57 protein-coding genes and 1 pseudogene are annotated in these 57,671 nt (G+C 41.6%); 10 read left to right on the forward strand and 48 right to left on the reverse strand.

Features of this window, described 5'->3' with window-relative positions; translation table 11 throughout:
* Positions 1–147 precede the first annotated feature (147 nt).
* The 3 genes from TY49_RS16140 to TY49_RS16150 all read right to left on the reverse strand — a co-directional run bounded on the left by TY49_RS16140 (position 148) and on the right by TY49_RS16150 (position 3,013).
* Positions 148–1,128, reverse strand: a complete 981-nt coding sequence (locus tag TY49_RS16140; RefSeq protein ID WP_041966942.1) for a S66 family peptidase — start codon at positions 1,126–1,128, stop codon at positions 148–150.
* Between the two features lie 64 nt (positions 1,129–1,192).
* A complete protein-coding gene (locus TY49_RS16145; protein WP_041966943.1) occupies positions 1,193–2,659 on the reverse strand; it encodes an NAD(P)/FAD-dependent oxidoreductase in 1,467 nt (488 codons plus the stop codon).
* A gap of 189 nt (positions 2,660–2,848) precedes the next feature.
* Positions 2,849–3,013 carry a YjcZ family sporulation protein gene (locus tag TY49_RS16150; RefSeq protein WP_084135517.1) on the reverse strand — a complete coding sequence of 55 codons (165 nt, stop codon included), beginning with the start codon at positions 3,011–3,013 and terminating at the stop codon, positions 2,849–2,851.
* A 157-nt stretch (positions 3,014–3,170) separates the two neighbouring features.
* Here TY49_RS16150 and TY49_RS16155 point away from each other — a divergent pair, with 157 nt between their 5' ends.
* Together TY49_RS16155 and TY49_RS16160 are read left to right on the forward strand one after the other, a co-directional pair.
* Positions 3,171–4,379, forward strand: coding sequence for an SGNH/GDSL hydrolase family protein (locus tag TY49_RS16155; protein ID WP_198135635.1), 1,209 nt, complete (start codon positions 3,171–3,173; stop codon positions 4,377–4,379).
* Positions 4,380–4,442: 63 nt separating this feature from the next.
* On the forward strand, positions 4,443–5,036 hold the full coding sequence (locus TY49_RS16160; protein ID WP_041966945.1) for a DUF502 domain-containing protein: 594 nt from the start codon (positions 4,443–4,445) through the stop codon (positions 5,034–5,036).
* 286 nt (positions 5,037–5,322) lie between these two features.
* Here the strand turns inward: TY49_RS16160 and TY49_RS16170 are convergent, their stop codons facing one another.
* From TY49_RS16170 to rsgA, 4 genes are all read right to left on the reverse strand, one after another.
* Complete coding sequence (locus TY49_RS16170; RefSeq protein ID WP_041966947.1) at positions 5,323–5,823, reverse strand: PTS sugar transporter subunit IIA; 501 nt, start codon at positions 5,821–5,823, stop codon at positions 5,323–5,325.
* 56 nt (positions 5,824–5,879) lie between these two features.
* Positions 5,880–6,314: a peptide-methionine (R)-S-oxide reductase MsrB gene (gene msrB / locus TY49_RS16175; RefSeq protein WP_041966993.1), complete on the reverse strand. Its 435-nt coding sequence runs from the start codon at positions 6,312–6,314 to the stop codon at positions 5,880–5,882.
* Positions 6,314–6,853: a peptide-methionine (S)-S-oxide reductase MsrA gene (msrA, locus tag TY49_RS16180; protein WP_041966994.1), complete on the reverse strand. Its 540-nt coding sequence runs from the start codon at positions 6,851–6,853 to the stop codon at positions 6,314–6,316. Before msrA ends, msrB begins: the two co-directional genes overlap by 1 nt.
* A gap of 146 nt (positions 6,854–6,999) precedes the next feature.
* Complete coding sequence (gene rsgA, locus TY49_RS16185; RefSeq protein ID WP_041966995.1) at positions 7,000–8,049, reverse strand: ribosome small subunit-dependent GTPase A; 1,050 nt, start codon at positions 8,047–8,049, stop codon at positions 7,000–7,002.
* Between the two features lie 354 nt (positions 8,050–8,403).
* On the opposite strand from rsgA, the gene TY49_RS16190 reads away from it, so the two are divergent.
* On the forward strand, positions 8,404–9,165 hold the full coding sequence (locus tag TY49_RS16190; protein ID WP_041966948.1) for a DUF4397 domain-containing protein: 762 nt from the start codon (positions 8,404–8,406) through the stop codon (positions 9,163–9,165).
* 153 nt (positions 9,166–9,318) lie between these two features.
* Here TY49_RS16190 and TY49_RS16195 read toward each other — a convergent pair whose 3' ends face one another.
* The 10 genes and pseudogenes from TY49_RS16195 to ilvA form a co-directional block, all read right to left on the reverse strand.
* A complete protein-coding gene (locus TY49_RS16195) occupies positions 9,319–9,903 on the reverse strand; it encodes a YpmS family protein (protein ID WP_041966949.1) in 585 nt (194 codons plus the stop codon).
* Between the two features lie 35 nt (positions 9,904–9,938).
* Entirely contained in the window at positions 9,939–10,751 is an 813-nt protein-coding gene (locus TY49_RS16200; RefSeq protein WP_041966950.1) for an SGNH/GDSL hydrolase family protein, read from the reverse strand.
* Between the two features lie 174 nt (positions 10,752–10,925).
* A complete protein-coding gene (locus TY49_RS16205; RefSeq protein ID WP_156972707.1) occupies positions 10,926–11,510 on the reverse strand; it encodes an SCO family protein in 585 nt (194 codons plus the stop codon).
* Positions 11,511–11,608: 98 nt separating this feature from the next.
* Positions 11,609–12,583, reverse strand: coding sequence for a nucleoside hydrolase (locus TY49_RS16210; RefSeq protein WP_198135637.1), 975 nt, complete (start codon positions 12,581–12,583; stop codon positions 11,609–11,611).
* A 73-nt stretch (positions 12,584–12,656) separates the two neighbouring features.
* Positions 12,657–14,282, reverse strand: a complete 1,626-nt coding sequence (locus tag TY49_RS16215; RefSeq protein ID WP_041966952.1) for an ATP-binding protein — start codon at positions 14,280–14,282, stop codon at positions 12,657–12,659.
* A gap of 163 nt (positions 14,283–14,445) precedes the next feature.
* Positions 14,446–15,288, reverse strand: a complete 843-nt coding sequence (locus tag TY49_RS16220) for a DegV family protein (RefSeq protein WP_041966953.1) — start codon at positions 15,286–15,288, stop codon at positions 14,446–14,448.
* 367 nt (positions 15,289–15,655) lie between these two features.
* On the reverse strand, positions 15,656–15,907 hold the full coding sequence (locus TY49_RS16225) for a DUF2535 family protein (RefSeq protein WP_041966954.1): 252 nt from the start codon (positions 15,905–15,907) through the stop codon (positions 15,656–15,658).
* A 257-nt stretch (positions 15,908–16,164) separates the two neighbouring features.
* On the reverse strand, positions 16,165–16,938 hold the full coding sequence (tatC, locus tag TY49_RS16230; RefSeq protein ID WP_041966955.1) for a twin-arginine translocase subunit TatC: 774 nt from the start codon (positions 16,936–16,938) through the stop codon (positions 16,165–16,167).
* A 102-nt stretch (positions 16,939–17,040) separates the two neighbouring features.
* Positions 17,041–17,244 (reverse strand): twin-arginine translocase TatA/TatE family subunit, encoded by a 204-nt coding sequence (locus TY49_RS16235; protein ID WP_023627655.1) that lies wholly within the window; start codon positions 17,242–17,244, stop codon positions 17,041–17,043.
* Between the two features lie 172 nt (positions 17,245–17,416).
* Positions 17,417–18,686, reverse strand: a pseudogene (gene ilvA / locus TY49_RS16240) (threonine ammonia-lyase IlvA).
* 159 nt (positions 18,687–18,845) lie between these two features.
* On the opposite strand from ilvA, the gene TY49_RS16245 reads away from it, so the two are divergent.
* A complete protein-coding gene (locus tag TY49_RS16245; RefSeq protein WP_041966956.1) occupies positions 18,846–19,067 on the forward strand; it encodes a hypothetical protein in 222 nt (73 codons plus the stop codon).
* A 274-nt stretch (positions 19,068–19,341) separates the two neighbouring features.
* Here the strand turns inward: TY49_RS16245 and TY49_RS16250 are convergent, their stop codons facing one another.
* The 17 genes from TY49_RS16250 to TY49_RS16330 all read right to left on the reverse strand — a co-directional run bounded on the left by TY49_RS16250 (position 19,342) and on the right by TY49_RS16330 (position 38,981).
* Positions 19,342–20,073 (reverse strand): lysophospholipid acyltransferase family protein, encoded by a 732-nt coding sequence (locus TY49_RS16250; protein ID WP_041966957.1) that lies wholly within the window; start codon positions 20,071–20,073, stop codon positions 19,342–19,344.
* Positions 20,074–20,240: 167 nt separating this feature from the next.
* The gene (locus tag TY49_RS16255; protein WP_041966958.1) at positions 20,241–20,729 is read right to left on the reverse strand and encodes a dihydrofolate reductase; all 489 of its coding nucleotides are present in this window, start codon (positions 20,727–20,729) and stop codon (positions 20,241–20,243) included.
* Positions 20,726–21,520 (reverse strand): thymidylate synthase, encoded by a 795-nt coding sequence (locus TY49_RS16260; protein WP_041966959.1) that lies wholly within the window; start codon positions 21,518–21,520, stop codon positions 20,726–20,728. Before TY49_RS16260 ends, TY49_RS16255 begins: the two co-directional genes overlap by 4 nt.
* 315 nt (positions 21,521–21,835) lie before the next feature.
* On the reverse strand, positions 21,836–22,537 hold the full coding sequence (locus TY49_RS16265; RefSeq protein WP_041966960.1) for an anthrax toxin lethal factor-related metalloendopeptidase: 702 nt from the start codon (positions 22,535–22,537) through the stop codon (positions 21,836–21,838).
* A gap of 210 nt (positions 22,538–22,747) precedes the next feature.
* The gene (locus TY49_RS16270) at positions 22,748–23,833 is read right to left on the reverse strand and encodes a toxic anion resistance protein (protein WP_041966961.1); all 1,086 of its coding nucleotides are present in this window, start codon (positions 23,831–23,833) and stop codon (positions 22,748–22,750) included.
* 4 nt (positions 23,834–23,837) lie between these two features.
* Positions 23,838–25,472 carry a YceG family protein gene (locus TY49_RS16275; protein WP_084135514.1) on the reverse strand — a complete coding sequence of 545 codons (1,635 nt, stop codon included), beginning with the start codon at positions 25,470–25,472 and terminating at the stop codon, positions 23,838–23,840.
* A gap of 547 nt (positions 25,473–26,019) precedes the next feature.
* The gene (locus TY49_RS16280) at positions 26,020–26,808 is read right to left on the reverse strand and encodes a TerC family protein (protein ID WP_041966962.1); all 789 of its coding nucleotides are present in this window, start codon (positions 26,806–26,808) and stop codon (positions 26,020–26,022) included.
* 177 nt (positions 26,809–26,985) lie between these two features.
* Positions 26,986–27,567, reverse strand: a complete 582-nt coding sequence (locus TY49_RS16285; RefSeq protein WP_041966963.1) for a YpjP family protein — start codon at positions 27,565–27,567, stop codon at positions 26,986–26,988.
* A gap of 423 nt (positions 27,568–27,990) precedes the next feature.
* A complete protein-coding gene (locus TY49_RS16290; RefSeq protein ID WP_041966964.1) occupies positions 27,991–28,767 on the reverse strand; it encodes a class I SAM-dependent methyltransferase in 777 nt (258 codons plus the stop codon).
* A 140-nt stretch (positions 28,768–28,907) separates the two neighbouring features.
* Positions 28,908–29,342 carry a BrxA/BrxB family bacilliredoxin gene (locus TY49_RS16295; protein ID WP_041966965.1) on the reverse strand — a complete coding sequence of 145 codons (435 nt, stop codon included), beginning with the start codon at positions 29,340–29,342 and terminating at the stop codon, positions 28,908–28,910.
* A gap of 82 nt (positions 29,343–29,424) precedes the next feature.
* Complete coding sequence (gene ilvD / locus TY49_RS16300) at positions 29,425–31,137, reverse strand: dihydroxy-acid dehydratase (RefSeq protein ID WP_041966966.1); 1,713 nt, start codon at positions 31,135–31,137, stop codon at positions 29,425–29,427.
* 188 nt (positions 31,138–31,325) lie between these two features.
* Entirely contained in the window at positions 31,326–32,456 is a 1,131-nt protein-coding gene (locus TY49_RS16305; protein ID WP_041966967.1) for a conserved virulence factor C family protein, read from the reverse strand.
* 305 nt (positions 32,457–32,761) lie between these two features.
* Positions 32,762–34,645 carry an ABC-F family ATP-binding cassette domain-containing protein gene (locus tag TY49_RS16310; protein WP_041966968.1) on the reverse strand — a complete coding sequence of 628 codons (1,884 nt, stop codon included), beginning with the start codon at positions 34,643–34,645 and terminating at the stop codon, positions 32,762–32,764.
* Entirely contained in the window at positions 34,642–35,286 is a 645-nt protein-coding gene (locus TY49_RS16315) for an HD domain-containing protein (protein ID WP_041966969.1), read from the reverse strand. Before TY49_RS16315 ends, TY49_RS16310 begins: the two co-directional genes overlap by 4 nt.
* 259 nt (positions 35,287–35,545) lie before the next feature.
* Complete coding sequence (locus tag TY49_RS16320; RefSeq protein ID WP_041966970.1) at positions 35,546–36,394, reverse strand: DegV family protein; 849 nt, start codon at positions 36,392–36,394, stop codon at positions 35,546–35,548.
* Between the two features lie 216 nt (positions 36,395–36,610).
* Positions 36,611–37,141 (reverse strand): hypothetical protein, encoded by a 531-nt coding sequence (locus tag TY49_RS16325; protein ID WP_041966971.1) that lies wholly within the window; start codon positions 37,139–37,141, stop codon positions 36,611–36,613.
* 151 nt (positions 37,142–37,292) lie between these two features.
* Positions 37,293–38,981 carry a formate--tetrahydrofolate ligase gene (locus TY49_RS16330; RefSeq protein WP_041966972.1) on the reverse strand — a complete coding sequence of 563 codons (1,689 nt, stop codon included), beginning with the start codon at positions 38,979–38,981 and terminating at the stop codon, positions 37,293–37,295.
* 181 nt (positions 38,982–39,162) lie between these two features.
* Here TY49_RS16330 and metA point away from each other — a divergent pair, with 181 nt between their 5' ends.
* Complete coding sequence (metA, locus tag TY49_RS16335) at positions 39,163–40,071, forward strand: homoserine O-acetyltransferase MetA (RefSeq protein ID WP_041966973.1); 909 nt, start codon at positions 39,163–39,165, stop codon at positions 40,069–40,071.
* Positions 40,072–40,109: 38 nt separating this feature from the next.
* Here metA and TY49_RS16340 read toward each other — a convergent pair whose 3' ends face one another.
* Genes TY49_RS16340 through TY49_RS16350 form a run of 3 tightly spaced genes read right to left on the reverse strand, consistent with a single transcriptional unit; the run spans position 40,110 to position 42,209 of the window.
* Entirely contained in the window at positions 40,110–40,805 is a 696-nt protein-coding gene (locus tag TY49_RS16340) for a DUF2711 family protein (RefSeq protein WP_041966974.1), read from the reverse strand.
* A gap of 15 nt (positions 40,806–40,820) precedes the next feature.
* The gene (locus TY49_RS16345; RefSeq protein ID WP_041966975.1) at positions 40,821–41,513 is read right to left on the reverse strand and encodes an AIM24 family protein; all 693 of its coding nucleotides are present in this window, start codon (positions 41,511–41,513) and stop codon (positions 40,821–40,823) included.
* A gap of 12 nt (positions 41,514–41,525) precedes the next feature.
* On the reverse strand, positions 41,526–42,209 hold the full coding sequence (locus TY49_RS16350) for a class I SAM-dependent methyltransferase (RefSeq protein WP_041966976.1): 684 nt from the start codon (positions 42,207–42,209) through the stop codon (positions 41,526–41,528).
* A 122-nt stretch (positions 42,210–42,331) separates the two neighbouring features.
* Here TY49_RS16350 and TY49_RS16355 point away from each other — a divergent pair, with 122 nt between their 5' ends.
* Positions 42,332–42,550: a DUF3892 domain-containing protein gene (locus TY49_RS16355; RefSeq protein ID WP_041966977.1), complete on the forward strand. Its 219-nt coding sequence runs from the start codon at positions 42,332–42,334 to the stop codon at positions 42,548–42,550.
* 220 nt (positions 42,551–42,770) lie between these two features.
* Here the strand turns inward: TY49_RS16355 and mntR are convergent, their stop codons facing one another.
* The 4 genes from mntR to TY49_RS16375 all read right to left on the reverse strand — a co-directional run bounded on the left by mntR (position 42,771) and on the right by TY49_RS16375 (position 46,963).
* A complete protein-coding gene (gene mntR, locus TY49_RS16360) occupies positions 42,771–43,193 on the reverse strand; it encodes a transcriptional regulator MntR (protein ID WP_041966978.1) in 423 nt (140 codons plus the stop codon).
* Positions 43,194–43,263: 70 nt separating this feature from the next.
* Complete coding sequence (locus tag TY49_RS16365; RefSeq protein WP_041966979.1) at positions 43,264–45,441, reverse strand: DNA topoisomerase III; 2,178 nt, start codon at positions 45,439–45,441, stop codon at positions 43,264–43,266.
* 186 nt (positions 45,442–45,627) lie between these two features.
* The gene (locus TY49_RS16370; protein ID WP_041966980.1) at positions 45,628–45,915 is read right to left on the reverse strand and encodes a hypothetical protein; all 288 of its coding nucleotides are present in this window, start codon (positions 45,913–45,915) and stop codon (positions 45,628–45,630) included.
* 61 nt (positions 45,916–45,976) lie between these two features.
* The gene (locus tag TY49_RS16375; RefSeq protein ID WP_041966981.1) at positions 45,977–46,963 is read right to left on the reverse strand and encodes an HD-GYP domain-containing protein; all 987 of its coding nucleotides are present in this window, start codon (positions 46,961–46,963) and stop codon (positions 45,977–45,979) included.
* A 357-nt stretch (positions 46,964–47,320) separates the two neighbouring features.
* Between TY49_RS16375 and cspD the strand changes: the two genes are divergently transcribed.
* Positions 47,321–47,521, forward strand: coding sequence for a cold-shock protein CspD (gene cspD / locus TY49_RS16380; RefSeq protein ID WP_023627628.1), 201 nt, complete (start codon positions 47,321–47,323; stop codon positions 47,519–47,521).
* Positions 47,522–47,906: 385 nt separating this feature from the next.
* On the opposite strand, the gene TY49_RS24335 is transcribed toward cspD, so the two are convergent.
* Both TY49_RS24335 and TY49_RS16385 read right to left on the reverse strand, forming a co-directional pair.
* On the reverse strand, positions 47,907–48,080 hold the full coding sequence (locus TY49_RS24335; protein ID WP_084135515.1) for a zinc-finger domain-containing protein: 174 nt from the start codon (positions 48,078–48,080) through the stop codon (positions 47,907–47,909).
* A 23-nt stretch (positions 48,081–48,103) separates the two neighbouring features.
* Positions 48,104–48,760 carry a reverse transcriptase-like protein gene (locus TY49_RS16385; protein ID WP_041966982.1) on the reverse strand — a complete coding sequence of 219 codons (657 nt, stop codon included), beginning with the start codon at positions 48,758–48,760 and terminating at the stop codon, positions 48,104–48,106.
* A 196-nt stretch (positions 48,761–48,956) separates the two neighbouring features.
* Between TY49_RS16385 and TY49_RS16390 the strand changes: the two genes are divergently transcribed.
* Together TY49_RS16390 and TY49_RS16395 are read left to right on the forward strand one after the other, a co-directional pair.
* A complete protein-coding gene (locus tag TY49_RS16390) occupies positions 48,957–49,364 on the forward strand; it encodes a reverse transcriptase-like protein (protein ID WP_041966983.1) in 408 nt (135 codons plus the stop codon).
* A gap of 1 nt (position 49,365) precedes the next feature.
* A complete protein-coding gene (locus TY49_RS16395; RefSeq protein WP_041966984.1) occupies positions 49,366–50,304 on the forward strand; it encodes a DMT family transporter in 939 nt (312 codons plus the stop codon).
* A 234-nt stretch (positions 50,305–50,538) separates the two neighbouring features.
* Here TY49_RS16395 and TY49_RS16400 read toward each other — a convergent pair whose 3' ends face one another.
* Both TY49_RS16400 and TY49_RS16405 read right to left on the reverse strand, forming a co-directional pair.
* Positions 50,539–50,820 (reverse strand): DUF6123 family protein, encoded by a 282-nt coding sequence (locus TY49_RS16400; protein ID WP_232310471.1) that lies wholly within the window; start codon positions 50,818–50,820, stop codon positions 50,539–50,541.
* 55 nt (positions 50,821–50,875) lie between these two features.
* Positions 50,876–51,337, reverse strand: a complete 462-nt coding sequence (locus TY49_RS16405; RefSeq protein ID WP_041966985.1) for a divergent PAP2 family protein — start codon at positions 51,335–51,337, stop codon at positions 50,876–50,878.
* Between the two features lie 157 nt (positions 51,338–51,494).
* Between TY49_RS16405 and sspL the strand changes: the two genes are divergently transcribed.
* Positions 51,495–51,626 carry a small, acid-soluble spore protein L gene (sspL, locus tag TY49_RS16410; RefSeq protein WP_023627620.1) on the forward strand — a complete coding sequence of 44 codons (132 nt, stop codon included), beginning with the start codon at positions 51,495–51,497 and terminating at the stop codon, positions 51,624–51,626.
* 36 nt (positions 51,627–51,662) lie between these two features.
* Here the strand turns inward: sspL and TY49_RS16415 are convergent, their stop codons facing one another.
* The 3 genes from TY49_RS16415 to TY49_RS16425 form a co-directional block, all read right to left on the reverse strand.
* A complete protein-coding gene (locus tag TY49_RS16415) occupies positions 51,663–52,553 on the reverse strand; it encodes a 5'-3' exonuclease (RefSeq protein WP_041966986.1) in 891 nt (296 codons plus the stop codon).
* A gap of 171 nt (positions 52,554–52,724) precedes the next feature.
* Positions 52,725–53,561 carry a sulfurtransferase gene (locus tag TY49_RS16420; protein WP_041966987.1) on the reverse strand — a complete coding sequence of 279 codons (837 nt, stop codon included), beginning with the start codon at positions 53,559–53,561 and terminating at the stop codon, positions 52,725–52,727.
* Positions 53,562–53,768: 207 nt separating this feature from the next.
* On the reverse strand, positions 53,769–57,419 hold the full coding sequence (locus TY49_RS16425) for a dynamin family protein (protein ID WP_041966988.1): 3,651 nt from the start codon (positions 57,417–57,419) through the stop codon (positions 53,769–53,771).
* Positions 57,420–57,671 lie beyond the last annotated feature (252 nt).

Here is a 57,671-nt window from a genome sequence, read left to right on the forward strand (position 1 = left end):
ACAAAACCTGTTCTTCCGCCGGCCGTTTTGGCCGGACCTGCACCTATTTCGGACAGCTATTCTCTCCGTTTTTTTCTTGATACAAAATCTGCAAATCCAGGCAGAAAAAAAGACACCCATTAAAGGTGTCATAAAGTTTTTAAAACCCTATTCTTCTTGTTCAATAAATATTTCAGTTTGTCCATCAGCTGCTTTTACTGTAGCGATTGCCCCGATTGGCAGCGTCACAAATGGCTGGACATGGCCAATGTTGACATTTGCGATGATTGGTATATTCCGCAGTTCTTCCTTACTGGAAATGATCTTTCTTAATGCCTCTTCAGTAATATTGGAGTTCTTTTGGAAACGGCCAATCAAAAGAGCCTTTATCGAGTCAGCATCCGGAAGATGCAGCAAAGATTGCAGGTCCCTGTCAAAGCTCCTGGAATGGCTTTCCTCATCATCCTCAATGAACAGGATGCTATCCTTCAGGGAAGGCATGAATTCTGTACCCTGAAGCAGGTTCATCGTACAGAGATTTCCGCCGATCAGTTTCCCCTCGGCTTCACCTTCCTGGAGAATCAGGTAGCCATTTTGTTCGTGAAATGTCCGATTTTCCTGGTCAAGATACCAGGCATCGTCAGACCACGTTTCAGATGGAACAACCTCATATGGAGCATCATTTGTTACTGCCTGCAGAAACGATTCCATCGTATAATCAAGTCCATGCTTCACGCCGAAGCTCGAGAAATGGGGCCCTGAATAGGTTACGAGGCCAGTTTTCTTATAAATTGCCAGCTGCAACGCTGTAATGTCACTGTAACCGCAAAAAATCTTCGGATTAGCAGCAATCAGGTCGAAGTCTATATATTTTAGTAGCTGATTGGAATTATAACCGCCAATCGCAGTAAGAATCCCTTTTACATTCGGATCTGCAAAAGCGTCATGCAAGTCTTCGATTCTTTCTTCAATAGAAGAACTAAAAAACTCATCATGCGTATCTGCGTTCTTCCCGAATGTCACATTGAAGCCCAGATTATTCAATCTTTCAACAGCCAAATCGACCTGTGCTTCTTTTAAAATGATCATGCTCGTCGCAGGTGCGATTACTCTTATTTCATCCCCTGGCACTAGTTTAGGTGCAAACATACTCTCCCCGCCTTCTCTGTATATAGGTTTATTTTAACAAAGAAAGGGATAAGTGTAAGCATCTTTAAACCAGTGCAGGCTCCGGTTTCCGGCCAGTCCTCGATTTTTCGATTATGTCGGTCGCAATCCATACTCCGCATGCGCTAGCCTGTGCCAGTCCTCTCGTGATTCCGGCACCGTCCCCTCCAACATACAAGCCACTAATTTCAGTCTCGAACTTGTCATTCAACTTTGGCCTTGCGGAATAGAATTTCGCCTCTACTCCATAGAACAAAGTATGGTCTGAAGCCAGACCAGGAGTAACCTGGTTGAGCGCTTCGGTCATCTCGATCAAACTCTTGAGCGTGTTATATGGAAGGACAAGTCCTAAATCTCCAGGCACAGCCTCCTTCATAGAGGGTTCCAGGAATCCTTCTTTAATCCTTTTTTCCGTTGACCTTCGCCCTTTTAAAATATCACCGTATTTCTGCACAATCAGGCCGCCATTTGATAGGCTGTTCGCCAGCCTGGAGATTTCATGGGCATATTCATTCGGCTTATCGAATGGCTCAGAAAATGTATGTGATACAAGCAAAGCAAAATTGGTATTGCTGCTTCCAAGATTAGGATCTTTGTAGGCATGGCCATTAGCAAGCATGATTCCAGAATGGTTCTCGACTACAACATGTCCAGATGGATTGCTGCAGAATGTTCTCACACTGGTCCCCACAGAAGTATTGAAAATGAATTTACCTTCATATAAATGTTCGTTTATTTCCTCCATGACGACATTGGAAGTTTCAACACGAACACCAATATCGACCTGGTTATTAATCATCTTTAGCCTTCTTTTTTTCATAAGCTGTGTCAGCCATTTAGAGCCATCACGACCAGGCGCAACTACAACTTTCTCAGCGAAAATTTTCTCGCCGTTCTTAAGCTCAACACCTGTGACTCTATGGCCTTCCGGCGTCTTTTCTGTAATCAAATCCTCGATTTCTGTCTTGAACGCCATATCCACCTTTTCTTTTAAGTACTCAAAAATGTTTTTTAAAATCTCGAGATTCTGTTCAGTGCCAAGATGGCGTACCTGTGCTCTAAGCAGCTTCAATCCTGCAGCATAGCCCCTTCTCTCAATTTCACGTACCTTATCTGTCATCGGGTCAGTTATGCTTTCAGTTGCACCATGCTTGAGATTGATTTCATCTACGTATTTAATTAATTCGACCACTTTTGAATCAGGAAGGTAATCCGTCATCCATCCGCCGAATTCACTTGTAATATTGAACTTCCCATCAGAATAGGCACCGGCACCGCCAAATCCATTGGTAATCGAACATGCCGGGAGACACCCTGCAAAATCCTTCTTCCCTGCTGCTGGCGGACATTTTTCAATCTTCTTTTGCAAAATCGGGCAGTTCCTCCGATAAATATCGTGGCCTTTATCAACTAGCAAGACATTCGCATCAGGCATCTTCAACGATAGTTCATAACAAGTAAAAATACCTGCCGGACCTGCTCCAACGACAATCACATCATAGTTTGTATTCATTCAGCATCCCCCGCCAATCAGTTTTTTGCTTAACCATTGGTAAATATAACAAATGAAAGTAAGGGAGTCAACCATAATCACGAACTATAAATTAATAAATATTATAAAACGTTCGTATTTAAGAAAGGCAAAATAAGAGGCTGCCTCTGTCAGGCAACCTCTCAAGTTATTTTATCTCGGTTTTGGTTTTTACCAGTTATAGCTGCAGCATGCACCAATGATGATTAACAAAATGAACAATACAACGATCAATGCAAAACCGCCGTATCCGTAACCAGCACCTGCCACTCCTGCATAAGGATAACCTCCGCCGCAGAAAGTACCTTGAACACCTTGAACTCCTTGAACAGGCATAGGGGCATTATCATATCCGTACATTCAAAATCACTCCTCGTTTGTTTTTGAATTGCTTTCCCTTTACGGTATGATATGGGTACTTGACCCGTTTGTGCATTAGCCTATTTTTTGAAATTTCTAGATTTTTAAAAATGCTCTTTGAACGAGGATGTGGATGTCCGCTAAAGTCCTTATAATATCGCAAGAAGAAAAATTTTATTTCAATGATTCAGAAAAAGCGTCTAAAATGGAAATAGAGATCTTATTTTCCGGAGGGATCCCAACAAGAATGAAACTCAGCACTAAAAAAATTTACAGTATATTTTTCATTACCGCCGCAGTCATTTCTTTTTTAGCGATAAAGTCAGAGCATTACCTTTCCAAGGATATAACAGTTTATGAAAAAATCGCCTCTGGGTCATCGTTTAATTATTTGATAATCGGAGACAGCATTGGCCGGGGTGCAGGAGCAGAGAATAAGGATTTGCGCTGGTACAGCCAGCTAGAGATGCTTCTTAAGGATTTCAGCGGATCGCGGGCAAGAAGAAATATGCTCGTCCAGAGTGGAGCAACCTCCTTTGAAGGAATTTACAAACTGCAAAAGTCGCCGAAGTTCCGGGACATTGATCTCATCTTTATTGTTTTTGGCGAAAATGACCGTAAATACATGGATTCCGAACAGTTTACTTTTTTTTATGAAAAATTGATCCGTGATGCAAAGGAGCGTTACCCTGGCTCAGAAATCGTCACCATCATTGAAAGTCCGTTAAAACAAGAACAATTTGCTGATTCGATTGAAAGAGTTTCCACCCATTACGGAGCAAAGACACTGGACATGCGCATTCCCTTCAAGCAATCAGGAATGCTCACAGAGCAGCTAACCACTGATATGGTCCATCCTAATGGCAGGGGATATCAGTTGTACGCTGCCTCCATACTTGAACTGATTAAAAATAATATCGAGATAGATGCCGAGATTGCCAGTCTGCCAAAGCCCTTAACCAGGGATCAAACTTTATACCTATATGAAAAAAAGCTAGTAACTGCACGCAAAGGATTCAGGAGTGAAAATGGAATAAATATAAGCAAAAGACCTGAGGATTATCTAGAGTACGAATTCGAAGGCCCCATTCTTGGGGTAAATGCCGTTCGAAGCCTGGACGGGGGAACGCTGAAGGTTTATATTGACGGGGAATATGTCAGGACACTTTCCACCTGGTGGCCTTTTACTCGTGAAAGGTATCTTTATATCGCAAGCGGCCTGGATAAGGGACATCACACTGTCCGGTTTGAAGCAGTAGAAACCCCCTCTCCAAACAACACGAGTGATAATTCAATCATCCAGGTTTCATCGATTATCGTCGCTAAGGATAAGAAAAATTAATCATAGAAAAATCATGTTAAAAAGTGTATGATACTTCCATATGTTTTGAATAAGGAGTTTACTATGAAAAGTGTACTGAAGAATTTCATTAATGGGATCCTGACAATAGTCCCCATCATTCTCGTTATCTATGTCATTTATAAAACATTCATGTTTTTGGACAGCCTTCTTGGTAATGTTCTGAAGCCATATTTGCAAGAAAGATACATTCCGGGTATCGGCCTTCTGACGACCCTTGTCCTTATCACCATTCTGGGATGGTTGTCCACCCGATTCATCACCGGAAGTATCATCAAGCTAATTGACAGGCTATTGGATAAAACCCCTTTCGTAAAGACGGTTTATTCCGTTATAAAGGATACGGTCCACTCCTTCCTTGGCGAGAAAAAGTCGTTTTCCAAGGTCGCTTTGGTTACGATTCCTGGTACCAATATGAAGAGCCTCGGCTTCATTACTACAGAAAACCTGAAGGCATTCCACGAGCCATTATCAGAGCATGTTGCTGTCTACGTGCCTCAAACGTTTCAGGTGGCAGGGTTCACTTTCCTGATCCCCAAGACCGAGGTGGAAATCATTGATGTCAAGCCAGAAGATGCAATGAAATTTATCCTCTCTGGCGGAATGACTTCGTCTAATGGACAAAAGACTGTTAATTAAAGGATGTTTTCGTAAAAATTGTAGTTAAAATCCTAAAGCCGATTTTAACGTAATATATACCCATTTTGCAGGTCGGTAATAAATTTTCATGCTCTTTTCTCATAAGAAGCGGCAACTTTACGAAGGAATATGGGTAATTCATCCAATTTTGTATTCAATAGCAACAAAGTTTGAAAAAGGAGCCTAATGAAAACAGCCGCTGAATCAGCGGCTGTTTTCATTTTGCCTTTATGGTTGTTTTCGGGTGATCTTCTTTCTGCCGAGCATCCCGAAAACTGTGTCTCCACTATTCAAACGTCACCTCAAGGATGGGTGTCGCACCCTTTTCTACATTGCCTTCTGTTAAAACCTTCAATGAGGCAGCTTGATCTGTGTTGGTTATAATGACTGGTGTTACCGTACTCTTTGCCTTTTCGCTGATGATTTCCATATCAAAGGTCACTAGCCTTTCCCCAGCCTTGACTGTATCACCTTGCTTCACATGCGTTTCGAAGCCTTCTCCCTTGAGGGAAACAGTCTCCAACCCAATATGAATCAGTATCTCTGCTCCGTTTTTCGCCCTGATTCCGACCGCGTGCTTAGTCGGGAACACCTGCATTATTTCACCATCAATCGGTGATACCACAACTCCCTCAGACGGTTCGATTGCCAATCCGTCCCCCATCATTTTTTCAGAAAAAACAGGATCCGGAACTGCACTTAAATTTACTGCCTTCCCCATCATTGGTGCTACCAGCTGAATTGTTTTTATAGGTTCTTCTTTTTTTCCGAATAACTTTTTAAACATAATAATCATTCCTTCCATTTTAAGAGCTATGATTAACCCTTTGGTTAATCCTTTGATTAACCCTGGAACAACTTGAGGTATTCTCCATACCCTTCCTCTTCCATTTTTTCTTTCGAAACAAACCTCAATGCAGCCGAATTAATGCAATACCGCAAACCATTCTCTCCCGGGCCATCATCAAACACGTGGCCCAAATGAGAATCTGCTGTTTTGCTCCGTACTTCAGTTCTGACCATAAAATGGCTCGTGTCTTGTTTTTCGATTACTTCTTCATCCATAATCGGCTTAGTGAAGCTCGGCCAGCCGCATCCGGCATCATATTTATCCCTGGAACTAAATAATGCCTTGCCTGAGACGACATCGACATATATTCCCTCTCTTAGGTCATTCCAATATTCATTCCTGAACGGCGGTTCTGTTCCGTTATTTTGCGTAACCTCATACTGCATGGGAGTCAATTTCTTCTTTAACTCCTCTGGATCTTTTTTCATCATTTCTTTTCCTCCCAATGATTCTTGATAAAAGCTGAACGTCCTGAACCAACATGATAAGCATTATATCTTTCTGGATTTTTCTTATAATAACCCTGATGGTATGTCTCTGCAGGATAAAATGGTTTGGCTGGCAGAATTGGAGTTACGATTGGCTTTTTAAATACCCCGCTTTCCCCAAGCTTCTTTTTCGATTCTTCCGCTAACTGTCTTTGCCCTTCATTATGATAAAAAATCGCAGTTTGGTATGACTGCCCCCTGTCGTAAAACTGACCTCCGGGATCGGTTGGATCTATTTGCTGCCAGTATAGCTGCAGCAGTTTTTCATAAGGAAAGATATCTGGATCGAATGTGATTTGTACTGCTTCATAATGTCCGGTTGTCTCGCTGCAAACCTGCTCATAAGTAGGATTCTCAGTCGTGCCTCCCGTGTAGCCGGAAACAACGCTGACAATCCCCGGCTGCTCATCAAACGGCTTGACCATACACCAGAAACAGCCGCCGGCAAATGTCGCAAGCTCATGATCCTTTTTTTTCATCATATTGACACCTCTTCTTTCAAGCCTTGGATAAACGAAAAAACACCCTACTCAAATACTTATTCCCTATTGTATATCTTTTAAAGCAAAAAACACATTGAGAACCCTTAAACAGCAACAGCCCCTTCCAGAGAAGGGGCTGTTCATTATTTTCGTTTGTACTTTGCATTGTGACGGATTTCTTTATTGATGTTTTTCCAGTGCTTTTTTTCTTCGGCTTGCGCCTTTTTATCCAGCTTCCTGTCAATATAGGCAAGCTCTTTTTGCAGCTTTTTATAGCTCAAAAGCCTGTTTTCATCAAGAAGGCCATTGCTGATCGCTGACCAAACTGCACAGCCTGGTTCGTTCTTATGACTGCAATCACGAAATTTGCATCCATCCGCATATTGCTCAATATCCGCGAAGCTCTCGATGATTCCTTCCTCACTTGACCAAAGCTGAATTTCCCTCATTCCTGGTGTGTCTATTAGTATCGCTCCTCCAGGAAGCAAAACCATTTCCCGATGAGTCGTAGTATGCTTACCCTTATCATCACTTTCCCTAATCTCCTGGACCAGCTGCTTTTCAAATCCTGTGAAGTAATTGACAAGACTAGACTTGCCGACTCCTGACGATCCAATTAAGGCCACTGTTTTACCTGGTGCAAGATAGGGTCGAACTTCCTCGGTCCCCGTTCCCTCTAGAACACTCACTGCAATTACAGGTACCCCGATAGCCACTGATGAAACTTGATCCATCTTCGCTTTTAAATCTGTCACTAAATCGGCTTTGCTCAAAATGATGACAGGGTTTGAACCACTTTCCCAGGCAAGCAGCAGGTATCGTTCAATTCTTCTCAGATTCAAATCATCATTAAGTGAATTTACGATGAACACTGTATCAACATTCGCTGCGACAATTTGCTCCTCGGTAACCTGCCCAGCAGCCTTTCTGGAAAACTTGCTTTTACGCGGCAAGATCCCCTTGATTATTCCACGCATTTCCCCTGGGGAAGTTTGTACGGCAACCCAGTCACCAACTGCCGGCAGGTCTTCACGACTGATTGCATCAAATGTTAATTTGCCAGCTAAAGTGCACAGGTATTCTCCATCTTCGAGCCATACCCTGTAACTATGCTTATGCTCTAACGCTACCCTGCCGAGCTTGAATCCAATAGGATAATATTCATTAAACTGGCTGCTCAATTCAGCTGTCATTCCGATATTTTCAAAATTCTTCAATTCATTTTTCCTCCATCATGCTAAAAATAAAAACCACAGGCACGCACAGCCCGTGGTTCATAAGCATGGAGAAAAAAGACTAATAGTCGTTTGATCCGCTTAGGTTAAGGGGCCGTGCAACAAGTAATCGACATCGTCAATACATTTAACATTCTGCTCATTGCACTCCACCTGCCTCTCGTTAAGTTAATTATAGTATATGGAAAAACATTCCTCATGTAAAGCTTAAATTCAAATTTTTTAATATAACCACCGAAGCTGTCTCGCACCTATTGCGCCCAATTTGCATATTTTACATTTGAGCATTCAATAAAATTAGGAGTGAGGGGTATGTCCATTAGGAACCAGAATGATTACCTGCACAAAGCAGCCATGTATGATTTATTGGCTAATTATTATAAATACCTTGACCCAAATAGGCACGTCATGTATTACCACAAGCACCTGAGGAATTTAAATAAGGCTGTCCAGTTAATGCGCTCTTATACAGTACCGACCAGTCAATCGAACACATTACCATCCATGGTGCGTTTTTTGCATGCTTCCCCGGAGGTGGATGACGTCGATATTTATGTAAACGGCAGCAGAGTGCTCCGCGACTTCAGTTATAAAACGAACAGCAGCCACATGCAGTTACAGCCGGGGAAATATCAGGTCGATATCTATCCTGCAGGAGATAGCGTTTCTACTGTAATCAGCAAAAAGATTACGGTCGAACCTGGGCGGATTTATACAGCTGCCATTGCCGGGCCAGCCAATAAGTTAAGACTGCTAACATTTGAAGACAACCCGCAAACACCGGTAGGAGAAACTAAGGCCAGGTTTATTCACCTTTCCCCGGACGCACCTGCTGTAGATATCGCAGGAAAAAATGGAGATGTAATTTTCCCGAACGTATCATATAAACAGGCAACAACTTATTTGGCCCTGACCCCAATGACCGTTACGTTAGAAGCAAAAGTTGCCGGTACTAAGAATACGGTTGTTACAATTCCTGATGTGAAATTGGAGCCAAACAATGCCTACACAATCGTCGCGGTGGGCACTGCTAAAGGCGAACCGCCAATTGAAGTAATTTTATTGCAAGGATAATGAGGCCGGTCGCCCGGCCTGACTTTTTTCTGCAAACTGGTCATTTTATGGTCCTATCTATCCTTTTCCAGCTAAATATACCTCACTGTAATAACAGTTCCATACCTTGATAAGCGCATAAAATAAAAAGAAGGCACCCTAAAGAGTACCTTCTTAATCTGCTGGAACAAGCAGGGTAAATTTAATATTGTCCTTTTTCAAATCAAATTCATTTACACGGACCTTGATATCACTTTTCAGCTTCAGCCTATGCATAGATACGTATACTCGTTCTTCCTTTGGCTGGATATTTACAGCATCCGGCAAATCGTAGCTGTCACGGACAAATTTAAGTACCGTTGATACAGGAAGATTGAGTTTCCCCACTGAAATTGATCTCTGCTTTAAAATTAAATCACCATTCTTCAAAGCTTGCGGTTCAAAGGTCAGCTTCAACTCCAGCTCTTGACTGAAGAGCGGCAGCGTCCCATATAATTCTACCTCATCTGTCAGCAAAACTTGATAGTCCATCTGACTATTTTTTGCTTCCTCTTCTAAGTAATGGTTGATTACTCTGTTTAAATCACGTTTGTTTGTCGATACATTAAAAGCAACATCATTCGTTCCAGAGCCATTCGTCCCTGGCTCTAATTTTGATTCCTCCACTGGTGAGGCTATGAGGATCCAAATTAACAGGATGGCTGCAGCCATGACACCCAAAAGAATAAAGAAACCGATTTTCCACTTATTTTTTATCATTAATCTTTGTAACTCCTCTTCACAATCTTTTGACCTTAGTTAGACATCGAATCAATGACCTGTTCATCAAGGATTTCATAAATCCGATCAGCTATTAATTGGTATCCACGGTCATTTGGGTGAAAATAATCAGTATATAACAGGTTTTCTTCATTATTAAGGAAAATATCATGAATGTCGACAAAATATGCATTTCCGTCCTTCTCGACTATTGAAAGGCTTTGACCGTTCCATTCATCCACAATTAGATTCATTTCCTTAACATCAGCAAACCAGTTGTAAAATGGATTGTAGAGCCCGACTAAAACGATCGGAGCTTCTTGGTTTTGGTTGCGAATTGACAAGAAAATTTCCTGCAGCTGCTCTGCGAACAATTTTTGTTCTGTTTGAAAATGATTTAGCTTGAGACTTGAAAAATTTTCTTTGACAACCTTCATTAAATCATTCCCGCCGATCGTTAATATGATCAGGTCGGCTCCTTCAATAGAAGATTGGACATTTTTGTTATTCAGTCTTTTCAAAAGCTGGTCAGTCCTATTTCCTCTTACACCAAAATTTTCGAAATTCGCATTTTTAATTGTCTTTTCATTTTCAAGCTGCTGTGTAAGGTATGGGATATATCCGCCTGTATTCGTACTGTCCCCTACACCCTGTGTGAGTGAGTCCCCGGCAGCCACAATATGCAAATCCTTTGGGAAAAATGAAGCCGGCAACGCTTCCTTTATTTCCATTCCCGTTTCCTTGACCTTATTGAAGTTCCCTTTTTGCAAATTTTCAAACTGACTGCAGGATCCTAATATCATGATCATTGTCAGTGCTACATAAAGAAAGGTGAATTTCTTCAACAATATTAATCACCTACCTTTAAAAGTATAATCATTATAACATTTAATGCTTTTTCTGGCGTTATACACGCATTACTAGCCTTCAATCCTTTTCGGCTTTCTCCCGATTGTTAATTTAATTTGTTCAAACTGGTGACACTTATTCCCCGACCCAAAAAAACAGGCCACAAATGTGGCCTACTGGAGTGCTTTGATATCTTCAATTATCTGTTCGAAAGGAACTTCCTTCAATCCGGTATAATATTTCCTCATATCCCCGTTTTGATCGACCAGATAAAAATCAGTACCATGAATGACCTGATCCCCAGTCTCCGGTTTCTTGACAAGAGTCTTAAAGTTTTCAAGCGCGAATTTTTCTATTTCCTCTTGTGTATAACCTGTAAGGAACGACCAGTTCTTGAAATCAACATTGAACTTCTTGCCATACTCCTTAAGTGCCTCAGGATTGTCCACAGCAGGATCTACACTGAAAGAAACAATCTCCACGTCCTTAAGCCCTTCTTCTTTGATCCTGTCCTGAAGCTTCGACATATTGGCCGTCATTGGCGGGCACACATCAGCACAGTTCGTGAATATAAAGCTCGCCATCCAGACTTTTCCTTCTAAATCCGCTTTACTTACTGATTCACCATCTTGATTCGTGAAAGTAAAATCCTCGATAGGATAATTCTTCGCATCCTTTAGGCCGCTGTTTCCACACCCCGCAGCGAAAATGATTACTGCTGCAAGCATGAGAAGCGTAAAAACCTTTTTCAAAATCATCACCTGCAATCTTTCGAATAATGTCCATAGACAATTCTAGCAGACGCATTTGAGAGAAGAAAGAAAAAGGTATGAAAGAAGTGTGAAATTATCATCATTTACCCTGTGCCATTGTGGACTTGTGAATTTTTCATCGTTGTGAAGAAATCTTTAATGAACTCTGTATAACTGAAGTTAATAGCTACTTTATGAACTGGATATTCGGCTTTATCAATTGAATTCCTGAAATCCCCGATGCTCTGTCCAAATGCCTCACCTTTATTCACAACAATTTTAACAGGAATTTCAAGGGAAACAACATGGTCTTCTTTTATCAATGCCCATAATGTAAGAACATCGTGAAGAGGGGCACCCGTCAATTCAGGATCCCGCTCCTTATAAAACTTGTAGTAATAATCGAACATTGGCTTCACCAGCTTTCCTACTTCACTACCGATAGTATGGTAATGCTCATCTAACTCATTGATCAACGCCGGTGTCACGATCGCTCCACTTGTCACATTAAGCGGGATGATTTTCACGGGTTGTTTCGCTTGCGTCAATACAATATTCGCTGCATATGGATCTCCATAAAAATTCGCTTCAGCCACTGGAGTAACATTTCCAGGTTCGTTGAATGCACCGCCCATAATGTAAAAATCCTTTACTTTTTTCATGGTTTCAGGATAGAGAATGAAAGCAGCCGCAAGCGATGAAAGCCTGCCTACATTCACTATAATGATATCATCCGGATTTTTTTCGATGATTTCCTGGATCCCATGGAAGTTTTCAAGAGTGTAATCCACATCAATATCAGGGATGATTGGTCCGAGCCCTTCAATGCCGTGGACGTCAGGCACATATTCAGGCGGATCTCCTGTCAATGGCAGTTCTGCACCTGCAAAAGCTGGAACATCAGGTCTCCCTGTAAGCTTTTGCAAATAAGCGGCATTTCGAAGGGCATCTTGTTTTGAAACATTGCCGTAATCGGCAACTACACCAACCAAATCTATTTCCTTGTTAAAAAACGCATATAATACAGCAATATTGTCATCTATCCCAAAATCACTAAAGAAAAGTACTTTTTTCATCAAGTTCGGGCACCTCCTGTTTAAATTATATTGAGGCCTTTGAAAATAATGGCAAAAATTTAAAAAGCCCTGAATTTTACTCAGGGCTTTCTGTAAATATTGGGACCATTATCTCAAAGGTGGTGCCTTCACCTTTTTTGCTTGATACCTTTATCTGCCCTTTCATCCTTTCAACAATCTGGTAGCAAACCATCAGCCCCATGCCTGTTCCGCGTTCCTTCAACGAATAAAAAGCCGTTCCAAGTCTTGAAAGCTCCTCCGCGGTCATCCCGATGCCCGTATCCTTGATGACAAATACACCGAAATCTCCTTGCTTCTCAAGTGTCATGCTAAGCTTTCCACCATCACCCATCGCCTCGATGCCATTTTTCAAGATATTGATGAGTACTTGTTTTAATTCACTTTTATTGCCCCTTATTTTTACCTGATTCTTGATTTCAGTGTGCATAGAAATGTTTTTTGACATCATAGCGTAAGAACTCATTAAATCCATTACCTGCTCCGTCATCTCACTGCCATCGATGATTACAAGCTTTCCAATATCCGGCTTGGCTAGACTCAAGTAGTCATTTATGATTGTCTCCGCCCTGTTCAATTCTTCAATCATAAGTTTTAAATACATATGATCTTCTTCAGACATCTCTTTAGAAAGGAAAATTTGCAGAAAACCTTTCACAACAGTCATAGGATTTCTGATTTCATGGGCAACAGAGGCAGCCAGCTGGCCTATCGCGTTCATTTTCTCGGCACGCTGAAGCTCCTGCTGAAGTTTTGTACGTTCAAATATATCCTCCATTGTGTTGATCGCTTCCTCTAATAAAAGCGACTCCTTATCCTCCAGGGATGTTTGACCCAGTTGCTTTGATGCAGCTGATACCCTCTCAAATAGTTGGGAGAGCTGGGAAGCCATCTCATTGAATTTTTCGCTCAATAAACTTAACTCTGATTGATCATGCACAGGCAGCTTGACGGTAAAATTTCCGGAACTGATTTCCTTTATGCCAAAAAACAAGTCATCTACTGGTTTCATGACCTTCCTTAGGCCCCAATGCAGGATTACATACACAACAGCCAGGATGGCCGCCATCTCCAATAATAACAGCAAGAGTATTTCCATTTGATTTTCCTTGATGATGGATGCCTTTGCATCTATCCCAAGAATGGCCACCACATTTCCACTGTTATCTGTAATTGGGGCGAAGGATGAAATCCAAGAACCGTATTGATCAGTGAATACATCTGTACTCGTTATAGTCTTATTTTCCCTTGTTTTCCGATATGCTCTTATAAATTCTTCACCTGCATCATAGTACATCAGGGAATCGAATGAGTAATCCCTATAAATATCAGATGCTGAAAGGATGTAAACTTTCTGATTTGGATATTCTTCAGGCAGCATAACATAAGCCCCAAGGAATGACGCACTTTTGTCTCCCACCATAGTCAAAAGCTTCTCAAGTCGCCTGATTGAAGGATTTGACTTATCCCGGGATTCATCAGCCTTTCTAATATCCTCAGGGTCAAGTGTAGATGACCAAATTCCTGCGACTCCTTCAACCTTGTCAGCCATTTGAGTTTTCAATTGTTTTGACTGCAGGTAGAAGCTCGTACCCATTGTCGATACGACTACGACCGTTGTGATCATAAATGAGAACATTAGTATCTTTTTGAATAATGGCAGGTTCTTTACATTTAGCTTCATATTTTCATTGTCACATTCCGTTCTATGCTAAAGTGAATAATTGAAAATATTCGACATAAACCTTTAAATATCCTGTATTTTTAAAAAACTTTAGTTAGTTAAAAAGAACGAAAAAAGTCCTGAAATTTTACAATTCAGGACTTGAACGATATTTCATATTAAGCTATTCAAAGTAATACATGAACCCAATAGCGCCCGGTCCCGTGTGGGTGCTTACAATTGGAGTCGTATCTTCGATAGTAAAGTCATCATATCCGGAAGTTTCAATGACGGCTTCCTTTATTTTCTCAGCGAGACCTTTTCCCTCTGCATGGGTAAGCCCTATCCCTTTGATGGTTTTCCCCTCTGTATCTGCAGCAAATTGATTTCTAAGGTACTTTACGACTTGCGAATGACTTCTTGCTTTAGAGACAGGAGTATATTCTCCACCTTCGAGAGATGCGATCGGTTTTATATTCAATAATGAGCCGATCATCGCTTTTCCTTTGCCAATCCGTCCTCCCTTGACCAAATTTTCAAGGGTATCTACGACGACAAAAAGGCGGGTCTGTTCTCTTATCTCATCTAGCCTTGCTACTATTTCTTCCGCCGATTTTCCGTCAGCGGCCATTTGGGCAGCTTCAAGAACCTGGAACGCCAAACCCTTCGAAATAAAGCGGGAATCAACCACATTTACCTTTGCTCTTGTCATCTGGGCGGCACTTTCAGCAGAACGCACTGTACCGCTCATACCGCCTGTCATATGTATCGATATGATTTCATAACCATCCGCGGCCAGCGCGTCATATACCTTCAAGAATTCCCCGGCAGGCGGCTGCGAGCTCTTTGGCAATTCTGAAGAAGCTTTCATTTTTCCCATGAACTCTTTTGGACTAATATCCACTCTATCTAAATAATTTTTACCATTGATAGAAATAGATAAAGGGACAACGATAATCCCCCACTTTTCAATGAGCTTATCATTCAAATCACAAGTAGAATCAGTTACAATTTTGATTTTAGCCATAAATTCACATCCCTATCAAAACACTAGATTATGACTATTATACCTATTTTGAAATGCAAATAAAAATATTTACATTCATTATTGTAATTTGTCTTAGAATGCTAGAATTTTAGTAACTATAGAATACATCCGGATTGGTTAGGCTATAAATTAACTCCGTAAAAAATAAGAAAAGCGCAAGCGCCTTGGTCAGCCCCGACAAGCGCTGGAGGACCTGACAGTGAAGTCGTTCTTTGACTTCATTGACAGGACCGAAGCGACTCGAGGGGCTAGGCGCTGGAGCTGGACACTGATTTGAATCTAGAAGCTTATACATTCTTATAAAAGAACAAAAGCGCCTTTTTCGAGGCGCTTCAAAAATGAATCATCAGGCGTTATTTTTCAACTCAGCCGATTTGAATAACTGCTCATAATCCGGCCACTTCATAACTCTTTTTAGATACTCTTTAAAAGAATAATACATTTTTGCGTTTCTTTCCTGATAGATCGCTGTTATAAAAGTTTGCAAACGGACTTGGATCATAAAATAATAGGTGCTCTCTTCTTCCAACACAGGAATATCCACGACTTTAACCTTCTGTCCAACAACATTTTTGAACTCCAGGCTTTTGAATAACAAAATATCAATCCTCTTTTATACCCGTTTGAATATATTATACCCTAAATCCTGGTCGAAATGTGTCTGTTTACGGAGATAATAATTTTTTTTTTGTGATTTTTTTGCTTCCAGATAACGTATTAATCTTCATGCTTTTCAAATATTCAATAGGGTGCTTAAAAGAAATGATTCGGTTTTGATTACAAAAAAACGCGTGGAAATTCCACACGTTTGAATAACTGTTTATACTTGTTTTGTATCTTGATCCATATCCTTTATTACAAGGATGATTCCTCTTCGCTATCCTCGTCCATATCCCCGTATTGCTCTTGCCATTCTTTTTCCTTCTTGAGCTTCCGTTTGTAAACAAATTTGGACAAGTTTACGCTGATTTCATACAAAACCAGAAGCGGAATCGTAACCAGGATATCTGACATGAAATCAGGCGGTGAAATGATGACTGAAATCACAATCAATATAAAGTAAGCATACTTTCTTACCTTAACCAGGACGTAAGGATTAATGACTCCCAGCGAAGTCAAAAACATGACGACAACCGGCAATTCGAACAGAACTCCAAATGGGAGGGTCATATTCATGATGAACTTGAAATACTTTTCCGCCGTAAAGTTCGTTACAAGCATATCCCCGCTAAGTTCCACGAGGAAATTCAGAACCGTCGGAAAAATCACAAAGTAGCCAAAAGCAAGACCAACGATGAATAGTATGAATAACGCCGGGATATACGAAAGTGATATTTTCCTTTCAATCGGCCTGAGTGCTGGTTTGACAAAAAGCCAAATCTGTGTGGCCAATACAGGAATCGTACCAGCAATCGCGATGATGGTGGCAAGCATGAAGTAAATCCATACGATATCACTTGGACCTAAGACTATTAACTTTACGTCCAAATCCCGGACAAAAAAGTTATATATATCTTTAACATAGAAGAAGCCTATGCCAAAGAAAATAATGAATGCTACAGCCGAGATGATCAGCCTTTTCCGCAGCTCATCGAGATGATCCACCAGATTTAATTCTTTATCGTCCATATAACAATCCCCTGCCAATTCCGTTTGGTGCATTTCTTGAATAAAGCCTGTCATTTACAAGCCTTTTAAGAAAAAAGGTGTAAGACAAAAGCATCTTACACCTTATTTAGTAACTTTCGTAATTTCCTTCTTTTCTTCTTCAAAATCTTCCATGACGTCGCTTGTCAATTCACGAGTTGACTTCTTGAATTCACGAAGCGTCTGTCCAAATGCACGTCCGATCTCTGGAAGCTTCTTTGGTCCAAAGATAATTAGGGCTAAGACAAGGATTAAGATTAATCCAGGAACTCCGATGTTTGATAACATATCAACATCTCCTTTTTCAAATTGTAAATCTACTATGATTATAGTACTTTTACTCCCCTAAGTGGAGGAATCCCGTGAAAGTTCATAAGAAATTCACAAAGGTCTACGTAATCTAACTAAGTGTGACATTTCTTATTCTATAACATCTATCCTTAATTATCTATTATTAATATTATACCAGTAAATTAAACAACTGATTGTCCTTATTCAATTCCATGAAGGCGAAACCCTTATTCTCCATACTGGCGATCAGTCTCTGGTAATCATGCTTACTCTTTAATTCAATTCCGACAAGAGCGGGCCCGCTTTCTTTATTATTTTTCTTTGTGTACTCAAACCTGGTGATGTCATCCCCAGGTCCAAGTACATCATCAAGGAATTCACGCAACGCACCCGCACGCTGTGGAAAATTGACAATAAAGTAATGCAGCAAACCTTCATGGAGCAGCGACTTTTCCTTAATCTCCTGCATCCTGCTGATATCATTGTTGCCTCCGCTTACAACACATACAACTGACTTTCCTTTTATCTCATCACCGAGAAGGTCCAGGGCAGCAATCGGCAAAGCTCCTGCCGGTTCAGTTACAATTGCATGCTCATTATATAGTTCAAGGATAGATGAACACACTTTCCCTTCTGGAACTGCAACTAGTCTATCGACATTTTCCTTGCAAATTTCATATGTCTTACTGCCAACACATTTTACAGCTGCTCCATCTACGAATGTATCAATTTCCTTTAGGGGAATAACACTATTTTGGTCAAAAGCAGCCCTCATGGAGGCTGCACCGCTAGGCTCAACTCCAACTAGCCTGGTGGTCGGTGATACGCTTTTTATATATGTACCCAATCCTGCCATCAAGCCGCCGCCACCAATACTAGCGATGATATAGTCAACAGAATCCTGACAATCATTCAAGATCTCCACCGCAACGGTTCCCTGTCCGGCAATAACTTTTTCATCATCGAATGGGTGGATGAATTCCCTTCCTTCTTTTTCAGCACACTCCCGCGCCTCACGGAAAGAATCATCGAAGGTATCACCGACCAGGATGATGTCGACGAACTCTCGCCCGAACATTTCGACCTGGCTGATTTTTTTGGCCAGGCGTTGTCGCCGGCATAAAAATTTTTCCGTTCACTCCAAGCTGCCGGCAAGCATATGCTACACCTTGAGCATGATTGCCTGCACTCGCACAAACCACTCCATTATCAAGCCCTTCTTCCCACAATAACTTCATTGAATAATAAGCGCCCCTCAGCTTGAAAGAGCGGACATGCTGCAGATCCTCACGCTTCAAATAAATATCAGCTTCATATTTTTCAGATAATCGCTGGTTCAATTGCAATGGAGTGTGGGCAACAACCTCTTTAAGATGCCGATAAGCAATAAGGATATCCTCTACACTCACCCATTTTTTCTTCACTGTTTCTTGTTTCATTTATGTCACCCTCACTTTGCAAAATATTAATTTTTCCATTATAACATGAAATATCTTTATGTATTGAATTTTTTAAATATTTAAAATTTTAGGCTTTCATGTTGAATAGAATGGTAGTAAAATAACATATAATAACGAAAATACGCTGGAGGGAATGAAATGGAATTTTCATTAAACAGTTATGACGGAGCTTTACCGGTAGAGGTCACACTTGATGAGGATAACGGCCGCTACATGATTCGCAAAAGTGATACAAGCGGAGAGTACTTCAATAGTCCACTGGAAATGGTAAAGTGGATTCGCGACAACTTTAAACCAGATGATTTTTGCATACCCGCAGAATTCACCCAAATGATGAAAAGCCTGGCACAATTCGAATAACAACTCCATAACGTCATCCAGCCATTTTCTAAAAACGAACAGCCCCTGCGATAAGCAGGGGCTGTTGACATTTTAATGAAGGCTGTTTTCGTAAAAAATGTTTTTAAAATCCTAAAGCCGATTTAACGTAATATATACCCATTTTGCAGGTCGGTATTAAGTTTGCATGCTCTTTTCTCATAAGAAGCGTCAACTTTACGAAGGAATATAGGTAATTCCCTCCCATTTTGTATTCAATAGCAACAAAGTTTGAGCAAAGAGCCTTATAGGATGATTATGAGGCTATCCTTTTTTCATTTCGGGATTGAAGGATCGTATCCCTTATTTCTTCCGCAAGGGAAATCAGCTCTTTATCCTTATATTGCCGGCTGTAAACCGGCGGACTAATTGTTACTTTTATTTTTGCAGGTTTGACAAGACGGCCATTTTTTTCAAATACATCAGCCGTGCCCAGGATTGAAATCGGTACTATCGGAACACCAGAATCTTTCGCAAGACGGAAGCCTCCTGCTTTAAAAAGGCCTACAGGACCACCTTTACTTCTCGTTCCTTCCGGAAAAATCACAAGTGAATTTCCTTTCTTTAAAAGTTCCACTCCTGACATAATTGAGCCAGCAGCTTTGTCACGATTCTTCCGGTCAATAAAGACGCAATCAATGGCTTCCATCCAGGAAGATAAAACCGGGACCTTCTTCACTTCAATTTTCGAAATGAACCCAAAAGGTTTTTCAATCGCGCCTATAAGTACAGGTATGTCAAAGTTACCCTCATGGTTACTGGCAAACAGCACCGGACCTTCAGGTATATGATGAAGTCCTTCTACCTCTACCTGCGATCCTGTCAGTGTCATGAAAGTTTTCGCCCACTTTTTTGGTGTATCATGAATAAGTTGCTTTTTAATATCTGGTTTCAAATCTTCAGGCAATCTTTTTAATCTGGATAGTCTGGGGATGGTGTAAACAAGATAGCCACCCATATACAAAAAACACGCAATTAATCGAAGCATTGGATCCTCCTAATGTTATTCTGTTGTCATTATAATGGATTAGATCACTCAAGACTATATACTTCAATTAATTTATTAAAGATCACTTCGGATAATTTATTTATTTCATGCCGCGAATATTAAAAATTCCACATAAAAAAAGCAGTCCAAATCTGGACTGCTTGGCATTACTTCCGCTTATAAATCAAAAATTCGTAATCATAGGGGTTTTTTTCATCTCTTAGTCCGATTTCCCTGGATTCGAGCTCCCACTTATCAATGTCGAACACCGGGAAAAACGTATCTCCTTCAAACTGATGATGAATCATCGTAAGGTACAGCTTGTCTGCATGCTGAAGGACTTCTTTGAATATTTCCGCACCGCCGATGACGAAAATTTCTTCAGATTGATTCTTAGCGGCATAGGCTAACATTTCCTCAATTGAATGCATCACTGTACAGCCCTCTGGATCGTAATTATCATCACGTGTAATAACGATATTTTCTCTGCCTGGAAGAGGCTTTCCGATCGAATCATATGTTTTCCTTCCCATGGCAATCGGATGTCCTATCGTCACACGCTTAAAGAACTTCAAGTCCTCCGGAAGCCTCCAGGGGAGCTGGTTATGGTATCCGATGACTCGATTTTCATCCATTGCCCATATTAATGATATCATACACTGACAGCCCCTTTGATATGCGGATGCGCTTCATAATTAACCAACTCGAAGTCTTCATATTTAAAATCAAATATTGATTTGACTTCAGGGTTGATTTTCATTTGTGGCAATGGCTTAGGATCCCGGGTAAGCTGCAGTTTAACCTGCTCCACGTGGTTCGAGTAAATATGTGTATCCCCGAAAGTATGAACGAACTCACCAGGCTCAAGATCGCAGACATGAGCGACCATTAAGGTCAGTAAAGCATAGGAAGCGATGTTGAATGGCACGCCCAGGAACACATCAGCCGATCTTTGGTACAGCTGGCAGGAAAGCTTGCCATCAGCTACATAAAACTGAAACATGCAATGACATGGAGGCAAGGCCATTTTATCGATTTCAGCCACATTCCAGGCATTGACAATCATCCTTCTCGAATCAGGATTAGTTTTAATTGTATGAATCAACTCTGAAATCTGGTCTACCGTATCTCCATTTGCACCTGTCCATGAACGCCATTGGCTGCCATAGACCGGGCCCAATTCTCCATTTTCATCTGCCCATTCATTCCAGATGCGCACCCCATTTTCCTGCAGGTATTTCACGTTTGTATCACCATTCAGGAACCATAGAAGTTCATGGATGATTGATCTTAAGTGTAGTTTTTTGGTTGTTAGCAGCGGAAATCCATCTTGGAGATTAAAGCGCATTTGATAGCCGAAAGTACTGATGGTGCCAGTACCTGTCCGATCCTCTTTTTTTACACCAGTATTTAAGACATGTTCGCAAAGTTCTAGATATTGTTTCATGAATTTCCCTGCCCTTCAAAACGTTCGATTTCTTTTTCTTATTTTAGCAAATAAATCAATAATGGTGGAAGGATATACCCTTATTTTGAATTCTCTTATTACTTTGCTATGGGATTCCGTATTTCCTGCCAAGATACATTAGAATAGTCAGAAAAGCACAAGCGCCTTGGTCAGCCCCGACAACCGCTGGAGGCCCAACCTGTGAAGTCGTTCTTTGACTTCATTGGGCGGATCGAAGCGACTCGAGGGGCTAGGCGCTGCAGCTAGACAATTCTCGAAGTGGAAATTTATACTTTCTTATCTGGCAAAAAAGGCCTACTTAAGGCCTTCGATATATTGATAGGTTTGCGGTGCAGCTTCCTTAAGCAGTTTTGCCGACAGTCCGCCAATATAGAACATCGCAAAGCTTTCGGCAAAGTATTCCTCAGGATAATCAAGGAAATAGGCCCGGCCTGGGAAGAGCAGCCTGCTTTCATTCTTCCAGATTTTCAAAAATCTTTCTTCATGCCTGATTCCGTCATAAACATGGCGGTCAAGAGAATGTGCGAGTTCATGCAATTCTAGGTTCACAGATCCATGGCCCTTCCCTTTCTCACTGCTGCCAATTTTCACAAGAACGGTCCTTGAACCTCCAATTCCTGGGACCTGATCCCAGGTCTTTTCAGATGTATAACCTCGCGGAACAATCCCCTTTAAGTGGCTGGCACTTGGATTATCCGTCAATCTGCCTTCAAATAACTTCACTTTAATATTGCTGTCTACCGCTTTAAGGATCATGCTATCAGGAAGGAGCATAAGCCTGTTAATAATCTGCGCTGCTTCCCCTTGATCAAAGTCATTTTCCGGCAGAACAATCAACTTACCGGCAAGAAGGACGTTTTCCGTCTGCAGGGATTCATATAATAGGGATTGTTTAGGATATTCATATAGAAAAATGCCGTCCATATTGGCATTGGAACTGCCAAGCAGTGTAAAGGAAAGTACGATAACAACGAATATTTGAAAAACTTTACGCATTGTTTATCCCCTTTCCTGAAGTGTATTACTGAAGATGTAAAATGGGTGAATGAGTTGTAATTTTGAGGATATTCTCTATAGTAACCTACTAAAATTATAACATATGACTGCTTGCCTGCTGACTGAGAATTTTAGGAAGCCTCCTGAAATTGCAAATCAAAAAAACTCATCCAAATCAAGAGTTGGATGAGCTTTTTAATGATGGAGCAGTTATTGCTGATTACTATTATTATAATTTTCCATTAGCTGGTTCAAGCGCTGCTGCCCCTCTTTACGGAGCCGCTTGTTTTCTTCCTCGATGGTTTTAGTCTCCTTCATTCCCTTCAGGATGATATGAAAGCATTCTTCTAACGTTTCAATCTTGATGCCTGGCACACCTGAATGGCGGGCGATATCGACACTTTGGGCAGCAATATCCTTGGCATTTTTGATTAAAACCTCATTCGTCCTTCGATCGAGCTCTTTCATCGAATCAGCCACTAACTTTTGCCTTTTTGCAGCAATGGCCTGGATCAATCCGTTCTTGAAAATGGGAATAGTTGTAACGAACGCAGAGTTGATTTTGCCGATCAACTTCTCATTTCCACGCTGGAGCAGTTTTATTTGAGGTGCAGTCTGCATTGAGACCATTTTCGCTATACTAAGGTCATAGATTCTCTGTTCAAGAAGTTCAATTGCATTACGCAGTGAAACAAGTTCAATAGATGACAATTGATTCCCTTTCAAAGCATTCTGTTCAAGTTTGGGAAGCTTATTTGACTTCAGCTCATTCAGCTTCAACTCCGCAGCGACCACATATTTTTCAAGTGTCAGGTAATACTGATGATTCTGTTCATACATACGTTCAAGCATGGTCGCCGTTTCTGTCATTTCACACTTGTATTCAGATATTTTTATATATACCTGTTCGATTTCCTTTCCCATCGACTGGTATTTTCTATACAGCCTATCCATCATCTTCCCGTTTTTCTTGAATAGCTTGCTTAAGATTCCACCGGTTGCTTTTTGAAAATCCTTTTTGTCAAAACGATTCATCACCTTGCCTAGCTGCTTAAGCAAGTCCTCCAAATTGGATGTCCGCATAATATCAAGAATTTGATCAGAGTAACGGGAAATCGCAACCGCTGGCTCTTTTCCGTACTCGAGTATATCGATGCTATTTTTTTCATCAATGCTCCTAGCCAGCTCTTGAACCTCATGCTCATTCCTCAATGCTAACTTAATATCGGAAACCGGCGCTTCACCACTAGACCTATCAATTGACGAGCTGATATTTTGATCATGGGTTGGATTCATCAGCTTAATCTCTCCTTAGGATTTTTGAGATACCTTGGAAAAACACCTTTTTCAGGACGGAAGGCTCCTTTAGCTCTTGTTCAAATTCTATTTCCTCCAGCCAGTGGGATACAAAGGAGCTTTGATCGATGTAGTTTTCTATGTCACTTTGACCAGCTGGGTTATAAATCACTATATCAATTCCAAATTGATTTAATAACAATAAGAGTGCAGCATCTGGTCTTGTCAGTGTTCCATTAAGCTGGTTGTTAAATATAATCAGCTTGGGCACATGCTGCGAGTAGTCAAATTTCTGAAGCATTTTCAGAATCGACTCCGGTATCTGCATCGATTGGTTAAATAAATATACCTTGACATCATCCTCTTTCTCACTATTCCTCAGCTTAAGCTTCGGCGCTGCACATATATTCCTGATTGCTGAAGCCAGCCCTTTTTGAAGACCAGATGGCAGATGACTATATTTCCAAAAATGGGCACTAGTCATCTTTTCCAGATTGAGCAGTCCGCCATGATCCAAAGACTTTTGATAATGATATCGGAAATCATTGTTCGCACCTGGAGAAAAGGGCAAACTTTTAACCAGATGGCTATTTTCCTGAAGAATCAAGCCATGGAGACGGTTCCAATATTCACGGCGATTATTAGCGATGCCATTGATCTTTGCAAATAAGACTGGAATCCTTACAGTCTTATTCTGCAATTCGAAATTCGGCCTGAACATTGCCTTTTCCGTGGCAACTAGAAATAATTCGGAGTACGTTGACTTCAAGGTAATAGAATTGGATATGTACTCTCTCAGTTGCCACGGCTTATATATCACTGTGCCATCGTGGTCGAGGATTTTCTCGATTTCCTTAGATGCCCTGAACGCCACTGTAGTAGTCTGCATCCGCCTTTCTGCTGGAAACGGCTCCGGATCACTAGTATCAGGGAAAATATGATAAAAAGTTTTTAATCTATCTTTTTCTGAAATTGATAAAGGGTCATTCCCGGCTGGTGTGAAGGTAACCAGGTCGCAACCAAGCTCAATTAGAAAGTAAACTAGATACTGGTGACTTTTCCTGTAGTTCCCATACCAAATAAAAGCAGGCATCTCAACATCGGGATCCGCATCCATAAGATGGTGTTCGAGATGGAATATCCAATTAATGACATCATTAAAAACCTCAACAAACTCCTTGTTCTCGAGACAGCCTTTTTCATTAAAGGAGTACAGGTCAAACATTTTTATCGCGGCTTCCCTTATTTGTCTGTTTATCAGAAAATGATCTGTAGTAAGCAGCAGCTTTTCTTCATCCAGCTGTGTTACAAGACCTTTTATTGATAAATTTGATTCATTGATATATCTGCTAATTTTTTCGATTGATTTAATATGGTTTAGAGCATTTGATTTTTTTAACGATGAGTCGCTTAACAAAATTAGCCCGTGCGAATGAACATAATCATACAGTTTGTTATAATAAGCATCTTCATCATGAGGAATGCCAATGAACCTGGCTATCACTTGACCGATATGCGTGCAAGGACCCTCTTTTTTGTAAAAAAGACGCTCATTTGGAGAAGTATTTAACAGGTCCAAACAATTGTCATATGTAACAGGCAATGGGTGTTTGATTAATTTGGTCTTTATTGGGTACATAGAATCACTTCCCGCTGAGGACGATAGTCTAAAATCAATGATCTAAATTGTCTGATTATACTAATTATCATACCATATATAATGAAGCATCTTTTGTCTTGTAATAGCAGTACGGACGACATTATCAAAGGTTTCATGAAAGTTCATAAATCCTGAATTTCACCTTTATCCCTGTCCATGCATATAAATGAATACTTAAACCTGGAAGGTGAATTCACATGCGATTTATTATTAAAAGAGAGCCTATTGAGGATTTGCGGTTGGAGTTGCGGAAGGTCACCCAAGCAATGTGTTCAGGGCATCTTGTTTTAGTTGATCTATTATTCTATTCATTTATTTTCACCGTCTTAATCATTCCGGCAGCATCTCCTTTACTCCACTTCACAGGCACCTTTTTACTCATATATGTATCATTTGCCTGCATATTCTTGTTTGTCAGGAGGTCATTAAGAGAAATCACCGATTATCACGATAAGTAGACTTTATGTTCAATTAGGAAAATAAAAAAAGGAACAGACCTGTATCCGGTATCCGTTCCTGGGTTCCTTTATTGGACATTCTTTTGCTGCTCACTTGCTTCAGCTTTTTTCTTGTTCAAGTAGTGGACAACAAACGTTGCCGTAAAAGTAATCAGCAACAGAATAAAGAAATGGGCATGTTCTATATGGATGCCAAAGACGCCAGCCAACATTTTTCCGGATATGATAAAAATCAGGATATATGCAGTCGTCTCAAGTTCAGGGATCTTTTCAATCAATCTAAGGAATATCCCCGCAACTCCTCGCATCATCAGAACACCCAGCATACCGCCAAGAAGCAAGACCCACACTTCCTCGCTGATGCCCAAAGCCGCAAGGACACTGTCCACTGAGAACGCTATATCCATTAATTCCACTGCAGCAACCGTACCCCAGAATGTACCAAACAACCGGATCAGCAGGCCGCTTTGGTTGATTCCTGCGACTTCCTCGTTACCCTGACTCTCCCCTTTTTTCTTCTCGATGAAGTATTTAATTGCCAGCCAGGCCAGATAACCAGCACCGAGTACTTTCACCCACCAGAACTCAATTAAATAAACACCTATCCCAATTGCGATGAACCTGAACGCATATGCGCCCAGTAATCCATAGAACAACGCTCTTTTCCTCTGTTTATCCGGCAAGTGTTTTACCATCACTGCCAGTACCAGGGCATTATCAGCAGATAAAAGCCCTTCGAGAATGACGAGCGTTCCGATTAGCCCCCAACTGACAGGATCCGTTAAAACCTCGACCCACATATCCCAATTGAAAAACTGGACATAAGTATCAACAAACCCTTGTAGTATTTCTGCCATTCTAGATGTTCCTCCCATTTTTTTGGTTCTTAGGAATTGTATAGAAAAACCCAGCATAAGCCGGGCTTCTATAAAAACTTATTTCGTTTTTCTCAATTTAAGTCCTAAATCAGCCAAAATAAATGAGATTCATGCTTGTTTTATTGTTCAACACAGCAGTTTTACTGGAGGTAATCCTCAACTTTTCCATTTAGGCGGAGTATTTTTCGCCCAGAAAATTCTCCCTAGCTCATAATGTGTCTGAAAGTTATCATGATAAGTGTGATAATGGAAATTAAACCAGAAACCATCCTTCGGTGGCTGGTCCCTTCTGACGTGAAACCGGATAATATCCTTCCCATTATCCCCGATTATGTGGAATATCTTTTCAGACTCCCCACCACCAGGTATTTCCGTGATCCGGAGAGAATTCAGCTTTTCTCCGGGATACTGGAAAGCTACCATTTCGATCGCCTTTTCAATGTTTGGCAAAATAGTTTGCCTGAAATCATCCTCAATCACAGGGCCAATTTTCGCGCCGAATTTCTGGAAAGATTGTTGTTCGGCTTCCATCATTGTCCTGTGTATGAACATCTCCCTCTCCTCTTCCTCATCTAAGGGAACATCGAGCGAATCAACGAAACTTGTTTCAGCGGCGGTCGATTTTTCAGATCTTTCTGTTGTGGTTGTCAGAAACCCATTCACCTGGGCAGGAGACACCATCCCAAATGTAACCATGGAGATCACGACAACAAGCGATTTGCGCAGCCATGCGGGCATGTGGATCACATCCTTATGTAAATAGGAATAATCATCTGTAAAAATATCAATCTGTCTAAGTTAAATATATACATGTGTAGTAATAACCTGAATCGGTCATAATAAAAAAATATGCTTAGTATTATTATAACTTGTTTATACGTAAAATTGGGCAAAGGGTTTCAGATTTTTCAAAAATGGTAATAAGGAAATATTAGAGGCTTTAATTGAAGTTAAAAAGGGAGGTCATAAGTATGGAGTGGGTCGCTGTTGCAGTCAGCCTAATTACGCTTGCTTATTTTGTCTATTTGGCAATTGCGGATTAAATAGGAAATGAATGGACGGACAGTAAGCATCTCTTTATTGTCCGTCACGAAAAATATTTCTCCGGACTATTTCATTAATAGTCGAGTTTGTTACATCCAAAAAGGATGAGGGCTAGCCTCATTCTTTTTCTATGACTCCAAAATGGAATTTTGCAGTTTTTCTTCTGAATACTTCGAAGCCAAAATCATCAAATCGGCTGCTTCTGAAATGGTCTTTCAGGACTACTCGTTTACTGGCAACACGGTATGCATGTTCAATGACTTCTTGTGAGAGTCCATCGTATACAGCGAAGCGGGTAAGCCCCCTGATTCCATCTGACTCTAATATCGATTCATCGAACATCGGGTCAAAATAAACACAATCTACGCTGTTATCTTCTTGCGCCTTGAGGAAATCCAGTGAATATCCTTGCAGCGCTTTTATTTTGTCCATAGCCTTATCCATGGCTTCTAATCCTGAATCCCATGACTTGAGTCCAGTTTTGACTAAAAATGCGAGTTCCGGCCTTGCTTCTATTCCTATGACAGAACCTGACTCACCTATTACAAAGCTAGCTACGATACTATCCGAACCAAGACCGAGTGAACAGTCAAGAAAACTCATCCCTTCCTGCAATTTTGCTGCATCTATGAGAGGATCGCTTTCCCCTTTCATTAATCTTTTGATTCGGAACATAGCAGAATTCGGGTGAAAAAAGAAAGGTTCTGAAGCTCCCAGCGGAAAAAGCTCAAGCCGGTCTTTGCCAACTACCAGGCAGTCATCCTTCACGATTTCCTGAATTGCCGATACTGACCTTTTTTTCCTTGGAACGAAATCCACTTTGAGCTCAAAGGCTATAGCTCTTGCTTTAGCTGTCATATTTTCATTTGTCCTGCCTGCTGTTGTCACAAACAAACCTAACACCCCTGACACTGATTTGGATACAAAGAAAAGGACGTCCGTAGACATCCTTTTCGAACTTTTGCTTTTTGTTATAAATATAATACACTTAAAAGTTGTCCATTAGTTTTCCCTTTGTTGAAACCATCAAGTGTCTAGCAATGAGAATCAAAGGCAGATGTTAAGTTATCCATGATTGCTTCCATTGGCTGTCCTTCGATATCATGGCGAGGAATGAAGTGAACAACTTCTTTGCCTTTCAATAAAGCCATTGAAGGTGAAGATGGCTCAAGATCTGTAAAGTACTCACGCATTTTTGCAGTCGCTTCCTTGTCCTGGCCAGCAAACACAGTCACAAGATGGTCTGGTTTCTTTACACTTCTTAAGATTGCCTGAGTTGCTGACGGACGAGCAAGACCTGCAGCACAGCCACAAACAGAGTTAACCACCACAAGTGTCGTTCCTTCAACATTCTCCATGAATTCCACAACTTCATCCGCAGTAAGCAATTCCTTGAAATCTGCACGTGTCAATTCCTCACGCATCGGCTTTACCATTTGTCTCATATATTCTTCATATGCCATTGACATAAATAATTCCCTCCCAAACGATAGTTTGCAGTGTTAGCATACTATATAATTTATACCAAACGCAATAAAAGAACGTTTCACTCTAGGAGTGTACAGGCTCATGGACTGTTTTTCCTTCGAAATGATCCGTTACTGCGCCTTTGGAGGAACAAGATACTAGTCTGGCGTATTTAGCCAATGCTCCTCTCTTCGGTAGTGGCGGCGGAGTCCAGTTTTGCCTGCGGGCAACAAGTTCTTCCTCACTCAAGGCAACTGAAATGAGCCTCTGTTCACTATCAACCGTGATCAAATCTCCATCTTTTATCAAAGCAATCGGACCGCCAACCTGTGCTTCTGGAGCAATATGGCCTATAACCAGACCATGGCTCCCCCCGGAGAATCTCCCGTCTGTAAGAAGAGCGACACTTTCTCCAAGGCCTTTCCCAACAAGTATCGCTGATAAGCTCAGCATTTCCGGCATTCCTGGACCGCCTTTCGGTCCTTCATACCGGATCACCAATACATCTCCAGCGACAATTTCATCAGACATTACTGCTTTGGACGCAGACTCCTCATCATTAAAAACCTTTGCAGGACCAGTCATAGTTTTGACCTTCAAGCCCGATACTTTCGCTACAGCGCCGTCTGGTGCAAGATTTCCTTTTAAAACAACTAGCGGTCCGTCCTTTCTAAAAGGCTGTTCCGCAGGTCGGATTACTTTTTGGCCAGGTTTTAAGTCAGGAAAATCCATAAGGTTCTCTTCTATTGTTTTCCCTGTAACTGTGAGGCAATTGCCGTGCATCATTCCCTCTTTTAAAAGAAGTTTCATGACTGCCGGAACTCCTCCAGCCTCAAAAAGGTCTTGCATGACATATTTACCGCTTGGCTTCAAGTCAGCGAGATGAGGTACCTTTTCCTGAATTGTATTGAAATCATCCAGTGTCAAGTCGACTTCAGCAGCATGTGCAATGGCCATTAAATGCAGGACAGCATTCGTGGATCCGCCGAGTGCCATAACGACTGTAATCGCATTTTCAAATGCTTCCTTCGTTAAAATCTGTCTTGGGCGGATATCCTGCTCAAGCATCTGATAGACTACTTCTCCCGCTTTATAACAATCCTCTCGCTTTTCATCTGTTTCAGCTGGATGTGATGAACTCCCCGGAAGGCTCATTCCGAGAGCCTCGATTGCGCTGGCCATTGTATTTGCTGTGTACATTCCTCCACAGGAACCGGATCCTGGGCAAGCGTGACATTCAATCTTATGAAGCTGTTCATCTCCGATTGCGCCCTTATTATATTGGCCAACCCCTTCGAACGCTGATACTATGTCAATATCCTTGTCATCAAGTTTGCCAGGCTTGATCGTGCCCCCATAGACAAAAACAGAAGGAAGGTCCATTCTGGCAATCGCCATCATACAGCCAGGCATATTTTTATCACAGCCCCCAATTGCCACGAACCCATCAAGGCTTTCCCCCTGGACCACCGTTTCGATCGAATCAGCTATTAAGTCACGGCTCGGAAGCGAATAGCGCATTCCATCTGTCCCCATCGATATTCCATCTGATACTGTGATCGTGTTGAAAATCAAAGGTGCTCCACCAGCTGCCCTGGCACCCTCTTTTGCCTTTACTGCGAGCTTATCTATATGTATATTACAAGGAGTCACCTCACTCCATGTACTCGCTATCCCAATCATCGGTTTCCTGAAATCATCGTCACTGAATCCAACCGCCCGGAGCATGGCCCTGTTCGGCGCCTTTCTGGCATCATCGCTGAATACATGGCTCTTGATTCTTAAATCTTTCTCCATTCAATATCCCTCCCGATTTTTTATTCACTACAATAACTCTTTTTCGGGACAAACACAATAATTATCTAAATATTTTAATTATTACAAATAAGTAAGCGGATACATTTCCAAATTACCGGGTGAACCTCATTTTTAAAAAAAACACTCTGGACGTATAACTTAACATCCAGAGTGTCTTGATAATTTTTTTATTGTTTTCTGGCTTCCGTCATCTGTTTCCAGACTGAGCCTTTTGCTTCCTCGCCATGCTCAATACGGGCAAGCGCCAGTTTCACCTGCATGCTAACTTCGAATTCAGGATCATCTTGGGCGTCCTTTAATGAAGGCAGTGCTCTTTCATCCCCAACTTCGTACAGGAACATAGCGCCCCTCCAGCGGACAAGCTTGCTTGAGTCCTTAAGTGCCTCCATCATTTCATCCATTGCTTCTGAGAAACCAAGGTCTGATAAGCAGTCACCTGCTGTCCTGCGAACAGTAACCGTTTTGTCTTTCAAAGCTTTGTACAGCAATGGCAGGACCTTTTTGTCCTCAATCATTCCTAAGTAAACGGTGGCCAAACGGCGTATGGATGCTTTCTCATCTTGTAAAGCTTTTTCAAGCACCGGTAAGTCCTCAATAGTTGGATCTTCCATTTGCTCAAGCAGCTGGTACCTTATCCGCCAATCCGGATTCTCCAAGTCAGCTTCTGTTATCCTGATTTTTTTCTTTGCTTCTTTGATCTGTGCTTCCTGACCAGGGTTCTTGGCAAGCTTCACAAGCTCCTCCAGCCTCTCAGGAGGATATGCCGCTAAAAGCTCTTCCACTACATCATTTCCTACCTGATCGATATCTCCGTAACGGACTCCGAGTTCCTTCCACCGGCGGACCATCACAACATTATCCTCCGGAGTCTGTACCTCACCTACTTTTGTCACGAATGATTCTGGCATTCCAAACCGCTTCTCTTCAGTGCCGTCCGTTAGTTTCAACTGCATGGGAATTCCCTTATATACTTGCACAAGGACTTTTACTTCCCCAAAATGCTCATTGATTTCAGGTGTACCATCCCCTGATTCCTCTGCGTCTTCTCCGAATGCTTTCCTGACCTCTGGAAGGATTACTTTCCAGTCATATTTTGCATTTCTTTCGACTGCCAGGAAATCTGCAACATGGTAAACCCCTTTTACCCCATCAATTTCGAGTATGTTCACAACGACTTCAGGTGCCCCGGCCGCTGAGTCCTTTTTATAATTATTGCTCTTGCCCATAGGAAGTTCTTCATCCAGATTGATCTTCATCGTATTCGGGCTTGGCGTTGGTTCAATTGATACAATTTTCACATTCCCACCCCTTTATATTTTTCAGGAATGATGCCATTTTAACATAGTGGAGAATAGATAGCATTTCGTAGCCCTTCACACCGAAGTCGTCGTGGGTTCAGACAGTTTTTCTTCTTTTCCCACTGAATCTGTCCGAAGTTGCTCCGGCTTCGGACAGCTTTTCCTCTTTTTCATCCGAACCTGTCCCAAGTTGCTTCGACTTCTGACAGCTTTTCCACTTTTTCCTCCGAACCTGTCCCAAGTTGTTTATACTTAGGAGATGAGGTCCTTTTAATAGATAAAAATAAGACCTGGGACCCCAGGTCTTATTCGTTTTCGGCGAGCTCGGATAAATAGCTCCATCTTTCAATTAGATACTCTAGCTGCTCATTCAACTCTTTCTCTTCATTCACCAGAGCCTCACCCTTTTCAAAATCACTCCCGATACTGGCCATTTCCCCCTGCACTTCCTCAAGGCGGGCTTCTGTACCAGCAATCTTATCTTCAATTTCTGCCCATTCTTTTTGCTCCTTGAAGCTCAGTTTCTTTTTCTTTGTTTTTTCTGTCTGCTCTACCTTTTCCTTCTTTGGCACTGAAGGAGCAGATTCAAGTTTCGGCCGCTTTTCAAGGTACTCTGAGTAATTGCCGTAATGCAGGTCTGTCTGTCCATTGCCTTCCAGTACAAGCAGCAAATCGACGACCTTATCAAGGAAGTAACGGTCATGGGATACCGAGATGACGACACCAGGGTAGTCTTCCAGGTAATCTTCCAATACAGTTAATGTCTGTGTGTCCAAATCATTGGTTGGCTCATCCAGCAGCAGGACGTTAGGTTCTTCCATTAACAGCTTTAACAAATAGAGTCTGCGCTTTTCGCCTCCGGAAAGCTTCCTGATTGGAGTTCCATGTGCATAAGGCGGGAATAGGAATCTCTCGAGCATTTGTGCAGCTGAAATTGTCTTGCCATCAGTAGTTTGGACGATTTCTGCCGTTTCTTTCAGGTATTCAATCACCCGCTTATTTTCGTCCATATCTTCATTTTCTTGAGTATAGTAAGCAATCTTTACGGTTTGTCCGGTGATGATTTCACCGTCATCAAGCATGATCCTGCCTGCGAGAATATTTAGTAAAGTCGATTTCCCTGTCCCATTGCGGCCGATGATTCCCAGCCTGTCCCCGGGTTTCACAAGAAGATTGAAGTGATCCAGAATTACTTTATCTTCGTATTTTTTGGTTGCATCCTTCAGTTCAAGCACCTGTTTGCCCAGCCTGCTGCCACTCAAAGAGATGTCGAGTTTTTCAGAAGACTTCACATTTGACACTTCATCATCCAGTTTGTCAAAACGCTGGATGCGAGCCTTCTGTTTGGTTGTCCTCGCCTTAGCCCCGCGCCTGATCCACTCGAGTTCCTGTCTGAACAAATTTTTCTTCTTTTCAAGTGTTGCGGCTTCGTTCTCCTCTCGGGTCGCCTTGGCTTCGAGGAAACTGGCATAGTTGCCTTTATAGCTATAAAGATTTCCACCATCAAGTTCAAAAATCCTGTTCGTCACTCTGTCAAGGAAATAACGGTCATGGGTAACGAGCAGAAGTGATCCCGAATATCTGGATAAATAATCTTCAAGCCATTTTACCGTCTCATAATCAAGATGGTTCGTGGGCTCATCCAGAATCAGCAAATCTGGAGATTCAATCAAAACCTGAGCTAGTGCGACACGTTTCTTTTGGCCGCCGGATAGTTCACCCATTTTTTTGGTGAAGTCAGAAATCCCAAGCTGCATGAGTATGGATTTGGCGGCAGTATTCGCATCCCAGCCATCAGAACTATCCATTCTCCGTTGCAAGTCATAAAATCTTTCCTGAAGTCCTGGATCATCAGGTTTTTTGCCCAATTCAGAGAGAATAATCTCATAATCTCTCATCAGCTTCAAGATTGGAGCGTCACCGCTGAAAACTTGATCAAGAACCGTTTTGTCATGTTCCATTTCAGGCTGTTGGGATAAAAATGAAATTTTATAGTCTTTCGCAAAGATTATATCGCCTGAATCAGCCTGGTCGATGCCTGCCACAATTTTAAGCAAAGAAGATTTTCCTGTTCCATTTACACCGAGCAAACCGACTCTTTCACGCTCGCCTATTGTAAAAGAAATCCCATTAAAAAGCTCTTTTTCTCCGTATGTTTTCGTCACGTTTTCAATCGTGATCATTTTCATGCATTACCATTCCATTCACTGTAAAATTGATCTAGGAAAGTCTCCATGAACTGGTGTCTTTCCTCAGCAAGTTGTCTCGCTTGCTCCGTATTCATTTTATCTTTAAGCTTCAATAGCTTCTCGTAAAAATGATTGACCGAAGAACTGTCGCCATTCCTGTATTCTTCTACCGTCATTTTTCCCCTGACATTAAGGTCAGGCTCGTAAATCGGATGGCCTTTCTTTCCGCCGAAGGCAAACGTCCTTGCAATCCCGATCGCACCAAGGGCATCGAGACGGTCGGCGTCCTGAACAATCTCCGCTTCGATACTATCGAGCTCAATCACCCTGCCGCCTTTATAGGAAACTGTTTCGATACAACCCTTTATCCTTGATGAGATTTCGCTATCTAATTGTATTCTTTGTAAAAATGAATCTAGTTTCATCCATCCGGCTTCTTCCGATTCATTCAATTTATCATCTGGAATGTCGTGGAGCAAGGCGGCCATTTCAATGATGAACCAGTCACCCTGCTGTTCTTTGCTCCATATCAGTCTGGCGTTCTTCCTGACTCTGTCAATATGGTGCCAGTCATGTCCCGAAGAATCCTTGCCAAGCTCATTTTTGACAAAATCCTCAGCCATTGCTATTTTATCTCTCATATCCTGCACCTACTTTCCTACCGAACTCATTTTACCATATATAGTGATGAGAGATAGCTGGATAAATATTAGGAAGCGTAAAATGCAGGCAGTACTATTACCTTTGTTTAATAACAGCCTGTCTATAGAACACTTTCTCCAGGTTCTGCTCTTTGTTTGTCCGTTAGAGGCATAATATCCAAACATTCTCTATAAGTTACCGAAGTAAGTCAATTGGCTCTTTTTTGCCGGACCAAAAGAAAAAGTGCCAAATTGGCACTTATGCATCTGCATTATTCCAGCTAATCCCGATTGTATGTTCACCAGCATGTACACCGATTACGGCTCCGATCGGACAACTGAGGAAACGGATATCCGGAAATCTTGCTTCGAGCAGGCTCTGCCATTCGTCTGCAGCCTCTTTATGCAGGCCGTAGAGAATGTACACTTCCTTAACTCCATATTTCTCGTGAGATTGGCTTAAATAATTGAATATTTTCTCGCGGGCTTTATTATCACTTCGGACCTTTTCTTTTGTATTCAAAGCGCCATCTTCAATACTGATGATAGGTTTGATATTTAGCATGCTTCCGAGATAGAATTGCATGCCTGACATACGGCCGCTTCGATGCAGCTGCTCAAGACTCCCGATCATGACATAGGTTTCATTGGATTCACGGATGATTTCCAGCTTCTCCTTGATTTCATCGACTGATGCTCCCTGTTCAGCTAATGCTATTCCTTTTTTTAATAGAGACGTCAATGGATATGTGAGAATTTTAGAATCAAAGGTAATGACAGGAATGTTAACATCCTGTTCAGCCTGTACACTTGAGGCAACTGTGCCGCTCAGCTTGGATGAGATCAGGACTGAGAATACGAGGTCATAATCTTTTTCAAGCTTGTTATAAAGTTCCATAAAGACTCCCACAGGCGGCTGTGAGGTTTTAGGAGGTGTTTTTACCGATTTTAATCTTTTATATAGCTCTTCTGCAGTCAGATCTTTTCCATCAAGGTATTCTACATCATCCAAAACAATGGTCATTGGTACTTGATATACATCAGGATGGTTCTTTAACTCTTCATCCAGATAGGCTGTACTATCAGTAACCCAGGCGATTTTCTTCAAACAATCTCCCCCTATTTCACTTTTTCAGTTCTATTGAATATCGTGGTCATTAGTTATCCGCCAATTCCCCTTTAACAAGTGACAGAAATGCTTGTACAAATCCTACGATACCTTCACCACAATTAGAACTTTTATATTATATGTTTAAATCTATCTGTTAATAGACTATTCTGAAAACAACACAGAAATTCCTGCCTCGGAGACAGGAATTATTATTCACTCAATAATTTTTTTGATTTTTTCCAGTGAAGATATCATATAATCCACCATTTCTGATAAATCGTCAATCTGTTCTTCATACACAAGACGGTTGAAGGAAACCTGCACATGGCTTTTGATAGTTGGTTTATCTCCCAGTGGGTCAAGCAAGGCGGTTTGCACTATCACCCGATCTCTTCCCCATATTTCTTCAAGCCCTTTATGAACTTCCTTAAAAACAACCATTTCATTTTTATGATGAATTGAGAAAGAAATATTCACTTTACACCCTGCAAGCTGTTTGGCTTTCACACTTTCCAATAGCTCCGCAGAGAGGTTCTCCAATCCGGCCTCAATGTTCATAATTGCCGATAAAAGATTCGGTTCATAACCTGTTTTAGTGAATGAAATTTCATATTTACGCGACAGCTTGGCTGCATTAATCCAGTCATTGCGGTCAATCACAATAATTTCCCCGCTCAAATCCCTGTCATATATATCGCCTTCAGTTACGACTTTGATGTTTTCATAAGCTGTCGGGTCAAACAAAAGTTTCCACTCCTTTCACCAGCCATAATCATGCCTTTTTACCAAAATTAAAAAATGGTCAGCCCAATGTTATGCACAACGTCGCGCCTGATAGAAAAACAATCTCACGTCGACACTATGCCTGGCAGAACTGACCAAGGTTTTGTTTTACTTAGAACAATCCAACCGCGTTGCCCTCTTCATCAACATCCATATTCAATGCTGCTGGAAGCTTAGGCAATCCAGGCATTGTCATGACTTCACCCGTCAATGCAACGATAAATCCTGCACCTACTGATGGCTTCAGTTCCCTTACTGTGATAGTGAATCCTGATGGCCTGCCTAGTTTCTGGGGATCATCCGATAATGAATACTGCGTTTTAGCCATACAGACAGGCAGCAAACCCCAGCCAAATCCGTCAAAGTCAACGAGCTGCTTCTTCGCTTTCGGTGAAAACTCAACTCCATCCGCACCATATACCTGTGTGGCAATCGTCTTGATTTTATCCTCCAGTGAATCGGACAGATCATAAAGATGGGCAAATGTATTTTCACTTTTTTCAATAACATCAAGAAGTCTCTCTGCAAGCTCTACTCCTCCGTCGCCGCCCTTTTCCCATACTTCAGTCAAGGCAACCGGGATTCCTGCATCCTCACACATCTCTTTCAATGTATTTGTTTCAAGCTCTGTATCTGTTATAAATCGATTAATCGCAACTACATATGGCAAGCCAAAGCTTGCAATCGTCTCAACATGCTTTTTCAGATTCGTGAATCCATCTCTTAATGCTTTAACATCCTCGTTGACCAATTCAGTTTTCTTCATGCCACCATGCATTTTCAGAGCGCGGATGGTTGCCACAATCACCACAGCTGAAGGATCGATTCCGGCTGTTCTTGCTTTGATATTCAAGAACTTCTCGGCTCCAAGGTCGGCACCGAATCCAGCTTCTGTAACGACAAAATCCGCAAGCTTGGACGCAGCCTCGGTCGCGATGACACTGTTGCATCCATGTGCGATATTAGCAAATGGACCACCATGGATCAATGCCGGAGTGTGTTCGATCGTCTGGACAAGATTTGGCTTGACTGCTTCCTTCAATAAAAGAGTCAAAGCCCCTTCTATTCCTAGGTCGCCCACCGTAACAGGCTGCTTGTCATAATTATAAGCAACAACCATCTTTGAAAGACGCAGTTTCAAATCCTTCAGGTCACTTGCAAGGCAAAGGACAGCCATGATCTCAGACGCAACCGTAATATCGAAGCCGTCCTCACGAGGAACTCCCTGCATTGGCCCGCCAAGTCCAACGATCACTTTTCTTAGTGCACGGTCATTCAGGTCTAGCGCACGCTTCCAGACAATCCTGCGCTGGTCAATGTTCAGCTTGTTTCCTTGCTGCAGATGATTATCAATCAAAGCAGCCAGGGCATTGTTTGCGGTTGTAATCGCATGCAGGTCACCCGTGAAGTGAAGATTGATATCCTCCATCGGAAGCACCTGTGCGAAACCTCCGCCTGTTGCGCCGCCTTTGATCCCCATAGTTGGTCCTAGAGAAGGCTCACGCATAGCAATCATTGTTTTTTTACCAAGCTTGTTCAATGCATCTGCAAGTCCGACTGTCACAGTTGATTTCCCTTCCCCAGCAGGCGTAGGATTAATCGCTGTAACAAGAACAACCTTGCCACTCTCTTTTGTTTTTAATTTAGCCAAAGCTTCAGAAGACAGCTTCGCCTTATACTTTCCAAACAGCTCAATATCATCGGCATCCAGGCCAATGCTTGCTGCAATATCAACAATCGGTTTCATTTTACTGTCACGAGCAATTTCAATATCTGACTTAACTTGAATATTTGTTCCCATTTCCAATCCCCCCAGATATTCTCTATATGCTTACCATCTTATATTTTACCATCAGAGAAATACTATCAGGCAAAAAATATTCATTTGTCATAAAATTTCCTCTTTAGTCAATTGCTCCACAAAAGAATTCAGACTATAATAAAAATTATTAATTTTAGTTTTCCAAAAGGGAGGTTATACTTTGCCAATAAAAATCCCGCTGCATCTGCCAGCGAAAGAAATACTTGAAAAAGAAAATATTTTTATCATGGATGACAGTCGAGCTGCCAAACAGGATATCCGGCCGTTGAATATATTGATTCTGAATTTAATGCCCGAAAAAGAAAAAACAGAAAGACAGCTGCTGCGGCTTCTCGGAAATACGCCACTCCAGGTGAACATTACTTTTCTAAAGACCGCTACATACGATGCAAAAAATACGTCACAATATCATCTTGAAGAGTTTTATCAGACCTTCAATCAAGTAAAAGAAAAGAAATATGACGGCATGATTATTACCGGTGCCCCAATTGAGCTGATGGAATTTGAGGAAGTACACTACTGGGATGAATTGAAGGAGATCCTCGACTGGACTGAACGGAATGTCACGTCCACATTGCACATATGCTGGGGAGCACAGGCCGCTTTATATCATCACTATGGCATAAATAAATTCGTCCTTGCCAGGAAGTGCTCAGGCGTATTCACCCACAGAGTCCTTGACCATACCGAAAAGCTTCTAAGAGGGTTCGACGATGAATTCATTGCTCCTCATTCAAGGAATACTGATATTTCCAAAGAGGCATTGCAAAACCATCCACAGCTTAAGCTATTGGCCTCATCAGATGAAGCAGGCGCCTTGATAATTTCCAGCAAAGACAGCAGAAGAATCATGATTACCGGCCACCTTGAATATGAAGCCACAACACTTGCGGAAGAATACTTAAGAGATAAGGAAAAAGGCATTGAAATTGTCATGCCAGAAAACTATTTCCCACAGGATAATCCTGATAAAAAACCGGCAAACCGCTGGAGGTCACATGCCCATCTGTTCTTTTCCAATTGGCTGAATTATTATGTATATCAGGAAACTCCTTATGAATGGGATTAGAAAAGGTATCGATTGATTCGATGCCTTTCTCTTTTGTTCTATTGAAAATTAAAATAGTTGTATTGATGGCTTTCCCAAATGAGCGGTGTTTCTTTTTTAAGAAATACACCTTCAAATTTAGTTCCATTTAGACAATCCAGGTTATCTTCTTTCGTAAAGAATACCATTGAGGCTTCATCAAAGTAACATGTAAAGACGAATTCCTTGTGTTCATCCATTAGGAGTATCGGACCTGAACAGAGGAATAGTTTTTGATTATGGCTTAATTCTTTTAACTCAAAATCCCCTTCTCCCTCTAACAGTTTATTGTATATAACTTTTGTTGCTCCTTTGGAGACCAGGACCTTTAACATGTCATCAATCAATAGGACAGAAAATTGGTCCTCATATGGAAAGAACAAGTCTGGCTCGATAGCTCTCTGTATTCTCTCGACCAAATCCATCCTTTGGTACAATTTAACACCACAACCGCCAGTCACATATGCTTTTACTCCGATTGAAACATCAGATATCTTGTCCAGACAGGTTCTATTCTTAATTTCCTTCCAACTTACCGGGGAGGCAAAACGGTAAACTTCCTCATCACTTGGTGCAACAATAGAATTCCAGCCAGGTTCCATCTTAAAAAAAGGATAAAACACCACTGCGGCAGTCCTGTATCCTTCCGGAAGTAATTCTATTATCGGATCCTTATCCGGCTCTTTACCTATTGGATAAAAAAACTTTATAGACATGAAGCTTTCCCTCTCTTAACTTTGCGGAGCATAATAGACCTCTTCAAAAGGCTGGACGACGACGAAGCCTTCTCCGCTGAATTTCATCTGGATTGACTCACCGCTTCCACGGCCGAGGAATGTTTTGAATGAAATATCTGTTACGAATTCCGGCTGGAGATTGCCAGACCAGGCTACGGTTGCGTTTGGGTCTGTGTATACAGGGTTATCTGGAGTTACAATCAGGGTCAGTGGCTCATAATGAGATGTGATTGCCACCATACCAGCACCCTCGAGACGGACATTGAACAACCCTCCCGAAAGCATACCGGCAACCCGGCGCATTAGCTTGATATCCCAGCTGATGGAAGACTCAAAGGCCAGCAGGTCATTCCCGTTTACAAAAATAGCTTCATTTTGCAAATGCAAGATTGATATTTTCTTTCCCTGGTCAGCCAAATAAAGCTTTCCATTTCCATTTGCTTTCATTAGTGAAGTACCTTCACCTGTTAATGCCTTTTTGAACATCTTGCCGATTCCGTGTTCAAGCACGCCCTCGCGTTCAAATTTGATCTGGCCGCGATAGGAAACCATCGCTCCAGCTTTTGACCATACCTGGCCATTCAAATTGATTTCCAGCATTCTCGGTGTTTCCAACTCAAATAGCCCTTCCCCTTTATCCTGCTGCTTTGTGTTGCTCACAAACTCCTCGATAGAATAACGACTCATGATTATGCCTCCTTATTTTATAACCTGGAACATGAAAACCCACATAAACGACAATGACTGCTGTAGTTCTACAGGCAATGAACCATGCGGAAGCTGTTCAGCCGCCTTTTTAAACACCCCGAACTCACCTGTTTTTCTCCAGCCATTTTCCAGCGCCAGCCTCTCGAACTCCCATGGCATGATCGTATTACAGATTACCTCTTCTCCATAAAGTCTACTGAAGCTGTTCGACCTTGGGCCTGCAGTTGGTCCAAGGATGCTAATGCAGGCATATCCATCCGGCTTGAGGATCCGAGCCATTTCTTTTAAAGATTCATAGGGATGGTTCGTCCATTCTATTGAATTAATTGCCATGACCGCATCAAAATGATTATCTGGGCTTTCGCAATCCGATAGATTACCCTTTCTAAAAATACAATCTTCATTCCGCGGATTCTGCCTGGCTCTCTCAAGCATCTCCTCAGATACATCGATTCCGGTAACCACATAGCCTGCTTCCACCAATTTTTCTGAGCCTGTTCCATCTCCGCAGCCTAAATCACAAACCATGGAACCGGTTGGTACAAACCGCTTGATGAATGGCACTATATCCTTTCGGCTTCCTGTTTCCCACATTCCTCTGCTTCTCGAATTCCAAAAGTCAGCTCTACTGTCCCAGTGTTTTTCGGATTCTAATTCCCAATCGAAGGTATCCATAAGCTCACCTGCCTAATTTTAAATTCCTATAATAGTTATTTCGTTACAGAAGAAGGAATTCCTCTTAAGTTTATTTTTCCTTAAAAAGTGCAAGACTAGGAGGGTGAAAGGAGTGATCAAATTTGGAACAAGAAGAATTGGTTGCTATACATAAAAATAACTCTGGTGAAATCATCAGTTTCCAGACATCGAGCGGAAGGATAATATCCTATCGCAAAGCCTTGCTGGAAGCTAGTACAGGAACAATTTCAGGTGTGAATATCAATGAAGGTGCGAATGGAACGAATTCATTAGTTTCAGCAGACGGATCCGGCTTTGAACAATATCCCGATATTTACTAAGGCAGAACAAAAAGCGCAAGCGCCTCGTTCAGCCCCGACAAGCGCTGGAGGGCCGACCAGTGAAGTCGTTCTTTGACTTCATTGGGCGGACCGAAGCGACTCGAGGGGCTAGGCGCTGGAGCTGGATTAAGAAAACTCGTATAGTTACCCGCATTGAAATTATTTTATAATTTCCTAGTAAACGAAAAAACACCTGACAAATTGTCAGGTGTTTGGTGGTTTAGTCTTCGTCATTCTGTTTTTGGATTGCCCTTAATTCTTGAACCCGCGATTTATCTTCTTCAAAGAACTGTACAAGGTCTCCAATCCTGTCGATTGCATCCCAGCTTAAATGATGTTCAATTCCCTCGACATCATTATAGATATTCTCATCCTTTACGCCGATTACTTTTAATAATTGTTCCAGTAATTCATGACGGTCAACCAGCCTTTTGCCGGTTTTGAATCCTTTTGGAGTCAGCACAAGACCCCGATATTTCTCGTAAACAACGAATTGATCTTTATCCAGCTTCTGGACCATTTTTGTTACTGAGGAGGGATGGACCGATAATGCCTCTGCGATATCCACTACTCGGGCATATCCTTTTTGTTCTATTAAAATAAATATTTGTTCTATATAATCTTCCATACTAGGTGTTGGCATCCCATGACCTCCAATGCTTAAACAATAGCCATATTAAAGTTTACTATAGAAGGACAGGGGTGACAAGGCGCTATCCACCTTGATTGACTGGCTGTCCAGCTATATCGAACTTCAGCTTATTTTCTTCTCCATCCCAATATAGCTTCGCGTTGAAGGTTTTTTCCTTGCTCTGGAACCCTTCAATCACATCAGTGCTACCCTCTGCCAGCAGCATCTTGATATTCTTTTGCGTTACTGTTTTGCCAAGGATTTGTTTGGAGAGAGTGAAGTTACATTTTGTTTTCTGATAGTTTGAACAACCATAGAATGTTCCTTTGTCCACAACCATGCCATCACACTTTTTACATTTACCAAGGTTTGTACTCCGTCTTGAACGGCCGCCCTTTTTCCCGGGCACGAATGCGTTTGAAAGTTCTTCGGAAAAAGTCCAGCCTGAGGAGCCTTCAGAGGTTTCAGACACTAGATGTTTAATCATTTTTGAAGTCTGCTCGATGAACTGCTTGGGCGAAGCCTCTCCCTGCCCTATTTGATGCAGCCTCTGCTCCCATTTCGCTGTCATTTCCGGTGATGCAAGGACTTGTCCACCTACGGCCGTGACGAGTATTTTTGCTTTGGCTGTCGCATATACGAGGTTTTTGCGGACTTCAATATACGCCCTGTCCTTAAGCATCGTAATGATTCCCGCTCTCGTCGCTTCAGTTCCCAGTCCTTCAGCTTTCATCAGAACCTTTTCAAGTTCCTTATCTTCAATATGCTTTCCTGCCGTCTTCATTAGGGTAATCAGCTGGCCCTCAGTCAGCCTCTTTGGCGGCTGTGTCTTGCTTTCCTTTACCTCGGACTTCAAGACAGTTCCGGTTTCACCCTGCTGGACAGCAGGCAGCTCCGGTTCTTTATCTGAGTCTTTTTGCGGGAGCACTTTCTTCCAGCCCTCATCCAGCTGGACTTTCCCCTTCGATATAAACTCAGCTCTTCCCTCCACGACGGTCTTAATGGTTGTATATTCCGCGATGTATGGTCCGTAATGGGCTGCAATCAGTGTCCTTGCCAGCAAGTCATATAATTTCAGCTCATCTCCAGACAGCCTGCTTAGATTTGGAACTTGTTCAGTCGGGATGATGGCATAGTGATCTGTGACTTTTTTTTCATTAACGTAGCGTTTATTATTTTCAATCGATGAATTTGGTAATGGAAAAAGCGGCTGATAATCAGGGTTAGCCTGCAGTTTACTTAAAATGGCAGAAAAACCCTCTGCTTCTCCTGGCGTTACATACCTCGAGTCAGAACGCGGATAGGATACAATTCCCCTTTGATATAATCCTTGTAAGATGTCCAGCGTCTTTTTTGGCGACATTTTAAAACGGCGATTTGCTTCCGCCTGGATTGCAGAAAGATTATAAAATAGCGGTGGCATGAATTCTTTTTTCTCAGAGGTAACTTCTGCGGCTTCAGCAGTTTTCCCGTCGCAAAAAGCAGCAATTTTCTCAGCCATTTCCTTCGTTTTGATCCGTGTATCACCGTCTTTTTCCCATTTGCCACTGTATTTCTTGCCATTGATATTAAATTTTGCGAATACTTCCCAAAATGGTTCCGATACGAAATTTTCGATTTCTAGCTCTCTTTTCACAATCAAAGCGAGAGTAGGTGTCTGTACCCTTCCGACAGAAAACACATCTGAATAGCCTTTCTTCTGAAGCAGAAGCGTGTACAGTCTGGATGCATTCATGCCGACAACCCAGTCAGCACAAGAGCGAGTATATGCTTCAAAATACAAATTCTTTGTATCTGATTCATTCAAAAGGTTTTGGAAACCCTCCTTTATCGCTTTCGGCGTCAGCGAAGAGATCCACAATCTTTTCATCGGCTTCATACAATTGGCAAGGCGGAGGATGTTCCTGATGATTAGTTCACCTTCACGTCCGGCATCGCCTGCATGGATTATTTCAGAGACCTGCGGATCGGTAGCAAGCTTTTTTATGATTTGGAATTGCTTTGCTTTAGATTTGACGACTTCATACTTGAAATTTTCGGGTATGATCGGCAATGTATCCAGCGACCATTTTTTCCAGCCCGGATTGTATTGCTCGGGTGCTGACAATTCTGTTAAATGGCCGATTGCCCAAGAAACGTAAGCACCTTTAGGGAATATTTCATTGGGAAGGATTTCGATAAATCCATCCCTTTTTTTCATTTTAAATACGGAGGCCAGCGTTCTGCCCTGGTCAGGCTTTTCCGCAACAATCAATTTCATATTTTCCTCCTGAAAATCTTTTATCTGAGCGTACTTTTTAAACCTCGCATTCTATTTTATCTTTTTTTCGACAAAAGCGTAAAGGACTTTTATTGCTGCTTCCCGTACATTCAATATTGGAACGTATATTGGTACCAGCTTAAAAAAATTAAACAGGCAGCTGAATGATCAGCTGCCTTAAAGATATTAATCCTCGAATGGCTCAACGATGTTGTTGTCATTAATGTACCATCGATTCCTGTTAACGACTGCTGAAACGGTTAAGATCAGCGAAGGAACCTTTTCTATCCGGACCACGATTGCCCCGACCAGCTGCTGGAAAATCACGAAGGATTCCCCATGGCTGAATCCCGCCCACTGGGGACCCATGATGGCAATGGAGCGGATAATTTCTTCCTTTTCTGTTTGCTCAAGTGAAAGATGCGGAGAAAAAATGATAATCCAATCCTCATCACCTATCGAAAAGCGGTACATGCCCTCACCCTTTTAATTCATCATCATTGACTATTAAAAAGATATGAACTGCGTCTGCAGATTATACCCCTACGATTGAATCATTTAGAACTCGAGAGATCCTCAACCCACGATTCAGCCGCAAATCGACAAGTGTATCCCCGGTTTTAATCAATGCCCTTAACGGCTCGAATGGGTCAACCATCAAGATTGTCCCCTCTTCACCGTCGCTAAGGAGAACACGCCTTCCGACAAGACTGTCCATGATCCTGTACAGGAAAACGAGCATGATTTTGGGATCAAATTTTCCGAATACATCGTTTTGCATCTGGGATATGACAATATGAAAAGGCTCTGCCTGATGATAAACCCTTGAAGATGACATGGCATGGTATACGTCTGCTATTGCGACGATCTTTGCAAGCTCGTCTATCTTTTCGCTGCGCAAGCTGAACGGATAGCCTCCACCATCCTCACGCTCATGGTGTTGAAGAGCAATCAGTGCGACTCTTTCATTTAGTTCCGGAATATCCTTTAACATCCGGTATCCGTATACTGTGTGGCGTTTCATTTCGATGTATTCTTCCTGTGTCAGCCTGCCTGGCTTGTTCAGGATGTTGACAGGGATACGAGCTTTCCCAATATCATGGAGTGTCGCTCCCAGAGTTAGATCATTCAATTCTGATTGGTCTAGATTGAGCCATTTCCCTATCAATGTGGAGATGATGCCAACACAGACTGTGTGTCTGTAGGTATACTCATCTTGTGCCTTCAGCTCATAGAAAAGATGATAGATATGGGGAATTTTCGCCGCCTGCCTGATTACAGGCAGGATATCATTCTTGATTTCACCAACAGGGACAACTCCTGTCTTTGCAACAATATCGAATATCTCTTCCATTTGCCTGGAGGCATCATCGATTTTCTTTGAAATATTAACAAGCTTTTTATTTACTGCTATCTGAGGTGTGTGGTCCTGAATGGCATTGCCATTCCTGATTGTATCCAATAATGCATCAATTTGATGATCAGTTAAGGACGTGAACACGGATGGAGTGGTCTTCTTCATTAGTACCCTCCTCTGAAGCTTTAATTGACTTGTAGATTTAATGTCTTTTTTTGCTCTCTATTTACGTTTCAAGCAAAATTAAATAAAGTATTAATAAGAGAATAATAACAAATTTTTCCGGAAATAGGAACAAAAGCGAGGTGAATGTCGATTTTTTTCAAATTAACAAAATTTTAAGATTATTTAGTTTGTAATACGCTTACATTCTTGACTGATTGAATCCCAATATTGTATATTTAAGACATCATTTAATAAAATATATTTGCCATGTCAAAATTGCGGGTGTATAGATTAGATGATAATATTCAACTTTGGCACATATTTTGTGTCGCGAAAGACATGGGAGGAAAGTTTAACATGCAAAACGGTAAAGTAAAATGGTTCAACAATGAAAAAGGTTTCGGATTCATCGAAGTAGAAGGCGGAGACGATGTATTCGTTCACTTCTCAGCTATCCAGGGCGACGGCTACAAGTCACTAGAAGAAGGTCAAGAAGTTTCTTTTGAAATCGTTGAAGGAAACCGTGGACCACAAGCTGCTAACGTAGTAAAACTATAATTAAAAAAGTTGAAGGCTGGCGCCAGGCGCCAGCCTTTTTTGATTTATATAATTTAGTTGTGAATACCAACTTTGAATCAGCCTTATGGACATTTTGGCTTAGAACTCATTCTGAAGTGTCCATTAAATGCACTTTCCTAGACATTTTGACTTCGAACTCATGTTGAAATGTCCATTAAATGCACTTTCTTAGACATTTCGGTTTGGAACTCATGCTGAAATGTCCATTAAATGCACTTTCTTAGACATTTCGGTTTGGAACTCATGCTGAAATGTCCATTAAATGCACTTTCTTAGACATTTCGGTTTGGAAATCATGCTGAAATGTCCATTAAATTACGTTCATGGACTTTTCGGCTTTGAATGTCTTTAATCGTGAATCACACTAAAGTTTTTGTCCGCACTTTTTTATTTTTTCGCCAACGGTGCATTCATTTATGCAGAACCGGTGGGCAGCCCTTTTTCCGTGTTCTTGCCGATGATGCTTTTTCAGGAAGCATCCATTGCAATATGTATTAAGCAATGTCTCTACCTCAGCAAGGATTTTAGTACGCGTCAATCTATTCCCGCCTTTCCTCCTGGTTATAATATTTGCATCTTACTGTTGATCATTTTACCCTGCAATGCCTGTGTGGCCAGTTTATCCGCTTCTTTATTTTCTTTCCTGCCTACAGGATTGTATTTCGGATACAATCCAAGTTCCTTGATCTTATTCTCGATTCTGTCAAGCCAGCGGTTTAGGGTTTCTTCATAGCAAGGCCACTCCCCTTCGAGTTGCTTCAAAACAACCTGGGAATCACCTTTTATATCGCAGGTCATGTTTCGGACACCCATTTCTTCAAGGATAGTAAGGGCAAAATATAGAGCAGCGTATTCTGCTTCATTATTCGTTTCAAGTTCATCGAAAACTTCATTGGCACGCAGTCTGTACTTCTTCTTTCCTTGTTTGAAGTAGATTATGGTCCCGAGTCCGGCTTTATGATTAAAGTTATCAAAACCACCGTCAAAAAAAACGGTAAGGTCATGAGGTTCTTCTTCTACTTCTTGTAGGAGCTTTCGCATTTCCTTTAATGTCCACGAAGTACCGATTTCATCTATGAAAGAAATTTCACCAGCTCTACCCGATTTTTCTAATTCTTCACCAGCATGCAGCGCATGCTCGCCATCAAGGAAATCAGAGCTGAATAGGATGGGATCAATGCCTTTAGCTTTGTATTCCCACTCCAATTTATATTTCATGACTTCTCCCCCGCTTTCTTCTGTTTTTTCACTCCGCCAAATGGGTTATTTTTAGTTATCTTACCCATTTTCCGAGCACGTTACAATGAAAAAGGGACGATGAAACTGAAATGCTCCTTGTATATTTTTATAAATTTTCACTGCTATTATGATACACTAACTATTATCTGTACAAACCAACTGGGAGTGATCTTTGTTGTTCGAAGTGTATATTGATGGTGCAAGCGCTGGCAACCCTGGTCCAAGCGGTGCTGGCATTTTTATTAAAGGTGAAGGTGAAGTTTTTAGATATTCCATTCCTCTTGGTGTCATGTCCAATCATGAAGCTGAATATCATGCATTTATAAAAGCATTGGAAATCTGCCTTGATAAAGGTTTTAAAGTTGTCTCCTTCAGAACCGATTCACAGCTTGTTAATGCAGCGGTTGAGAAAGAGTTCGTCAAAAATAAACTATATGCCCCCCTATTGGAAAAAGCACTAATGCTTGCCAATCAATTCGACCTCTTCTTCATGAAATGGATTCCATCGAGTGAAAATAAAACAGCTGACGATCTGGCAAGAAAAGCAGTAAGGGACAACAACATGAAAGGAACCGAAAACTAACATGAAAGCATCAACCTTCGCGGATTTAAGCTTACTATTCGTAGCCCTCATCTGGGGCGCAACTTTTGTTCTTGTACAAAATGCAATTTCTTTTCTTGAGCCACAATCTTTCAATGCTGTCCGATTCACCCTGGCAGCAATCCTATTAGGGCTTTGGCTTATGTTTTTTGAAAAAGATCAGCTAAAAAAGCTGGATCGAAAATTAATTTTATCAGGAATAATGCTGGGCTTTTTTCTGTTCATCGGCTATGCATTCCAAACATTAGGCCTGTTGTATACAACCTCATCCAAGACTGGATTTATAACTGGTTTAAGTGTAGTTCTGGTACCATTGCTGATGATCGGGATTTTAAAACAGCGGCCAAGCATCAACTCTATAGCGGGTGTCTCTGCAGCAACTGCAGGTCTTTATCTTTTAACAATGTCAGATGTTTCAGGTCTTAACATTGGAGACGGCTTTGTCCTCATATGTGCAGCCGGTTTTGCTTTGCACATCGTTTTTACCGGAAAATACAGCAGCAGCTATCCAACTCTCCTTTTGACGACAGTCCAAATCTCAACTGTTGCTGCCCTATCTGCAGTATCTTCAGTCCTATTCGAGGATTGGAAAAGGGCATTCAACCCTGAGGTCATTTTTTCGGCGAATGTCATGGTTGCCTTGTTGGTTACATCTATACTTGCAACTGCACTGGCGTTTTTCATCCAGACCAATTTCCAGAAACATACGACTGCTACTCGAGTTGCCTTGATTTTTGCAATGGAGCCAGTCTTTGCGGCCATTACAGCTTACTTCTGGGCCAATGAACGTCTAACATACAGCGCCCTGGTCGGTTGTGCGCTAATTTTTGCCGGGATGGTTTTCGCGGAATTACCTTCTGGCAAATTCGAAAGTTTCATTCGTAAGGTCTTCCCCAAAAAAGAGGCTGATTTCAAAGCATAACGCTTTGAAACCAGCCTTTTCTTATATTTTGTTTATATAATTTCTACTTCGAGAATTGTCCAGCTACAGCGCCTAGCCCCTCGAGTCGCTTCGGTCTTGCCAATGAAGTCAAAGAACGACTTCACTGGCAAGCCCTCCGTGGCACACGATGTGCTAGACCCGCCAGCCACAGGATGTGGCGCTTTTAGGCGGGCAGCGCTTGTCGGGGCTGACCAAGGCGCTTCCGCTTTTCGATCATACGGCCAAAAGTTCGATTTTTTTTACGTACTGCAATGCTGCTTTGCGGGAATGAATTTTATTAGAAGCGAACGTCTCCAGCAACGAGATATAAAAGCTTCCATCAAAACCTTTTTGGGCCAAAAGGGTAATTTCAATGGCTGTATTGGTAAGTTCATCGGTGGAATTCGTATATTGCTGACCGAAATAAATAAAGCCGATGGCATCCTCTCGCAACTGGAACCCTTTGCTTTTCAAATGAAGCAAGTAATCTTCAACTGTCCGCACTGACTGAATCAATCCTCTCTCTTCAAGGCGTCTCTAGTAAAATTTTACCGCAATATCCGAGCTTTTTCTACCGTTTTTTCGTTAAAAGATATCCAGCAAACCCCATCGCCATGCCGAATAGGGCTCCGCCAAGTACTTCTTTGGGCTGATGGCCAAGCATTTCCTTCAATGGATCTGGAGACTTTTCTTCAAACTCTACAGGGTCATCTTCATGGATTTTATCAATTAATTCATCAAGATCATTAACTTTTAAAGTCAGTTCTCCTGTTTGTCTCCTTATCCCCTGCGCATCATACATGACAATTATGCCATACACGAGTGACAATGCGAAGTCAATCGAACGTACACCTTTTGTAAGAGCAACATATGTTGTTAAAGATGACACACCAGCTGAATGCGAGCTGGGCATTCCGCCGCTTGCCAAAAATAAATCTGGTTTCCACTCCTGTGTCTTTGCGTAATGAAACGGTATTTTTAAGGCCTGAGCAAGGCCAATACTTGAAATAGCAATAACTGCGCCTTTATTCATTATCAGTCACCTCCATGTTATTTTGAAGAAAAATGATTGCTTTTATTCTTGTCCGTTCATAATAAAGATTAAGCTGTAATAAGCAGACAACCTATAAAGGTTATTTCTCATTTCTGGACATTTTTAAACAAAAACTTTTCTGGAGGGATCGCTTACTATGAGCAAAAAGGGAAACAGAGGAACAAAGGCACCCGGGGTAAATCCGCAAGGCTACGGACAGGATGCTGAATTTGCTGAGGAACCAAAGTCAAAGCTGGAAAATGCCGCTAAGAAGAAAAATACGAAGTAAGTAAAAAACGGCTGGTATAAAAACCAGCCGTTTCCTTTAAGCATGCAGCGCTTCGTATTCGAACAGTCGGTGCAGCCCTTTAAGTTCAACTTCATTGAACTTGGAAAGAAGCTTTTCCCGGTCAATTTTATATCTGGCGTCCTCCATCTTGCATTCAACAGGTACATCACATTTAATCTCAGCTAGCTGTCTGCTTAAATGAAGCATTTCAAGGTCTGCCTCGATTTTTGCTCGCTGTGATTTTGTCAGTTGATGCAGATTAGCGATGACACCTTCTACATCCCTATGTTCCTGGAGCAGCTTAATAGCGGTCTTTTCACCAATCCCGCGGACTCCAGGATAGTTATCACTAGGGTCTCCCATGAATGCCTTCAAATCGATCATCTGCTCAGGCCAGATACCCTTTTCAGCAAAAAGGCTATTGCGATCGTGGACTAGATAATTGCCATAGCCCTTCTGTAGCAGGATGACAGAAATCCGGTCATCGATCAGCTGGAGAATATCCTTATCACCTGTCAAAATCGTAACCGAATCCACTTCCTTAACCGTCCTGGCAATCGTCCCGATACAGTCATCAGCTTCATAGCCCCGCATGCCAATGTTTGGTACATCCAAGGCTTCCACTACCTCTTTGACAAGATCAAACTGTGGCAGCAGCTCAACAGGTGCCTCAGGTCTATTCGCTTTATAATTGTCGAACATTTCCGTACGGAAGGTTTTACTGCCCATATCCCAGCATACAGCAGTATGTGTAGGCTTGAAATTTGCAACTGCAGTCGCAAAGTGTTTGATGAAACCGTGGATCGCATTTGTAGGGACCCCTTTGGAATTTATCATGAACTGTCCGGAAACAGCTGTTGCGAAGAATGCTCTGAACAACAAAGCCATCCCGTCAACTAGCATTAGAGAAGTTTTATTATTATCCAAGTTGGTACCTCCATTGGGAAAATTTTATTTTAAAAGCTTGATGCCTTATCTTATAAAGTCAACTTTGATATTATAACATAACTCTCGGAGATCCCTTTTATATTCCGAAAATAACGATTAATCAATTAGTGAACTGACGCTGTGGATTGAATCAAAAGAGCCCACTTTTCTTTAAAACTTCCTAGATACTGGATTTTCTCTGTAAGAAACCCAATCGCTGTAGCTTCCGGCATAAAGCCTGACATTCTTAAATCCTGCTTCTTGTAGAGCGATAAAATTCGGCGTAGCTGTCACTCCAGATCCACAATAAACAATGATAGGCTGATTAGGATTAAGTTCTGCAAATCTCTTTTTCTGTTCATCACGAGGCTTAAAAGAACCATTTTCATAGCCTTCCATCCACGGCTTATTGATTGCTGTTGGTATATGGCCAGGAACACGATCGATTGGCTCCTCGATCCCCAGGTACCTTTTACTTTCCCGCGAATCAATAAGGACCGTACTACACGCCCCTTTTAGTGCGATATCTTTCACCTCTTCATAGGAAGCCAGCATTTCATGATTTTCTGCAACGGTGTATTTTGCAGTCTCATAATGTGGTACGGAATGATCAGCTGGATAGCCAGACTTCTCCCATGCATCGAAGCCTCCGTTCAGGATATAGACTTTTTCATGCCCAACGTATTTAAGAAGCCACCATAACCTTGAGGCGAACGCTCCTTCCTTTCCGTCGTAAACAATAACTGTTGTATTATTATCAATCCCGGCATTTTGCAGCCTTTCTTTAAACTGAGTTGTTTCCGGGAGCGGATGTCTGCCACCATGTTCCTTGACTATACCGGACAGGTCTTTTTCCAGATCGAAATAAACCGCACCAGGAATATGACTACGTTCATATAGAAGCCTGCCCTCGTCAGGACTCCCAAGCTTGAAACGGCAATCGACAACTCTTGTATTCTCGTCTCCTAGATGGTCATTAAGCCATTCAGAATCTACATGATTTTGCAAGGGAACCACTCCTCAGTTAGTTTTTTTGGACATCAATTTTTTCACGTGCTCTTTAGGGTCCCAGCAGGAAAATTTATAATGGCTCTTTGTTTCATAGCCAAGCCTGCCACAATGGTAGTTCATTTTGCCATTCAGCTTCTCAGCCTGAAAATTAACACAAGTCGCACATGCATGAAATCTATTACTGGTCATCCTTGCACTCAACCTTTATTGGAAAATTTTGATATCTAACAGTGCCCTTTTAACAATATCAATAGAGAAATTATCTTCAAGTGCAGACGTAATCCCTTCAAAATACTCTGTGATCTGCTCTGAAAAATCCTCCTGGACTTTTACAAACTCCCGAACCAATTCAGTCTGATAATGATTTTTCAGCCTAGCATTCTCTTCTTCAAGATACTCACCTGCAGGTCCATGTAAAAGCTTTTCAAGTTCATCCGCCATTAATTTCTTTTCATTCTTCTCAAAGAAGGACTTAGGATTCTTAAACATACCAAGAGTTTTTCTAAACTTGGTACGATCAATGTTTTGATATGCTGTTTCAAATTCTATTCCAGCAAGTGGACCATTATCTGTTGCAGAAATGGAAACCGAAGAGTTAATTTTCAATAGTTCACTTAACAAAGCTTTCTGGAACTCTTTTAATACCCGGATAATAAACGCTTCGGTCCTTAAAGACGTTGCTCTCATCTCCTGAGCCAGGTCATATCCAATGCTTTCAATCAACTCATCGAGCGCTGCTTCAAGAGCCTTCTTCATATTGCGTCCATCATCCTTCAATAGCGCAGGATTGAATGCCTCCCTGAAAAAGTCACCGAAACGGATGAATACACGCTGACGAATGTAATAAGTCAATTCATCGGCCTCGAGGTTCAACCGCTCCTCAAGTACTGCTGACTTCTTTTGTGATAAAATACACAGCATTTCTTCCTTTTCAGATAGGAGTTTTCGTCGTTTATCAGCCCTCGCTGCCTTGTCTTCTTCTGCAGAGCTGATCATTTCCTCGATCGTACCCACAGCCTGGCGCCATTTTGCCTCAGCGGCCTCGACAGCCATATTCATCAGGTCATTGGCGATGAAAGTATAAAACGCCTTTTCAAATTGATTAAATAGCTGGTCTCCGGCAGACTCATTTTCCAGCTTCCCATTAAGGCCCTTTAAACTGGAAACAGGAAATAGATGCGGATTCCTGATGCCGTATTGAACAAGCTGGCCCTCAACATACTCTAAAACGGCTTCCTGTTCTTCCTCCGAATTTGCTAAATCAACGGCATTGACAATGAAGAACATTTTATCAAGTTCAAAGGTATCCTTGACCCTTCCAAGCTGAATCAGGAACTCGCGATCAGCTTTTGAGAACGCGTGGTTATAGTAGGTTACAAATAAAATAGCATCTGAATTCTTGATATAATCAAAAGCTACCCCAGTATGGCGGGCATTGATTGAATCAGCACCTGGTGTATCAACAAGGGTTATCCCCTCTCTCGTAAGATCACAATCATAATAAACCTCAATCCACTCAACAAAACAGGATTTCTCCTCTTCAGCAACATACCCTCGGAATAACTCAAGATCCACCAAAAGCTTTTCTCCGAAGCTGTTTTTAAAATCGCTGAATCCCTTGGCAAAGGCCTGCAGGAATGAGTAATGCGTCTTTTCTGCCGCACTGTAACCGCTATCCTCGGATTTAAGACTATTGATTTGATCGATCGCTCGCTCGAAATCAGAAGTGTTCTTGCCGAATAATCCTAGAGATCTGTCCAGTTCTTTCAGCAATTCGTCGGAACTTTTGATTTTGACAATTACCGTTCCGTGAGGATACTCAGTTGTCACAGGTTTAATTTTATTAATGGCAGCAGTTGTCGGATTTGGAGATACCGGCAAAATCCGCTCCCCTACCAGAGCATTCGCGAAAGAAGATTTTCCAGCGCTGAATGCACCGAACAAGGCAACAGTGAATTCTCTTTCTTTTAACCGTGCAGCTTTACCCTTCAATTCACGGGCGATTTTTTTCAAGCCAGGTATAGCTTCAATCTGTTCAGATGTATAATTCATTTTCCTGACCAGCTGCTGTTGTTTTTCGTGGAATTGTGCTATACCATTCCCCACTTGCTCGACAGGAGGTTCTACTGATGGAACGTTTTTTTCTCTGGTGGTGTTGGCAGAAACAGAGTCACTATTTATAATCACTTCCGGCTCATTTTCGGCAGCTTTAAAAATAAGGAAGTCTTCCTCTTTATATTCTGCCGGTTCGCCATAAAGAATTTCCGACATAAGTCTCCGTTGCTGGGCAAGGTTTTCCTGAATTGAATCCAATGCTTTCCACGCAGATAAAAGCTTCTCAAAGTTTTCTTCTTTTTTGAGAAGTTCATTTATTTCCTCATCATCATGACCTTTTACATAGTCGATGAACAGTTCCTTAATGGGATCAAGCTTTCTTCTTGCTAGATTCTTCAATGCCTCAGCGACATCATTTGTATAATTGAGGACATAGTCTCCTGATAGTCTCGCACCAGGTTTAACGGCTTCTGAGAGCAGTTCTTTTTGGAACTCAATCTTGAAACCATTTGCTGCAGTCTGCAGCTCAGTCTGGGAAAGATTATGCTTCTTGATCAGCTTTGATAAAAAATCCTTGATATGCCAGTCGAGCTGAGATTGTACTTTATCCTCCAGTTCCCGATAGAAATTGTCTAATCTAGCTGAGCGTTCCTGTTCTGTTTTTTGTTTTGAAAATAACAAGCCCACTTTAAAGTCTGGCTGCCTTGACTGCAGATAAGCCTCTGCCAACTCCCTGGTCTGGAATGGCATTAGATAGGCGTTTTTTAAAATGTCATTGAGTGCAGCACGAAACTCCTGTTCAGGGTCACGCTCAACCTGAATTTTTTCAATATGCTTTCTTAAGTTATCAAGATCTACTGACAGCTGTTGTCGCTCACTGTCAGTGATTTCTTCCAGGATCGTCTCAAATTGATTTATTTCTTCAGCAACATCCTGATGAATACCCGCCAAATGGTCCTCCGACAGCTTTTCTAACGACTTAAAAATTGAAACTGGCAGTATTTCTTTTCTCTTGCCCTTTCGCTCCATGATAAATGATCGAAGCTCTTGAAACTGATTATGTGATGATTCAGGATATTTCAACGACGTATAAAAAATCCCTGCATGCTTTACTCCCCAGTCAGCAAAGGAGTCTTCAACACTTTGCTTAAACTGATTAAAAGACAATTCTGCATCCTGATGTTTGTCAACCTGGTTGATAATCAAGTAAAGTTCTTTTCCTGCGTCCGTTAGTTCCTTTGTAAAAAGGAAATTAAGTTCTGATTGAACATGGTTATAATCCATCATATAAAAAACGATGTCTGACAGATGGAGAGCAGATTCTGTCGCTATGCGGTGGGCATCATCAGTAGAATCAATTCCCGGTGTATCCATGATGACTGCCTGTTCCAGGAACTCAGCACCATTATGGCTGATTTCAATAGCCTGGATTTGTTCACCATCCTTACAGTACGTCTTGACGGTTTCATAATCATACGGAGCCGGATACAGACGAGACCCGCCGTCTTTAAAGATGACCTTGGCATATTCAGAGCCTGATTTGATCCTCACCAAATTCGCACTGGTTGGAATTGGGCTTGACGGCAGGATGTTGTCACCGATCAATTTGTTGATCATGCTCGATTTCCCTGCAGAAAAGTGTCCGCAAAAAGCGATTGAAAATTCCTCCTCAACTGCTTTCCGTCCCAATTCCTTTACTTTTTCAGCTGTATCTTCGTCGTGATTTGTATTCATTAAATTATATAAAGATAAAATCTTTCCAAGAAGCTTTTGATCTTGCTGTGCAATAGTCTGGCCCATTCCTCTAACCCCTTGTGACAAAATTGTGAATAACTTTATTTTATATGATTTTTCGGTCTTTTCCTATAATTACATTTTCGTCCCTTAGAAAAAGGTAATTAAAAGCACTTAAATCGCTCCAGTAGAGCACAGACATGGACAAAAAGAAAAAGCCCGAACCTAAGTCCCGGCTTTTGATCTAAATGAGAATATTGTTTATTAATGAGGTTTTAGTACATTGCTCAATACATATTTCATAAGTAAGGAATAAGC

Source organism: Mesobacillus selenatarsenatis SF-1, assembly GCF_000813125.1.
Lineage (GTDB): Bacteria > Bacillota > Bacilli > Bacillales > Cytobacillaceae > Mesobacillus > Mesobacillus selenatarsenatis.

Excerpts from the sequence above, each read along its gene's own strand:
- msrA (WP_041966994.1), bottom strand. The coding sequence starts at position 6,853 with ATGAAAAAAAAGGATCATGAGCTTGCGACATTTGCCGGCGGCTGTTTC.
- TY49_RS16285 (WP_041966963.1), bottom strand. The coding sequence starts at position 27,567 with ATGCCCGCATGGCTGCGCAAATCGCTTGTTGTCGTGATCTCCATGGTT.
- TY49_RS16215 (WP_041966952.1), bottom strand. The coding sequence starts at position 14,282 with ATGAAGCTAAATGTAAAGAACCTGCCATTATTCAAAAAGATACTAATG.
- TY49_RS16150 (WP_084135517.1), bottom strand. The coding sequence starts at position 3,013 with ATGCCTGTTCAAGGAGTTCAAGGTGTTCAAGGTACTTTCTGCGGCGGA.
- cspD (WP_023627628.1), top strand. The coding sequence starts at position 47,321 with ATGCAAAACGGTAAAGTAAAATGGTTCAACAATGAAAAAGGTTTCGGA.
- TY49_RS16425 (WP_041966988.1), bottom strand. The coding sequence starts at position 57,419 with ATGGGCCAGACTATTGCACAGCAAGATCAAAAGCTTCTTGGAAAGATT.
- TY49_RS16310 (WP_041966968.1), bottom strand. The coding sequence starts at position 34,645 with ATGAAAATGATCACGATTGAAAACGTGACGAAAACATACGGAGAAAAA.
- mntR (WP_041966978.1), bottom strand. The coding sequence starts at position 43,193 with ATGCCAACACCTAGTATGGAAGATTATATAGAACAAATATTTATTTTA.
- TY49_RS16370 (WP_041966980.1), bottom strand. The coding sequence starts at position 45,915 with ATGTACCGCTTTTCGATAGGTGATGAGGATTGGATTATCATTTTTTCT.
- TY49_RS16205 (WP_156972707.1), bottom strand. The coding sequence starts at position 11,510 with ATGATTTTGAAAAAGGTTTTTACGCTTCTCATGCTTGCAGCAGTAATC.
- TY49_RS16220 (WP_041966953.1), bottom strand. The coding sequence starts at position 15,288 with ATGGCTAAAATCAAAATTGTAACTGATTCTACTTGTGATTTGAATGAT.
- ilvD (WP_041966966.1), bottom strand. The coding sequence starts at position 31,137 with ATGGAGAAAGATTTAAGAATCAAGAGCCATGTATTCAGCGATGATGCC.
- TY49_RS16235 (WP_023627655.1), bottom strand. The coding sequence starts at position 17,244 with ATGTTATCAAACATCGGAGTTCCTGGATTAATCTTAATCCTTGTCTTA.
- TY49_RS16255 (WP_041966958.1), bottom strand. The coding sequence starts at position 20,729 with ATGATATCATTAATATGGGCAATGGATGAAAATCGAGTCATCGGATAC.
- TY49_RS16270 (WP_041966961.1), bottom strand. The coding sequence starts at position 23,833 with ATGAATCCAACCCATGATCAAAATATCAGCTCGTCAATTGATAGGTCT.
- TY49_RS16250 (WP_041966957.1), bottom strand. The coding sequence starts at position 20,073 with ATGCTTCGATTAATTGCGTGTTTTTTGTATATGGGTGGCTATCTTGTT.
- TY49_RS16385 (WP_041966982.1), bottom strand. The coding sequence starts at position 48,760 with ATGAAATATAAATTGGAGTGGGAATACAAAGCTAAAGGCATTGATCCC.
- TY49_RS16345 (WP_041966975.1), bottom strand. The coding sequence starts at position 41,513 with ATGAGTCGTTATTCTATCGAGGAGTTTGTGAGCAACACAAAGCAGCAG.
- TY49_RS16170 (WP_041966947.1), bottom strand. The coding sequence starts at position 5,823 with ATGTTTAAAAAGTTATTCGGAAAAAAAGAAGAACCTATAAAAACAATT.
- TY49_RS16275 (WP_084135514.1), bottom strand. The coding sequence starts at position 25,472 with ATGTACCCAATAAAGACCAAATTAATCAAACACCCATTGCCTGTTACA.
- TY49_RS16350 (WP_041966976.1), bottom strand. The coding sequence starts at position 42,209 with ATGGATACCTTCGATTGGGAATTAGAATCCGAAAAACACTGGGACAGT.
- TY49_RS16280 (WP_041966962.1), bottom strand. The coding sequence starts at position 26,808 with ATGGCAGAAATACTACAAGGGTTTGTTGATACTTATGTCCAGTTTTTC.
- TY49_RS16190 (WP_041966948.1), top strand. The coding sequence starts at position 8,404 with ATGTCCATTAGGAACCAGAATGATTACCTGCACAAAGCAGCCATGTAT.
- TY49_RS16245 (WP_041966956.1), top strand. The coding sequence starts at position 18,846 with ATGGAATTTTCATTAAACAGTTATGACGGAGCTTTACCGGTAGAGGTC.
- TY49_RS16395 (WP_041966984.1), top strand. The coding sequence starts at position 49,366 with ATGAAAGCATCAACCTTCGCGGATTTAAGCTTACTATTCGTAGCCCTC.
- TY49_RS16365 (WP_041966979.1), bottom strand. The coding sequence starts at position 45,441 with ATGAAATTGATTGTTGCGGAAAAGCCTGACCAGGGCAGAACGCTGGCC.
- tatC (WP_041966955.1), bottom strand. The coding sequence starts at position 16,938 with ATGGACGATAAAGAATTAAATCTGGTGGATCATCTCGATGAGCTGCGG.
- TY49_RS16145 (WP_041966943.1), bottom strand. The coding sequence starts at position 2,659 with ATGAATACAAACTATGATGTGATTGTCGTTGGAGCAGGTCCGGCAGGT.
- TY49_RS16265 (WP_041966960.1), bottom strand. The coding sequence starts at position 22,537 with ATGCGTAAAGTTTTTCAAATATTCGTTGTTATCGTACTTTCCTTTACA.
- TY49_RS16140 (WP_041966942.1), bottom strand. The coding sequence starts at position 1,128 with ATGTTTGCACCTAAACTAGTGCCAGGGGATGAAATAAGAGTAATCGCA.
- TY49_RS16155 (WP_198135635.1), top strand. The coding sequence starts at position 3,171 with ATGTCCGCTAAAGTCCTTATAATATCGCAAGAAGAAAAATTTTATTTC.
- sspL (WP_023627620.1), top strand. The coding sequence starts at position 51,495 with ATGAGCAAAAAGGGAAACAGAGGAACAAAGGCACCCGGGGTAAATCCG.
- TY49_RS16295 (WP_041966965.1), bottom strand. The coding sequence starts at position 29,342 with ATGTCAATGGCATATGAAGAATATATGAGACAAATGGTAAAGCCGATG.
- TY49_RS16375 (WP_041966981.1), bottom strand. The coding sequence starts at position 46,963 with ATGAAGAAGACCACTCCATCCGTGTTCACGTCCTTAACTGATCATCAA.
- TY49_RS16405 (WP_041966985.1), bottom strand. The coding sequence starts at position 51,337 with ATGAATAAAGGCGCAGTTATTGCTATTTCAAGTATTGGCCTTGCTCAG.
- TY49_RS16330 (WP_041966972.1), bottom strand. The coding sequence starts at position 38,981 with ATGGGAACAAATATTCAAGTTAAGTCAGATATTGAAATTGCTCGTGAC.
- rsgA (WP_041966995.1), bottom strand. The coding sequence starts at position 8,049 with ATGACAGCTGAATTGAGCAGCCAGTTTAATGAATATTATCCTATTGGA.
- TY49_RS16195 (WP_041966949.1), bottom strand. The coding sequence starts at position 9,903 with ATGATAAAAAATAAGTGGAAAATCGGTTTCTTTATTCTTTTGGGTGTC.
- TY49_RS16340 (WP_041966974.1), bottom strand. The coding sequence starts at position 40,805 with ATGTCTATAAAGTTTTTTTATCCAATAGGTAAAGAGCCGGATAAGGAT.
- TY49_RS16160 (WP_041966945.1), top strand. The coding sequence starts at position 4,443 with ATGAAAAGTGTACTGAAGAATTTCATTAATGGGATCCTGACAATAGTC.
- TY49_RS16260 (WP_041966959.1), bottom strand. The coding sequence starts at position 21,520 with ATGAAACAATATCTAGAACTTTGCGAACATGTCTTAAATACTGGTGTA.
- msrB (WP_041966993.1), bottom strand. The coding sequence starts at position 6,314 with ATGAAAAAAGATCCAGAGGAGTTAAAGAAGAAATTGACTCCCATGCAG.
- TY49_RS16315 (WP_041966969.1), bottom strand. The coding sequence starts at position 35,286 with ATGAGAGATAAAATAGCAATGGCTGAGGATTTTGTCAAAAATGAGCTT.